The following is a 57,671-nucleotide window of genomic DNA, read 5'->3' as shown; positions in this document are numbered from 1 at the left end:
ACGTATTGTTGGCTGGCAGTTCCCTGTGATAGTTCATTTTGAGCAAGTCGCTCCAAAGCTTTATTGATATCAAATTCTATATCGGTTAGTTTGCTTGTAATTTCTTCAGAAATCATTGGATTATTCATTGCGAGTACAAACAAACTATCATCTATATGTTGAAAATGTTCCTTTAAAATCTGCTGCTTTTTTAACTGTTTAGGATACGCCGGATTATTAATTCTTATTCCTTTAAAATCCAATAACAATGCCTCCTGCTCAAACGAAAAGACCATCAGATTATCCAAAATCTGGCGCATCGTTTCAATATTTGCATCTAGCTGCACTCCCTGTGCGCCAGCTTGGGCAGATTTCATTTTCATGCTCATTTCTTTCATCTTCTCACCTGCTTTTTTCTGAGGTGATTTCGCATCCTTTTTATTGTTCTGCCTAATTGCTCCTCTGCCTTCTTTTGTTCTTCTTGAATTTGTTGCTCCTCACTTTCCTCCCTATCCATTTCAAAAGGCTTTTTTAAAGCATCATTCTCTTTCTCCAAAGAATCCATTTCTTCCTTAAATTCCTCAAATTCTTCCGTTAGTTTTTCTTGTTCTTCTAAAGAATTTAAAGAATCCTGTTTTGCTAAGTTTTCCTGCTTCTCGCCCAATTTTTCGAGATCTCTAGCTAGTTTTTGAGTCTTTTCCTGAACGTAATAGCGTTTGGTAAGTTCTAGCAACTGTTCCATATTCTTTTGTTCTGAAGTGTTTTTCTTAGAGAGTTGTACTAATTTTTCCATTAAATCCTCCTCATTGATCTTATCGGCGTATTCCTGAAGCTCTTTTAATAACTCTTCATTTTCCTGCAAACGTTCTTCATTTCTTTCTAGCCTATCTTTAAGCTCGTCTTTCAATTCTTTATTTTCTTCTGAACCGGTTTTTTCTTCCAAAGTATTTTTAAGTTTTTCAGAATAATTCTTCATCATTTCCGATTGCTGTTCTTGTCGCTTTAGAAACTCTTCTAGTTTTTTCTTATCATTATAATTAAGCTGACTTTTCTCCTTTTTTAATCTCGACAATTCCTCCAAATCTTTGTTGGATTCTTTCATTTCTTCCAAGCTCTCAGAAATTCCCTGAATTGACTCTCCTTGTTGTTTTAACTTTTCAGTACTCAATTCTTTTTCAGATTTTATTCTGAAGTTAAACACCTCAGTTTTACTTGATTTTGATCCTCTAACTCCATCATTATCGAATACTTCAAAATAAATCGAATAATCTGTGCCCTGTTCTAATTCCAAACCTCCGGGAAACGTATATAAAAATTCACCAACGTTCTGATTTTCAATAGGAATATTAACTTTATCGACATTATTCTTCTCATTTTCAGGATAATAAACCATATTCACCTTGGTAACCGCATAATCATCAGACACCTTTCCGAAGAAATAATTAACATCTGGTATCACCGTATCCTGCTTATGCTGAACATTAATCTGTGGATACTGATCCTTGATCACGTCTATGGCATATTTTAAAGATTCATAATCTTTTACATTCCTATTAGAGGTATTGATGGAATATTGCAAGGGCGCAAAGATTTTATCTGAATATTTAAATTCCGAAGCGCTTTTTTTTAAATCCTAAAAGGGTGTCCTCTGTCTTAAATAATACCTCATCGGTAGTTCTCGTATTTAAAACCCAGGAAATTTTAGTTCCTTCCGGCACTGTAGTATTTCCGGTTCCTTTTATAGTTTCATTAGTTTTATTTAGATACTTAGGGAAGTCGAGATTCATTTTAAAATCCAATAGTTTTGGCACCTGCACCACTTTTATTTTATAAGGTCTGGAAGTAACATTATTAGCGCTTAGATAAAATTCAACATCTTTTTTTTAATCCTTCAAAAGCATATTGAAAGGTGTTTTGCGAAGAATTCTTTAAATAATATTCCTCCTCATTAAAATGGATTGCTACGGTTTCCGGAACTAGATTCCCAACCGTCTGAACTTCTAAATTAAAATCTTTGCCTTCTTCAACAATCAGTTCATTTGCATTAATCATAAAATAAAATGGTGCCGGTGGTTCATAAGCTGTATTATAATGTACAACCCGAGTATAGCTTTCAGAAAAAATAGAGGAATTGCCCGTAAATATTATCGCCAGTATTATTAAAACTGGAAAAGCTGCATATTTTAAATATCTGAGGCTTGTGCGATAATTTACTGCCCTTTTAAAAGGAATAGGACTAAGCTCCCTGGATTTTTGAGAAATGCTTGCAAGCAACAAATCTGATTGCTCCGCTGAGCTTTTAAGCTGAAGCACATTCAGAAGTTTATCATTTACCTCAGGGAAATGTTTCCCAATAAGAATAGAAGCATCCGTGAGATCTATACCCTTAGATAATTTAAAGAGTTTTGCCAGTGGCCATAAGATAAATCTAAAGAGAAGAATGCCGGAAAAGAGGATAAAAACCCAGAAAAGCACACTTCTATAGGGCGGTGATAGCCAGAAAAAATATTCTATTAGCAAAATAAGAATGATATATAATAACCAAACAGAGAGAAACAAAATACTTCCTTTTAGTAATTCATTTAGGTAAAAGCGCCTAATAAATGCCTTCAATTTTTGTTTTATAACATCAAATTCCCCCATGGTTTCTCCCCTTCTTTTCCTACTATTAAAACTACAAATTTCATTTTACTTTATCCAGTGGTGTTTTACCCATTTCTAATTTCTAAGATCAAATTTGAGGACTGCCTTAAATTGGTGGCATTTCCATTAAGAATCTCTTATCTTTGCCGCTAAAATTACAATTTTATGTCTGCTAAAGTACGAGTTCGTTTTGCGCCAAGTCCAACAGGACCTTTACACATTGGAGGAGTAAGAACAGCCTTATATAACTATTTATTTGCCAAAAAACACGGAGGAGATTTTCTTTTGCGTATTGAAGATACAGATCAAAATAGATTTGTAGATGGAGCAGAGCAATACATAATTGATGCTTTAAATTGGTGCGGAATTCCATTTGATGAAGGCCCGGGAAAAGATGGAGGATTTGGACCTTATAGACAAAGTGAGCGAGCACATTTATATAAAGAATATGCCGAAAAATTAATTTCCAGCGGGGATGCCTATTATGCTTTTGATACTACTGAAGCCTTAGATGCTCACAGAAAAGATCATGAAGAAAAAGGGAAAACCTTTATCTATAACTGGCATAACCGATTGAAACTACAGAATTCTCTAGCCCTTTCATCTGAAGAAGTTCAAAAACGATTGGATGCTAATGAAAATTATGTAATTCGGTTTAAAACACCGGCATCTGAAACATTGAATTTAGCAGATGAGATTCGTGGAAATATGCAGGTAGATTCCAGCATTCTGGACGATAAAGTGCTTTTTAAGAGCGATGGTTTGCCAACCTATCACTTAGCTAATATTGTAGATGACCATTTAATGGAAATCACGCATGTTATTCGAGGAGAAGAATGGCTGCCGTCTTTGGCGTTGCACTATTTGCTATATCGCGCCTTTAATTGGGAAGCGCCAAAATTTGCACATTTACCACTTATTTTAAAGCCTCAGGGAAAAGGGAAATTAAGCAAACGAGATGGAGATAAAATGGGTTTCCCTGTATTTCCATTAGAATGGAAAGACCCAAAATCTGGAGAAATTTCTTCCGGGTATAGAGAAGAAAATTACGACCCTAGAGCGGTGGTTAATATGTTAAGCTTTTTAGGCTGGAATCCGGGAACAGAACAAGAATTTTTCGAATTAGATGAATTGATTTCAGCTTTCGAGGTCTCCAGAGTTCATAAATCAGGAGCTAAGTTCGATCCCGAGAAAACCAAATGGTTTCAGGCGCATTACCTTCAGAAAACCGAAGATGATACATTAGCCAAGGAGTTCATGAAAATCCTGGAAACCAAAGGTGTTTCAGCGAATTTAGAATATACAACTTCAGTAATTACTCTTTTAAAAGAGCGCGCTGTATTTGTAACCGATTTCTGGGAATTGGGTAGTTATTTTTTTGTAGCTCCGGATTCTTATGATGAAAAAGCTTTAAAAAAAGGCATGGAAAGAAGATACTCCCGGAATTATAGAAAAATTGATTCAATTAGTATCTGAAACTTCAGATTTTACAAAAGATAATGTTCAGGACAAGATTAAAGGCTGGATCACGGCAAATGAAATAGGTTTTGGAAAAGTAATGCAGCCGTTTAGACTTGCATTGGTTGGGTCATTACAAGGGCCGGATGTGTTTCAAATTTCAGCTTCTATAGGAAAAGAAGAAACCATAAAAAGGTTAAAGGCTCTTTTAAATAAGCAGTAAATTCTTTTTAAAAATAGTAAACAACCCCTGCTGCTACCATTCCTAGATGACCTTCTAGATTTGCTGCGCGGGGGTCTTTAGTTGTAAGATCCCCGTCATTTAATTTATTCAAGAAATTAGTTACACCATACTGGTATTGAGCCCAGAATTTTACATCTGCAATTCCGGCAGATAAACTGACGGCCATATTAAAATTTATACGGGATACTTCCTCTAAATCTTCAGCCGTTATTAAATAATCTTCTACCAAATATTGTTTAAACTGATTATCTACTTCCCATTTGCTATTCATTTGGAGAATTGGCCCCGCTCTATACTTAGATGTTCACCTATAATTTTATGGCCTGCAAATAAATTTAATTGTACTCCTGTGCTTTGAAATTCAATATTTTCGAATTCATTATTGCTTAAGGCATGTCCCATAATTCCGGTTTTCATGGAGTAAAAATTTACTCCGTACACAACCAAGAAATTATTCCAAACATTTGCACGAGTGGTTAATCCTCCTGTAAATCCTATTGTTTTGGTAGTATTAAAATTATCACTATCAATCCCGCCATAGGTAACTCCTACCTCTGCTCCTAACCTATTGTAGCTATCGCCTCCATAATTACGTCTTTGAGCTAATAGCGGATTAAAAAGTGAACAAATTAGAAGAAAGAAAAATAGATGATAATAGCGCATGATAAATTACTTTAAAAGTAAATGTAGCCTAAATATTACTATCTTAAGCCTTCAAATTTTAGATAATCTATATGATAACCACAGTTTTAATCCCCGTTGTAGTCGTTTTTGGCTTAATAATTCTCTTTACCGGAATATTTACGGTAAAACAACAAACCTCAGCTGTTTTAGAGCGCTTCGGTAAATTTAGAAGTATTCGGAATTCCGGTTTACAGTTTAAAATTCCCATTATAGACCAGATCGCAGGAAGAATAAATTTAAAAGTGCAACAATTGGATGTACTCGTAGAAACAAAAACCAAAGATGACGTTTTTGTAAAACTGAAGATTTCTGTACAGTTTCAAGTAATAAAAACCAATGTATATGATGCATTCTATAAGTTGGAAAGTCCGCATGATCAAATAACTTCATATGTATTTGATGTAGTTCGTGCTGAAGTTCCAAAAATGAAACTAGATGATGTTTTTGAAAGAAAAGATGATGTGGCTATTGCTGTGAAAAGAGAGCTGAATCAGGCCATGTCTGATTACGGATATGACATTATTAAAACTTTAGTGACAGATATAGATCCAGATTCTCAAGTAAAATCGGCTATGAACCGAATTAACGCCGCTGAAAGAGAGAAAGTCGCTGCAGAGTATGTTGCAGAGGCAGAACGTATAAAAATCGTTGCTAAGGCTCGTGCGGAAGCAGAGAGCAAGCGTTTACAAGGACAAGGAATCGCAGATCAGCGTCGGGAGATTGCTAGAGGTTTGGAAGAAAGCGTAGATGTGTTGAATAATGTAGGGATAAATTCTCAAGAAGCTTCAGCATTAATTGTGGTAACTCAGCATTACGACACGTTGCAGTCTATTGGAGAACATACTAACAGTAATTTGATATTACTTCCTAATTCCCCGCAAGCAGGTAGTGATATGTTGAATAATATGATCGCTTCATTTACAGCTTCCAACCAGATTGGAGAGGCTATGAAGGAAAAGAATGCTGAACTACTCGCAGCAAAGCCGAAAACTAAAAAAAGGAGGAGTACTCCAGATAGAGAAGAAGAAACAGAATAGAGATTCTATAAAACAAGAAAAGGCGGATGCTTATTAGAACATCCGCCTTTTTATTTTATTTTGAAATTATCTTGAGGTAACTACCTTTTTAACTCCAAATATTTTTGATACTGCTTTTAAAACAAATGCTTTCTGAAGTATCGAACCAAACAGCCCTCCTACCAATGATATAGGCGAAAGACTTTCCTTTGTATGTTCTATACTCAAGCGGATCTCTTCCTTATCGATTTGATTTTGAAGTTTTAAAATCTTCAAATCCCGGTCTATTTCTTCAAATGAACTATACTCTTTCATAAAAATTATTTAGTCGTTAAAGAATGTTCTCGAAGATTTTATCAAAATGATCTTTTGAATTGGTTTTTTTCCGAAGAACCAGATTAGTGCAAAAACTAAGATGTAGAAACCTCCCACAATATAAAATCCTGCACTAGGCTTTTCCAAAGCAGTTCCAATAGCTAATGCTACTGCAATAGAGATAAAAAATAATGCTATTAAACATATAAAACCAAGCAACATCATGTTAACTAATGAGATCACTCCCATAATTATCTTTTTATAAAGATCTAATTTATAATACTCTGCACTGCTTTTGGCTAGATCGCGAATATTGTCGTTAAGATCGTGTATGCTGTTGGTTAGTTTTTCGAATGCCATAGGCTTATACTACTGCTTTATTAGCTGTTGTCTTAGCTTGCTCTACTTTAACGTCTTTTTGTAATTTGGCATTTTGCTTTCTTAAGTCTTCCAACTTAGATTCTAATGCAGATAAAATATCGTCTGCTTTAAAACTAGCTGAAGATAATGTAGATTCTAAACGAGATTCAAAATCTAACTTAGCTTGTTTAGCTTTAGAGGAAAGATTAGAACTTGTTTCTTGGTATTTCTTATTGAATTTATCTTGAGCTTTCTTAGCATCTTTATTCAATTTTTTTTCTTGTCTTTTCTCCGCTATCTGGAGCGTATAACAATCCAACTGCTGCTCCTATTGCAGCTCCAGTTACTAATGCTAAAAGTGTATTCCCTGTATTTGCCATGATTTTTTGATTTTTATAATTAATTCCACAAATTTAAGTTAAACCACAAGACATTCCTGTTAATAACCGGTTAATATGTAAACTTGCTTTACTAAAGTATTCTTAATGAAAAAACTTTTTAATAATCTAACTTAGCTTTTCCCATGAATCTCTCAAGGTAACTGTTCTATTAAAAATAAGATTTTCTTTTGTACTTTCTTTATCTATACAAAAATATCCTATCCTCTGAAATTGAAATTTATCGGCTACGCTAGCATCTTTTAAACTCGGTTCCACATACCCTGTTATCACTTTAAGAGAATCTGGGTTTACAAACTCCATAAAATCCTTTTCTTTATCTGCATCTGGTGCTGCAACCGTAAATAAGCGATCGTACAGCCTTATTTCGGCTTTAATAGCATGTTGTATAGAAACCCAATGTAAGGTTCCTTTTACCTTGCGTAAAGACTCCTCAGTACCACTTCCACTTTTGCTTTTTGGATCGTATGTACAATGTATTTCAAGAATATTTCCTTCTTCATCTTTAACAACGCTTTCCCCTTTTATGATATAGGCACTTTTTAAGCGAACTTCTTTTCCTAAAGTTAGTCTAAAGAATTTTCTATTTGCCTCTTCTTTAAAATCCTCACGTTCTATATAAAGCTCTTTTGAAAAAGGGATTTTTCGAGTCCCTGAGTTTTCATCTTCTGGATTGTTTTCGGTTTCTAACCATTCTTCTCCGTCTTCATAATTAGTAATTACCAATTTTACAGTATCTAATACGCCCATTACACGCGGAGCAATCTTATTAAGATCTTCTCTAATACAAAATTCTAAAAGTGACACATCAATAATATTCTCTCTTTTAGCAATCCCAATAGTATCTGCAAATTTTCTGATAGAAGTTGGCGTGTACCCTCTTCTTCTAAAACCGGAAATGGTAGGCATTCTAGGATCGTCCCAAGAATTAACCAGGTTGTTTTCTACTAATTGTAATAGTTTACGTTTACTTACAATGGTATGACTAAGATTTCTCCTTGCAAATTCCCGTTGCTTCGGAATAAAATCTCCGTTGTTACTAATTTTACTTATAAACCAGTTATATAATTCACGATGTGGCAAGAATTCTAAGGTACAGAAAGAGTGAGAAACACTTTCTATAAAATCACTTTCCCCATGTGCCCAATCGTACATTGGATATATTTTCCAAGCATCACCTGTTCTATGATGTTTTTTATGTAAGCTTCTATACATTACAGGATCTCTCATGATCATGTTAGAAGATGTCATATCTATTTTAGCTCTTAGCACATGAGCTCCTTCCGGAGTTTCTCCATTCTTCATCTTTTCAAAAAGCTCCAAATTTTCTGAAACAGATCTGTTTCTATAAGGGCTTTCTGTACCAGGAACTGTAGGAGTTCCTTTTTGTTCTGCGATTTCAGCTGAAGATTGACTATCTACATAGGCATTGAGAGACTTAATTAAATCTACAGCCCAATCATATAATTGTTGGAAATAATCTGAAGCATAGCACTCCTTATCCCACTTATAACCTAACCAAACCACATCTTCTTTAATAGCATCTACATATTCCTGCTCTTCTTTTGTAGGATTTGTATCATCAAACCTAAGATTCACCGGTGCATTATAACGCTCTCCCAAACCAAAATTTAAACAAATGGAGGAGGCATGACCTATATGCAGATATCCGTTAGGTTCTGGTGGAAAACGAAATTTAAGATCCTGTTTAGAGTACGACCCATTTAAATCTTCTTCTATAATTTGCTCAATAAAATTGAGAGACTTTTTTACTTCAGACATAGTTCAATTTCAAAATATCCTGCAAAGTTATCAAAAATTACCACGGAAAATCCATTATGGAGAGCTTTAGAATGTATATTAAAACAGTAAATAGGGTTTAAAATTCAACATAAACGGTAAATAGTTATCCTGAAGTCGAATTTTCTTGATAAATATCCCATAATATCGGCTGCAGTTTTACCTTTGTAAAAAAATATTTTGGGAAAAATAACATTAAAAAATATCAAGGTTTTCTCCTATCATGGTTGCCTGGATGAAGAAGGAAAAATAGGCAGTGATTATCGTGTAGATCTAATGGTAAAAGGGAATTTAACCCATTCTGCAAAAACAGATTCTTTAAGCGATACGATAGACTATGTACATCTAAATAAGATTGTTAAGGAAGAAATGGCTATTCGAACAAAGCTATTGGAAACAGTTGCAGATAGAATTCTTAAAAGGATTTTTAAAGAGTTGGAATTGGTGGAAAAAGCGAGAGTAGATGTTTCCAAAATCAATCCTCCAATTGGTGGTGATGTTGGAATGGTAACAGTTTCCAGTACTAAATCGAGATAGAAACTTGTGGGCGAACAGATATTTTTTATTACATTTGCCAACCTAATTTAATGGCATCGTGGCCGAGTGGCTAGGCAGAGCTCTGCAAAAGCTCGTACAGCGGTTCGAATCCGCTCGATGCCTCCAAAAGCTTCCTTTACAGGGAGCTTTTTTTTATGCAATTTATTCTAAATATTTGATAAAAAAATAGGCTTTAAATTTCCTTGTTGGTATCAATGTCAAAAACCACATTTCCAGGTTCTAGTATTTCTATTTGATCTTGTAGCCTTTCAATCTTTTTAGGAAATACCCCTCTGGTAATTAAAATCCCTCCAAAAACCACCATAAGCAAACTAATTGCTCTTTTCATTTTAAATATTCGGCCAGGAGTAAGTTTTCGGTTTAATTTTTTAGCGAGGAGAATTTTAAAAATATCAAGGAAAAGGTAGGTTGCTAAAACCGTAGAAAAGAAAACAGTAATTCGGTTTGGTTCCATATCTAAAGTAGGCCCAAAAACAATTATAAGGCCTAACCAGAAGCCCAACACTCCTATGTTTATGAAGTTTAATAAGAACCCTTTAGCAGCAAGACCAAAATAATCTTTTCTACTCAATTTTCTTACCTCAGGAATATCAGCCTCTACAGAAATAGATTTTTTGGTTTGTATAAAAGACATAATCCCATAAGTACCTAGGATCATCCCCCCAAAAATAAACAATCCGGGATCGTCTTTAAGACTGGTTAAAAGTTTAGAAGTACTTAAATATGCAATTAAAAGAAAGACAACATCTGCAAGAATAACACCTAAATCAAACGAAATGGCTGCTCTAAAACCTTTAAGAGCTGCAGTTTCCAGTAATACGAAGAAAACCGGACCTAAAAGGAATGCCAAGAAGATTCCCATTGGTATTGCAGCCAAAATATCTTGCACCATACAGTTATTTGATTTTCAAAAGGATAACTTGTTAGTTTATCTTCTTAATGGTTCCTCCAAAAATGGTCCTTTCATCTATCTTTTCAGGATCTCCGTACACATAAATGGTTCCTCCTGCTCTCACTTTTGCATTTACATAAGCTTTGGAAAATATACTGGCAGTTCCTCCCCCGGCAATACTAACTTTAACCTCTGATCCTATAAGGTTTTCTCCTTTAAAATCTCCGGCAGCTTTTACATCTATATCCTGCTTTACGGCATTACCGATTATAAAAAGATTTCCACCTGTAACAACGCTAGCATAAAGATTTTCCACATCTACATTAGCTTTTACATCTGCTCCCTCTTGAACTCTAATGTTAAGCATTGGCTGAGAAATTCTTCCGCATAAGTCTATCACGGAATTTTGCTTTGCTTCAACTTTTAATAATTGTTTATAAGAGATATTTACAATGGTATTATCTTCATTCCAAAGGTGATCTAAATCTACACTCACTTTCAAAACTCCATTTTTGACCTTAAGATTTACTTTATCCCGACTGCTGCCTGTAATAATAGCTTTATTTTCATCAGCTTGAGTAAAATTTACTTTGAGTCCTTTTGTAATTTCAGCCTCGGTAAAGTTGTCTAGTTCCACTGTTATTTCCTGAGCATAAACACTTGTAGCTAAGGATAAAAACATTAATAGTATATTTTTTTTCATCACTTATAATATTAATTAACTGGTTCTTTCTTTCCTATTAAATTGAAATCTAAATGCCTCTTTACAAGATCGGCATTTTTAACAGAAACATAAACTTCGTCGCCTAATTGGTACATATTCTTACTTTTTCTACCAACTATAGCATATTGTTCTTCATCGAAATCGTAATGATCATCTTTAATATCACGTAAACGAACCATTCCTTCACATTTATTAGCAATAATTTCAACATAGATTCCCCACTCGGTAACTCCAGAAATTACCCCTAAAAAGTCTTCTTCCTTGTGATCTACCATAAATTTCACTTGCATGAATTTTATAGAATCCCGTTCTGCATTAGTTGCTAAACTTTCCATTTCACTACTATGGTGACATTTTTCTTCATATTCCTCCTCCTTTGCGGAAGGTTTAGAATCTAAGTAGCTCTGTAGCAACCTATGCGTCATTACATCCGGATATCTTCTAATTGGGGACGTAAAATGTGAATAATAATCGAAAGATAAACCGTAATGCCCAATGTTTTTAGTGCTATAATACGCCTTACTCATTGTTCTAATAGTCAAAGTATCTACTAAATTTTGCTCTTTAGTACCTTGAACATCGCTAAGCAATTCATTTAAAGAATTAGAAATAGATTTCTTATCCTTTAAATTTATTTTATAACCAAATTTTGAAATTACTGTTTGTAAGGTGTTTAATTTAGAATCGTCCGGCTCGTCATGGCATCTATAAACAAAAGTTTTCTTCGGCGTTTGCTTTCCGATGAACTGTGCCACCCTTTTATTGGCCAACAACATAAATTCCTCAATAAGTTTATTAGCTTCTTGAGAAGTTTTAAAAAACACTCCTACTGGTTCATTTTCTTCATTTAAATTGAATTTTACTTCAACTTTATCAAAAGAAATGGCACCATCGGCCATACGTCTAACTCGCATTTGCTTTGCAAGATCATTAAGAGTTACAACGGCGTCTACCACATTATCTCCAACGTTGTATCCATTCTCACGAATAGATATTTCTGTTGGAATGATTCCTTTTTCTGTTTCAATGATATGCTGAGCTTCTTCGTACGCAAAACGTTCATCAGATAAAGTTACAGTTCTACCAAACCATTCGTTTTTTACATATCCTTTAGCATCTATTTCGAAAACTGCAGAGAAGGTATATTTTTCTTCATTCGGCCTTAAAGAACAGGCATTATTAGACAGTACTTCCGGTAACATAGGTACTACCCTATCTACCAAATATACAGATGTTGCTCTTTCATAAGCCTCATCGTCCAGAATAGTCCCCGGTTGTAAATAATGAGAAACATCTGCAATATGAATTCCTATTTCAAAATTGCCATTTTCCAACTTTTTAAAACTCAAAGCATCATCAAAATCCTTTGCATCTTTTGGATCTATAGTGAAAGTTAGGGTTTCTCTAAGATCCCTGCGCTTTTTAATTTCATTCTCCTGAATAGAGGTATCTATATTATTTGCAAAATCCTCTATTTCCTTTGGGAATTCATGCGGCAATCCATACTGTGCAAGAATTGCATGCATTTCTGTATGATGCTCTCCCGGTTTTCCCAAAACTTGTTTGATGCTTCCAAAAGGAGAATCTGCTTTTTCCGGCCATTCTTCCATGGTTACAACAACCTTATCTCCATCTTGTGCATCCAGCATTTTATTCTTCTGAACAAAAATATCTGTATACATTTTAGGATTTTGTATGGCGACAAAACCGAAGTTTGGTTGCATTTGTAAAACTCCTACAAATTCAGTTTTCTTCCTTTTAACAATCTTAACTATCTCTCCTTCAGATTTTCTTTTTCTTCGCTTGTTGTATACATAAACCTCTACCTCATCCCCGTTTAATGCTTTATTTAAGGCATTAGCAGGAATAAAAATATCCTCATCCATATCATCAACTACCACATATCCGAAGCCTTTGGTGGTCATATCAAGTTTCCCTTGATAATATTCGGGATTTCCACCCATTTTAAATTTTCCGGTTTGTACTTCTTCAATCTGTTTTTTAGCCGCCAACTGCGCTAAATTTTTAATTATTTTATTCCTGGAACTAGCATCTGTGAGATCTAGTTTTGCAGCAATTTGTTTGTAATTAAAGTCTGTACTTGGGGATTTTCTTAATATATCCAGGATGCTTTTGGAAAGTTTTCCTTCGTTCCTAGGATTTGATCCTTTATTCTTTCTATTCATAAATCTTAATAAGCTATAAAATTACAGTTAAAAAGTGACTTTAAAATATTCTATCAATAAATTTTTGTTAAGCCTATCAATCTAGGACTACAAAGAGTTCTTCTAAATTTTATTTGATTATCAGATACTTCACATTAAAAAAATCTTAAAAATTATTTTTATTTTCTTAATGTTTTCTTAATTTTAAACTTACATCTCTTCCATAATTTCCCCACAAATTTGTAAGAAAAAGTGATTTTAAATGAGTAAGTCCACTAAAATTTCGCTTTTATTCTATCTTATATTTCTATTGGGAATCTTAGGGGTTTTTTCTGCTGTAAGTAAAACGCTTAATAAGCAAAGTAATTTAGATCTTGATCCTTCCAGAAGTTCTATATCACAGCATATAGCCAAAACCAAATATTAAAAATCTAATACTAAGAAAAGAATTAATTTTTTCTTCATTTCAAAAATTAGGAATAGAGTGTAAGCCACTTATTTAAAGACTTTTATATCCAATTTCTATAATTTATTACTCTTTAAAATTTTTAAGTAGAAATAATTCTATTTTATATTCCTTAAACAGGGAACTTAAACTTGAAGTTATAAACACTTATATTATAATTATCTTTTTTCTTCTTTTTAAAAAATTAAAACTGTTGGTTATTATAGCTTGTTAACTTCTAGCATAACTTTTTTTGATTAAAAATAGGATTTTGAGATACCAACATTTTAGATTGACTTGTTAACAGGTTCATATATTTCTAAAGAACTGATTCTCTTATTATTTTAAGATTTACTTAACAATAGTGAATAATTATATGTTAATAGAAATCTTTGAAAACTATATCAAATTTGGTTGTTCACAATCTATATTTTGATGCTCATAACTTCCCTAGAAATTTCAAAGTTATAATTAGTTTATTTAAGGGATATTTTGCTATTCTAATTTTAAAAATAACTACCAAATTTTATTATTAGAAACTCACTTAATGTTATTCACATTTTATCAAAATTTACAATGCCTTTAAAATAAGGAAGATGGATAAAGTAATTAACAATGGATTTTATAATAGTTAACAAGCCATTTTTTACCTTTGCTCAAGCATTAAAAACAAACTTATGAAAATAGCTATTGGAAATGATCACGCAGGAACAGAGTATAAACAAACTATTGTAGCCTACTTAGAATCAAAGGGTATCGAGGTTATTAACTACGGTACTAACAATGAGGATAGCGTAGATTATCCAGATTTTGTACACCCTGTTGCAAGCGATGTTGAAAATAAAAAAGTAGATACCGGAATCATAATATGCGGGAGTGGAAATGGAGCTTCTATGACAGCTAATAAACATCAAGGTGTACGTTGTGCATTGTGTTGGACGGCAGAAATTTCCAAATTAGCCAGAGAGCATAACAATGCAAATATTTTAAGCATTCCTGCTAGATTTGTATCTCAAACTCAAGCTGTAGATATGGTAGATGTTTTTCTTAATACAAAGTTTGAAGGTGGACGTCACCAAAATCGCGTTGAAAAAATTCCGGTTAAGTAATTAATGGGGCACAACCACAGTCATGATCACTCTCATGTAGTAAAAGGTAAAAATCTTTTATTTTCTATATTTCTAAATATAGGAATTACTCTTGCCCAAGTAATTGGTGGTTTATTAAGTGGAAGTTTAGCCTTACTTTCTGATGCGCTTCATAATTTTAGCGATGTACTTTCTTTATTGGTAAGTTATATAGCTAATATCTTATCTAAAAGAGATGCTTCTTTAAAACACACTTTTGGATATAAAAGAGCCGAAATTGTTGCTGCATTTGTAAATGCGTCTACTCTTATTATTGTAGCTGTAATTCTTATTATTGAGGCAGTTCAAAGATTTCAGAATCCAGAAACTATAGATTCTAATCTCGTTATTTGGCTTTCCCTTTTAGCAATTGTAGGAAATGGTTTAAGTGTTTTGCTTTTAAAAAAGGATAGCGAAGCCAACCTCAATATGCGTTCTGCATATTTACACTTACTAACAGATATGATGGCTTCTGTTGCTGTACTTGCCGGAGGTTTGTTAATGAAGTATTATCAAATTTTTTGGGTAGATAGTGTACTTACCTTAGCCATTGCGGTGTATCTGATTATTGTAGGATACGATCTTTTAAAATCTGCCACCAAAGTACTTATGCTTTTTACGCCAAGCGATCTTGCTTTGGAAGATATAGCCGAAAAAATTTGTACAATTCCAACAATTAAAAATGTACATCATATCCATGTTTGGCAATTAAATGAAACTGAAATTCATTTGGAAGCGCATGTGGATTTTACTGAAGATATCCTACTTTCTAAATTTGATGACATCAGGGTAGAAATTGAAGAATTGTTGTATCATTCCTATGGGATCAATCATGTGAATATTCAATCGGAATTTGGTAAACGGGACAATAAAGATCTAATCGTTCAGGATTGAAAATAAAAATTATGCAGATAAAAGTAAAGACATTTCAAGAGTTAAGTTTGAATGAATTATATGAAATTTTGGCTCTTAGGTCTGAAGTTTTTGTGGTAGAACAAGATTGCGTTTATCAAGATATAGACGGAAAAGACCAGAAAGCACTTCATATTATGGGCTATAAAGATGAAGTATTAGTAGCTTACACACGATGTTTTGATAAAGGAATGTACTTCAATGAAGCTTCTATTGGAAGGGTGATAGTAAAAGAAGGTTTTCGAAAATATGGCTTTGGTCACGTTATTTTTGAAGCTTCTATTAAGGAGGTTGAGGAAAGATTTAAGGTAGATAGCATTAAAATTTCTGCCCAGAAACACCTTACCAAATTTTACGAAAGTCACAATTTTAAACAAATTGGAGAAGGCTACTTGGAAGATGGAATTCCACATATTGCAATGATAAAATCTTAGTTTTTATTGAATTGAAGAACCGATTTTATAAACTGCGATTTATAAGTAGTATCTTAATTTAATATTTCACAAATAATCAGCTCTTTTTTTAAAGTTTCAAATACGCTAAAATCATGAAAACTCTTTCTTCTTTTATTCTGATTTCTATTTTTTTACTGGCTTCCTGTTCCAGGAGCAAAGAGACATTGCAAAGTGAAGATTTTTCAATTACTAGTTATCCTCAAACATGGAACTTAGTTAAAATGACGGGTAGCATTGAAGGTTCTGAAAGTACAGGTGAGGAAATGGCTTGGCAAGAAAATTACGTTTTTAAGACTGATGGTTCATTTCTTAAAACAAGAATTACCGAAGGAGAATCAGAGTCGGCATCCGGAACTTATAGTTTTGATGAGAGTATTCAAAGTTTTATTCTCAACTATAACGAAACAAGCGCTATCATTGGAAGTTGTGATTCAAATACGAAAGAATCTCTTACTTTTAATGCAGAAAGCAATAGGTTACAAAGTAATTGGTGGGCTTGTGACGGACCGGGACTCTTTTATGCAAAAGCAAAATAGAAACTGCTCACTTTAGAGAAATCAATTGCCAAAATTAGACTCTAAAATGTTCCAAAAATCTTTCAGAATGATAGGTCAATGATAGGCTTTTATGATGTTTAAATTAAACCTTGCTTCTACTTTAAAATCCCAGAATATCTCGAAGAATTATTCAAGATCGCTTGCGCTTCAGTAATCTCAGGATTTTCCAAAATATAATGTTGATACAAACCTTCTTGGTAGAAATACCTTTTTATAATCTCATCTGTCAACAAAGTAGTAATCTCCGCTTTTTTGGTATCTAAATCGGCTTTCTTAGCAGTTTCAATTTCAGCTAGGGTTTGTTTATAATTATCTAAAATAGTATCACTAAAACCTTCCTCTTCCGCAGTAATTAACGCCTCTTCCAGGTCTTTTTCAGTACGGGTTTGGTAGCTAAAATTACTTGTATTCAAATAGGTTTTAAAGGCATTATAATCCTCATTTGTGAACTTGAAAGCTTGAGGGCTTTCTAATTTATGAGTATAATAATATTGGGTTGCAAAGTCGAAAATAGCATTACTAGCCAATAACGCATTGGTGATCGCACTAAATTCTGAAGTCTTTAAAGCTACATCCGGCAGGACTCCTCCTCCATCAAAAACACTTCTTCCGTTCTTGGTTTTAAACTCGTTGTAATCCTCTAATTTCGTTCTAATGGCTTTCCCATCTTGATCTCTTTCTCTATAATTTAAGGCTTGGATACATCTACCGCTTGGAGTATAATATCTAGAAATAGTAAGTTTTAATTGAGTACCATATGCTAATTCCTTCGGACGCTGAACGAGTCCCTTTCCAAAACTTCTAGCACCTACAATAACACCTCTATCAAGATCCTGTATAGAACCCGCAACAATCTCACTTGCCGAGGCACTGCGACCATTGATGATCACTACCAATGGAATTTTGGTGTTTATCGGTTCTTTTTGTGTAAAATACTCCCGATTATACTTTTCAATGACAGATTTTGTAGTGGTTATTAACTGCCCTTTCTCGAGGAAAATATTACTTACATTAATTGCTTCACTAAGCAATCCACCTAAATTCCCTCGAAGATCTAGAATTAATTTTGTGGCTCCTTTTGCTTCAAGATCTTTTAATGCTTTGATGGTTTCTGAAGATGCATTCTCATTAAATCTCGACAACACAATATATCCCGTATTATCGTTTAGTAATTCATAAAAAGGCACAGCTTTTAAAGTAACCAAACCTCTTGTTAATGTTGTAGACAGTTTTTTTCCTTGTCTTAGATAAGTAAGAGTAATTTGTGAGTTTGGAGCGCCATTAAGTAAATCTGAAGCATTATCTGTAAAATCAGCTACAGAGAGTCCTCCAATCTCTATTATTTCGTCACCGGGCTTTAAACCCGCTTTATCTGCAGGAAAATCTTTATAGGTCTCAAGGATTACGAAACTTTTTTCCTGGATCCTTACTGAAGCACCAATTCCTTGATATTCTCCGGCAGTATTCATTCTTGCCGCTTCTACATCTTGTTCGTTATAATAATTGGTATAAGGATCCAAATCTGCCAACATCGCTTTAATGGCGGTATCCATCAGCTCTGCCGGATTGGTTTCATCTACATAATTCATATTCAGCTCCTTAAAAAGGGTCGTGAATATCTCTAATTGTTTAGCTATTTCAAAAAAATCGGTTCTAAATGAGCTGGCGCCAATAAAGAGGCTTATAGCAATAAATACTACCGAAATTCTTTTAATGATCCTGGTTTTCATGAGCGGCCTCTTTTTCTATTAATTTGTTCAAAAGCTGAATGATGCAATCTGAAATTTCCTGAACGTCATATTTTTTACGTGCGGTAAATATGAACATCAACGCATATTTTCGATTTAAGTTGCTTTCTACAAGATACTTATTTTTCCTGAAAGCTTCTCGCATCAAGCGTTTCAAATGAATACGATCTACAGCTTTTTTAAAATTTCGTTTAGGTACCGAAACCCCGGTTTTACAAGTAGAAATTTCCGGATTTTTAATAGGATGATAAAGCAGTTTAATGGGAAACTGTTTAATAGATTTTCCTTCAGTAAAAAGGGTATCTATTAAAATTTTGCTTTTCAGTTTTTCTGAAGCAGGAAAGGTTTCACTCATTAATGCTGGTTGAGTTGGCTAAATTAAAAAAATCCGCTTTGGGAATTCCCAAAACGGATTTTTAATAGTAAAGCTTGAAATAGTTAAAGAATATTACTTCTCTTCAGTCGCAACTGCTTCCTTCAACTGATTATTCTCTCTGTTGATATCTGCCATTAATCCGGCAGGATCTATTTGAACATTAGAAATTGAACTTTTTGGCTTAGCTATACTTAACTTATAAGTTGGATATGCCCAAGCCCAGTCTTTAGCTACTGTTCTCTCCATACCCTCTTCAGCAGGTTTGTTCCAACGCATCATTTGCAATGGGATATAAATCATTTCTGAAGTTCCATCGGTATAAGTAACTTTCACATCCAAAGGCATTGGCATTAAACCAATACGCTCAAGATTCACAATAGTTGTTTCTCCTTCTTCAGTAAGATCTGTAACCGTATAATCTATCGTATTCGTAGTTTGCGTCCAGTCTATAAAATACCAGTCTAATTCTGCACCGGATACTTTTTCAGCAATTCTAATAAAATCATTCGGAGTTGGATGTTTGAATTTCCACTCGTCGTAATACCTGTTCAATGTTTTCTGAAGATTTTCCTGCCCAATAATATATCCTAATTGTGCCAGGAAAACAGAACCTTTAGTATAGGCAGCAGCTCCGTAAGCACCGTTCAAGTTATATCTATCTGCATGGGTAGTTTGTGGCTGTTCTACTCCAGATTTTGCCAAACCAACATATCCTCTATAAGAACCGGCAAAAATATTTTCCTTTTTAGATTCGCTGATCTCATTTTCCGCCAGTGTCGAAATATATGAAGTAAATCCTTCGTCCATCCATTCGTGCACACTTTCGTTAGTTGCCATTAAATGCTGAAACCAAGCATGTGCCAATTCGTGAGAGGTCACGCCAACTAAACTACCAAAATTTCGTTTTCCGGTAATTAGAGTAGCCATAGCATATTCCATTCCTCCATCTCCACCTTGGATCACAGAGTATTGATCCCATGGATAAGGGCCAATATGTTCGTTGAAAAACAACAATAATTCCTCTGTTTTAGGTTGAAGATTTTTCCAATTTTCTTTGATTTCCGGATCGTTCTTATATAAGAAATGCAACACGGTACCATCTGCAGCTGTTCTTTTATCATGAACAAATTCTGGATCTGCAGCCCAAGCAAAATCATGCACCATCGGTGCTACGAAATGCCATGTATGCTTCTCTCCTTTTTGTTCTTTTACTTTAGTTCCTTCTGCTTCATACCCATGTCCAATTTCTTGTGGATTCTGAAGGTATCCGGTTCCACCTAAAGTAAATTTCTTATCGATAGCTATTTTGACATCAAAATCTCCCCATACTCCATGAAATTCACGGCCTATATATGGATCTGCATGCCATCCTTGGAAATCGTATTCTGCCATTTTAGGATACCATTGCACCATAGAAAGTGCTACTCCTTCGGCATTATTTCTACCGGACCTTCTAATTTGCTGAGGCACTTGCCCTTTGAAATCCATCTTAAACGTTGCCTTTTCACCAGGTAAAAGTGGTTTACTAAGTTCAACTTCTAGTACAGTTCCAACTTCTTCAAAAGAAAGTGTTGCTCCATCTTGGGTTAAAGAACTCACTTTTAAATAGCCTTGCTCAGCTTCGGTTAATTTAGAAATGCGATCCCCTACTCTTCTGTCCGGATCTTTAATGGTTCTAGATCTCACATCCATTTCACTTCCTGGTTGGAAAGCATTAAAGAACAAATGGTAAAAAACACGATTTAAAGTATCTGGGGAATTATTGGTATACACCAACTCTTGATTTCCTGTGTATTGATAATTCTTTACATTCATATCCACTTCCATCTTGTAGTCAACTTTTTGTTGCCAATAGCAAGTGTTGTTTTGAGCTTGCGCCCAAATGCCTGTAAAAATTGTTATTGCTAAAAATATTCTCTTCATAATTTATTATTTGGATTCTCTTTCGGCTAAAATAAGCGCATTATATAAGTTTACCATCTTCCCGGAAACGGAAAGATCTGTAAATTTCATGTTTAAAGTATTTTCACTAACAACTACCGATGCTTTTGTAGAAACCCCACTGTTCATGATGATATTCTTAACCTGCGCAGCTGTTAATTTTGGATAAAAAGAACGAATGATAGCCGCTACTCCAGCAACTGCAGGTGCCGCCATTGATGTTCCTTGTAAATATTCGTAGGTGTTATTTGGTGTTGTAGACCAGATCTTAGTTCCGGGAGCAAAAACGTCCACATTGGTTTTTCCGAAGTTTGAGAAGCTCGCAACCAATCCGGAACCATATTCGTAATTAAGAGCACCAACGGTTAAAACATTATCTACAATTTCAGTTGGGTTTTGTGGTGTCTGATCGTTTGGATATACCATTTTAGTGTCTAGATCTAACCCCTCGTTTCCAGCGGCATTTACAATTAAAACATCTTTGGAAGCTGCATATTTCAAGGCATCCGTCACAAATTCAGGATTTGGAGAAAAGTATTTACCAAAACTGGTATTAATCACTTTTGCACCATTATCTACTGCGTAACGAATTGCCAAGGCGATGTCTTTATCATATTCATCTCCATCTGGTACCGCGCGAACGGCCATAATTTGCACATTATTGGCAACTCCGTCGATTCCAATATTATTTCCTCTCTTTGCTGCGATTATTCCCGCCACATGAGTTCCATGTTTTATATCTTCTTTATCTTTTGTAGGACCAGAAACCTCATTATTTCCGTATTTGGTATCGGTAATATCATAAGGATTATCTCCAACGATTGCTCTTCCATCAAGGTTTAAATTGAAGTGCGTATTAAGCCTATTTGCAAAATATTCAATTCCTTCATCTAATTGTTTTAATGCTTCCGGAATATTTTCATCTACATTATTCTGAATTTGAGAGAGCATGGCTTTATACTGCTGCATTTCTTGGGTAGTAGCTTCCATTGCAGCCAATTCTTTCTTCGTATAATCTTCTTTTCCAAGTTTAGCAGAAACTGCTTTGTGAGCAATTGTAAGTTGTTGCTTTATTTGCTCGTATTGAGTTTTATTCTGAAGATTTTCATTGTATTCCTTTTCGTATTCTGCTTTGGCACTTAAATAAATATCGTACTCAGCTCTGTCTCCATTGGTAATTCCTGAAGCAGGTTTACCTTCGTATTTTGGTTTTAAACGCTTATAAATACGAGTATATTCCATGTTTTCCTTCACCGCGTCTCCAAGGAAATTCCAACCATGAATATCGTCTACATAGCCATTCTTATCATCATCTTTTCCATTGTTGGCTACCTCATCGCGATTAACCCAAACAACGCTTTTTAGATCTTCGTGGGCAATATCAACACCGCTATCTATAACAGCAACGATCACCTGATTTCCGGTTTTGTTCTTAATAATCTCGTTATATGCCTTATCTATACTCATTCCCGGGATAGTATCTGTAACCAGATCGTACTGTCCCCAATTTTTTAATTGAGTATCTGTAAGCGGAGTGATTTTTAAAGGTATCTCATCTATATTCTCTATCGGTGTAGAAATAAGAACGGGATTTGTAGTACCACAGGCCGCGAATGTAAATGCAATTCCCGCAATAAATAGGGGTTTAATAAAGGGTATTTTCATTTTGAAATATTAATTAAAAAGTTCGTTAAAAGTAAAAGTTCTGTCTAACCGCACACCTTTATCAGTGTTTTTCACGGTAATAATATGGTTATGAGCATCATGTTCTAAAAATAAATAAAGATTTTCATCTGCTGCTTTTTTCATAAACAGCTCCTTTTCACCTAGTGTTAACAATGGACGCGTATCGTATCCCATTACAAACGGAATTGGAATATGTCCAGCTGTTGGTAGGAGATCTGCCATAAAAACCAAGGTTTTATCTTGATATTTAATATGCGGAATCATTTGTTTATCCGTATGTCCATCTACAAATAACACACCAAAACCAAGCTGCTCTGCGGTGATAAAAGTTTCTGATGGATCTTTTTCCAGAAAATGAAGCCTTCCGCTTTGTTCCATTGGAATGATGTTTTCTTTCAAAAATGATGCTTTTTCGCGAGCGTTTGGCTGGGTAGCCCACAACCAATGATCTTTGTTACTCCAAAACCTTGCGTTTTTAAAAGCCGGCTCGTAGCCAGTTCTATCTTTATTCCATTGCACGCTTCCTCCGCAATGATCAAAATGCAGATGTGTCATAAAAACATCTGTGATATCGTCTCTATGAAATCCATGTTGCTTAAGCGATTTGTCTATGGAATGTTCGCCCCATTGGTAATAATAACCAAAGAATTTTTCACTCTGCTTATCGCCCATTCCAGCATCTATCAAGATTAGCTTATCGCCTTCTTCGATCAATAAACAACGTGCAGCAATATCAATCATGTTGTTATTATCTGCAGGATTGGTTTTATTCCATAAAGATTTAGGAACTACGCCAAACATAGCACCACCATCCAACTTAAAATTTCCCGCTTCTATAGGATATAATTTCATAAATCGATATTTGAGATGCAAAGTACTAAAAACCGCTATACTTACTTATTGGCACCACTTGGGAATTTAAACTTTTTAACAAAATATTGAGGATTGTAATAGGTAACAATAGTTTTTTCAGGCTGTAACTTATAAAGTGTATTTATTTAATAGAAACATCCTATTTTTGCATTTTTAATTCTATTTTACTTTAAAATTAAATAGAACCCTACTAATTTAAATTTCACCGGCATGGAAATACCAACTTTTTTCAAAAAAGTAAATAGCCAAAGTGATTTTTAATTAAAACTTATTGAATGTTAGAACTCGCAGGTATAATTATATTAGGAATCTTAGCCCAGTGGACCGCTTGGAAATTGAAGATTCCGGCTATTCTCCCTCTTATCTTAATCGGTCTTTTTGTAGGTCCAATTTCTACAATGCTTTCTGAGGATGGTACAAAATGGATAGAACCTATTTGGAATGGGGAAGAAGGTCTTTTTCCGGGAGAAAGCTTGTTTTACTTTGTTTCCCTAGCCATTGCAATTATTTTATTTGAAGGTGGTTTAACCCTCCGGAAGAGCGAAATTGGGAATGTTGGCCCTGTAATCTTAAAGCTTATAAGTGTTGGAGTTGTTGTAACCTTCTTTGGAGCAGCAATAGCAGTACATTTTATCTATGATTTTTCTTGGGAGATCTCATTCTTATTTTCTTCATTGATCATTGTAACGGGACCAACGGTAATCACCCCTATCCTTAGAAATATTCCTCTTAAAAAACATGTTTCTTCAATCTTAAAATGGGAAGGAATTTTAATAGACCCTATTGGAGCCCTGGTAGCCGTATTGGTTTATGAATTTATTTTGGTAGAAAGTGGGCAGGATTTCACGCAAACCGCATTAATTGAGTTTGGAAAAATTGTTTTATTCGGATTCACCTTTGGATTCACCTTCGCCCATATTTTAGCGTTTTCAATCAAAAAAGATATCATTCCGCATTATTTGCTGAATGTTTTCACTCTAGCTACCGTTTTAGGAGTGTTTGTATTGTCGGATATATTCGCACATGAAAGTGGCTTATTAGCAGTGGTAGTAATGGGAATGGTAATGGGAAATACCAAATTACCGAATCTAAAAGAGCTTCTTTATTTCAAGGAATCCTTAAGTGTTTTATTAATCTCGATCCTTTTTATCCTTTTGGCAGCCAATATGGAAATGGATGATTTACTGCTAATTTATAACTGGAAAGCTTTAATCTTATTTGGGATTGTAATGCTTGTTATTCGTCCATTAGGAGTGATTTTTAGCTCTTTTGGCTCGGGATTAAAAATTAGTGAAATTGCTTTTATTAGCTGGGTTGGTCCCCGCGGAATTGTAGCAGCAGGTATCGCTTCTTTATTCGGATTAAAATTAGCCAGTGAAGGCGTAGAGGGAGCAGAATATATTACTCCTTTGGTTTTTATGATCGTTTTGTGCTCAGTTTTACTGAATGCTACTACAGCGCGTTTATTTGCTAAACTGGTTGGTGTTTTTATTACCAATTCTGAAGGAATTTTAATTGTAGGTGCCTCTTCCGTCTCAAGAATCATTGCAAAATATTTGAAGGATAATAAAAGGCATGTCGTTCTTGTAGATAATAACGCGGCCAACATTAGAAAAGCAAAAGCGCTGGGAATTGAAGCCTTAGAAGGAAGTGTATATTCAGACGATCTTTTAAATAATATAGAGCTGAGCGATATTGGTTATTTAATGGCAATCACCGGAAACAGTGATATTAATAAAACTGCAATCCAGAAATTTCAAAAGCAATTTGGAGAGCAAGGTTCTTTTAGGCTGATCTCTACAGATGAAATGAACGATCCGGAGAGTAATCCGGATGAAGGACTATTTTCTCATACGGACGATTTTATTAAGCTTACAGAAGTTTCTAGAAAATATCCTAATATTCATGAAATCTTTTTAAATAGTAAAGAACACTATGATGGAATTATAGAGATTTCCAAAACAGATACCGAAGTGGTACCCTTATTCGTAAAAACTGAAGCTGGAGACCTTAAAATTATTCCATCTCATAGTCAGGAAGTGGAAATTAAGGAAGGCTATCAATTAGTATATCTTGGGAAAGAGATTCAACCCAAAGAAGAAGCTTTAACGGATAAAGAAGAAGTAACAGAATAGAGAACTACATGAATTTATATAAAAAAAAGCCTCGTAAATACTTACGAGGCTTTTTTTATAGGTTATGTTTTTAGAGTTATCTAACTCTTAAAAAATTAATCATTTAGCTTAAGTACCGCCATAAATGCTTCTTGTGGGATCTCCACATTTCCTACTTGGCGCATACGTTTCTTACCTTTTTTCTGCTTTTCTAATAATTTACGTTTACGAGAAATATCCCCTCCATAACATTTTGCAGTTACATCTTTTCTTAAGGCTTTTACGGTCTCTCTGGAAATAATCTTCGCCCCAATTGCCGCCTGAATTGGAATATCAAATTGTTGTCTTGGGATAAGTTCCTTCAACTTTTCACACATTTTCTTTCCAATATCATAGGCATTATCGGCATGTAATAAGGCAGATAAGGCATCTACCACACTTCCGTTAAGCAATACATCTACTTTTACAAGTTTAGAAGCTCGCATTCCAATAGGAGAATAATCAAACGAGGCATAACCTTTAGAAACTGTTTTTAAACGATCATAAAAATCGAAAACTATCTCTGCCAAAGGCATATCAAAATTCAATTCTACTCTTTCTGGAGTAAGATAAGTTTGGTTGGTGATTTGTCCTCTTTTTTCAATACAAAGAGACATCACAGGCCCTACAAAATCGGCTTTTGTTATAATACTCGCCTTGATATAAGGCTCTTCTACCCTATTCAAGCTTGAAGGTTCCGGAAGGTCTGATGGATTATTCACCAAGATCAACTCATCCGGATTTTTATGTTTAAAGGCATGGTAAGATACGTTAGGAACAGTAGTAATTACTGTCATATCAAACTCCCGCTCTAAGCGTTCCTGTATAATTTCCAAGTGAAGCATCCCTAGGAATCCACATCTAAACCCAAAACCAAGTGCTGCCGAACTTTCCGGAATAAATACTAAGGAAGCATCATTTAATTGCAACTTTTCCATAGAAGATCGTAAATCCTCATAATCTTCAGTATCTACAGGATAAATTCCGGCAAAAACCATCGGTTTTACGTCTTCAAAACCGGCAACTGCTTCTGTAGTTGGGTTTTTAGCATCAGTAATAGTATCTCCTACTTTTACCTCGCGAGCTTCCTTAATACCGGTAATTAAATAGCCTACATCTCCTGCTTTTATTTCTTTTTTTGGATCTTGTTTCAACCTTAAAGTCCCCACTTCATCCGCAAAATAATTTTTATTTGTAGCTACGAATTTTATTTGCTGACCTTTTTTAATAGAGCCATTTATCACTCTAAAATAAGTTTCTACCCCTCTAAAAGGATTGTATACAGAATCAAAAATCAACGCTCTAAGCGGTTCATCTATTTTCCCTTTTGGTGCAGGAATTCGCTCTATAATTGCGGCTAAAATTTCTTCAATTCCAATTCCGGTTTTTGCACTCGCAGGAATCACATCTGAAGCATCACAACCTAAAAGATCTACAATATCATCGGTTACTACTTCCGGATTCGCACTTGGCAAATCCACTTTATTAAGCACCGGAATAATTTCTAAATCGTTTTCTAATGCTAAATACAGGTTAGAAATAGTTTGAGCCTGGATACTTTGCGCTGCATCTACAATTAGTAAAGCACCTTCACAGGCAGCGATAGATCGAGAAACTTCGTAAGAGAAATCTACGTGTCCGGGAGTATCAATAAGGTTCAAAACATATTGCTCTCCTTTATAGGTATAATCCATTTGGATCGCGTGGCTTTTAATAGTTATTCCACGCTCCCGTTCAAGATCCATGCTATCTAGCAGTTGCGCCTGACTTTCACGATCTGTTACAGATCCTGTAAACTCCAGCAATCTATCTGCAAGAGTACTCTTTCCGTGATCTATATGGGCAATTATACAAAAGTTACGTATGTTCTTCATGAGTCATTTCAAAGTAGCTATTGCCTCTAATTGGCAATCTTATTTAAGCCTACAAATATAGTTTTTTTAAAATCCATTAAAGAATTTATCTTCAAGAGATAAATAGCACGATACTGGCCTAATGTGTTTTATAGAATTTCATTCCACTCATTATTTCTTCTGAAATTAAACCAATTGATTTTAAGCTTTATGGATGAAATGTATATCTTGGTTTAAATTTTAAGAGTACTCTTTTAAAATCACATTTTTCTGAAGAAATATCTAAACTAATTGCAACCAATTTTTATATGAAAGACCCTATTAATTCCAATCTCACCGAAGCAAGCACTTCTTCCGGCACCAATAAATCTATATTTATAATAGGTGCCTTATTTTTTATTTTCGGATTTGTAACCTGGTTGAACTCGGTACTTATTCCCTATCTAAAAATTGCTTGCGAGCTTAATAATTTTGAAGCCTATTTAGTGGCCTTTGCTTTTTATATCGCTTATTTGGTGATGGCATTGCCTTCCGCCTGGATTCTAAAGATTACAGGTTTTAAAAAAGGAATGTCTCTAGGTTTAATCGTAATGGCAGTTGGGTCCTTGATCTTTGTTCCCGCAGCTTATTCGCGAACATATGAATTGTTTTTATTAGGATTATTTGTTCAGGGAACCGGATTGGCAATCCTTCAAACTGCCGCAAATCCATATGTTACCATTTTAGGGCCTATTGAAAGTGCTGCTAAGCGAATTAGTATCATGGGAATTTGTAATAAAGTAGCCGGAGCTATTGCACCTATAATTTTAGGAGCCATCGCTTTAAAAGATGTAGATGCCTTAGTTGAAAACTTAAAAGTAATGCCTGCTGCTCAAAAAATAGCAGAACTGGATTTGCTTTCAGAAAGGGTTATTCTGCCATATTTAATTATGATGGCAGTTCTAATAGTTCTTGCAATTATGATTTATTTTTCCACCTTACCGGAAGTAGATACCGATGAAGAAGATGAGGTTTTGGCTCAAACCAATAGTACCAAAAAAAGCATTTTTCAATTTCCACATTTATTATTGGGAGCAATTGCGCTTTTCTTATATGTAGGGGTAGAGGTAATAGCCGGAGATACTGTGATAAGTTATGGTGCCGAGCAGGGAATTTCGTTTGCAAATGCAAAATTCTTTACCACCTACACGTTAATTGCCATGATCGTGGGATATATCGTTGGAATTTTTACAATTCCTAGATTTATTTCTCAAGAAAATGCGCTTAAAGTTTCGGCAGTAATAGGATTAATTCTAGGCTTGGGAGCCATTTTTACAGATGGCTTTGTATCAGTATTATGTATTTCACTTCTTGGCTTGGCAAATGCCTTGGTTTGGCCGGCAATCTGGCCACTGGCAATTGCAGGATTAGGAAGATTTACAAAAGTTGGCTCGTCCTTTTTAATTATGGCAATTGCAGGTGGTGCTATCATGCCTTTGATCTACGGATATTTCGCAGATCTTTCCTCACCCCAGCAAGCCTACTGGGTGGTGATTCCGTGTTATATGTTTATATTATATTTTGCTACCTCTGGATATAAAATAAGAAGAGATTAAATTTGTCTTTAGAAACTAAAATGATGAATCAGAAGACCACAGAGCAAAGTTCGAATTACGAGGATCTGGAAAAAATGAGCACTTCAGAATTGTTGCAAAACATGAATGCTGAAGACAAAAAAAGTTCCAAATGCGATAGAGAAAATTATTCCGAAGATTGAAGAATTAGTAAACATTATTGTTTCAAAAATCTCTGAAGAGCAAGGCAGACTTTTTTACATTGGCGCGGGAACTAGCGGAAGGTTAGGAGTTTTGGATGCCTCAGAATGTCCACCGACATTTGGAGTTTCAGATAATGTAATAATCGGGTTAATCGCCGGGGGAGATGGAGCGCTGAGAAAAGCAGTCGAAAATGCTGAAGATGATCAGGAACAAGCTTGGAAAGACCTTCAAAAATTCAATATTAATGCAAGTGATGTGTTAATAGGAATTGCAGCTTCCGGAAGTACGCCATATGTAATCGGAGGAGTAAAAAAAGCAAGAGAAAATGGTTTGGTAACGGCATGTATTACTAATAATGCAAATTCGGCATTGTCTCAGGCGGTAGAATATCCTTTGGAAATTATAGTAGGTCCGGAGTTTGTAACCGGAAGCACAAGAATGAAGTCTGGAACCTCACAGAAGCTTGTTTTAAACATGATCTCTACGGCGGTCATGATAAAATTAGGAAGGGTAAAAGGCAATAAAATGGTAGATATGCAGCTTTCTAATAATAAATTGGTAGATCGAGGTATTAGAATGATCATGGCAGAATTGGATGTAGATCAAGCAACCGCAGCAAAATTATTAGAAGAGCATAAAAGTGTTCGAAATGCATTTAAGAATTATAAAACTGACTCTTAAAATTTATTAGTAATAAAGCAAAAAGGGGGTTGGTCAGTTCGAGCGGAGTCGAGAACTTTCTACATGTGAGACGATCTACATTCCTTAAACATTTTAGAATTTCAATTTAATAGCTTCAATAAAAATATATGAGTAAAAACAATTTCCTTATAACAGCATTGCTGTTTTGTTTGATTCTTATAAGCGGATGTGCTTCCAAAAAAAAGACAGTTCAGCCTAAGCCGAAGGCACCTGCTGAGGTTAAAACTGAAATTCCCGAGGTGGAGTCACCTATCAATGAAATTGAAAATATAGAAGAAGTAAGAAATCCGAGTAAAATTGCTCCATATGTAATGCGAGAATTTCGTGCAGCCTGGATTGCGACGGTTGCAAATATTAACTGGCCTAGCAAATCGGGTCTTTCTACTAAGCAACAGCAGGAAGAGGCAATTAAATTGCTGGATTTTTTAAAAGATCACAATTACAACGCGGTTATTTTTCAGGCAAGACCACAAGCCGATGCTTTATATAAAAGTGATTTAGAGCCTTGGTCATTTTTTTTATCGGGTACGGTTGGTAAGGCTCCGGAACCTTATTACGATCCCTTGGAGTTTTGGATAAAAGAGGCTCATGAGCGTGGTTTGGAATTACATGTGTGGTTAAATCCATATAGAGCGCATCATACTACCGGTGGTAAAATAAGTGAGAAATCCTTAGTGAAAAAACATCCCGAATTTGCCGTAGAATTAAAAAATGGCATGTGGTGGATGGATCCTTCCAAGCAAACTACCCAAGATCATTCTTCTGCAGTGGTAATGGATATCGTAAAGCGATACGATATCGATGGTATTCATTTTGATGACTATTTCTATCCGTATGCTTCTTATAACAAAGGACAGGATTTCCCTGATGCTGCAAGTTATCAAGCCTATTTAAAAGCGGGGGGAAAACTTTCTAAACCAGATTGGCGCAGAGAAGAGGTTAATGTTTTTGTAGAGCGAATTTATAAGGAGATAAAAGCCGAAAAGCCTGAAGTAAAATTTGGAATCAGTCCGTTTGGAATTTGGCGCCCTGGATTTCCAAAATCGATTGCCGGAATGGATCAATATAATGAGTTATATGCCGATGCAAAATTATGGCTGAATAAAGGTTGGATAGACTATTTCACTCCACAATTGTATTGGAAGATCAACCAAACCAAACAGAGTTTTCCGGTTTTATTGGGCTGGTGGGACGAAGAGAATACCCAAAAAAGGCATTTATGGCCTGGGATAAATATAGATTTTGGAGGCGATGAAGAAAATGTAGATGAAACCATCAACCAAATTATGTTAACCCGAGGCATGCTAACAGACAGTAAAGGAACAGTGCACTGGAGCATTGGCCCATTGCTTAAGTACCCAAATCTTTCAAAAAATATTTTGGAAGGACCTTACAAAAATGAAGCTTTGGTACCTGCAAGTGAATGGTTGGACCAAACAATTCCAGCTACTCCAAAGGTGAAAACAGACCTTTCTGAAGATCGATTAGAAATACAATGGGAACATGAAAATTTAAATAACATTTCTAATTGGGTGGTATATTATAGAAGCAATGCTACTTGGAATTATAAGATTATAAGCAGGACAGAGAATTCGTATAGCTTATCTAATTTTCTAGATAAGAAAGAGCAGAAATCTCCTATTGTTTCAATTGGCGTTACTGCAATTAGTAAAACAGGAATTGAAAGCGATTTTGAAGAAATTTTAATTAGAAAAACAGCTTTGAAGCCGGAATTTTAGAGATGAAACTGGAATTTTTTAAATATAAACTGGAGTTAAAAGAGAAATTCACCATTTCCCATACCTCTAGAGAATTTCAGGAAACTTTAATTGTTGCTATTTCAGAAGGAGATTATACGGGATACGGAGAAGCTACAGCTACTTCTTATTATGGTGTAAGCGTAGAGCAAATGATCTCGGCAATTAAAAAAGTGGAAAGCATTGTAGAAGAAAACATTCAACGATCACCGGAAGTTATTTGGGAGTTAACATACCCAATTTTAAAAGAGGATCTTTTTGCGCAATGTGCGTTGGATATCGCCTTGCACGATCTTCATGGAAAGAGGAATACCATTCCACTTTATAAAATGTGGGGACTAAAACTCAAAGGTCTTCCGCTAAGCAATTATACCATCGGGATAGATTCTGTAGAAAAAATGACAGCTAAGATTAAAGATTTTCCATGGCCGTTGTACAAGATTAAGTTAGGAACTAAGGAAGATGTTCAAATTATTAAAGAACTAAGAAAGCATACGAATTCAGTTTTTAGAGTAGATGCTAATGGCGCATGGAGTGCAGAAGAAACCGTTCTTAATTCTGAATTATTAAAAGTATTGAATGTAGAGTTTATCGAACAACCATTAGCTCCTAATATGGAGCATGAAATGAAGGAAGTATTCGAAAAATCTGCACTTCCAATAATCGCAGACGAAAGTTGCTTAGTAGAAACAGATGTTGTAAAATGCAGTAGGATTTTTCACGGCATTAATATAAAGCTCACAAAATGTGGAGGTTTAACACCGGCAAAAAGAATGATCACAGAAGCCAGAAAGCGCAATTTAAAAGTGATGATGGGTTGTATGACAGAGTCTAGCGTAGGAATTTCTGCAATTGCACAGTTGTTACCCCTTCTGGATTATGTAGATATGGATGGGGCGCTTCTGCTGAAAAATGACATCGCGAACGGAGTTAAGATTAAAAATGGGAAAGCGGAATTCCCGAAAAGAAATGGAACAGGAGTAGAGTTGCTTTAAAAAAAAATGTCACGTCGAGCGGAGTCGAGATGTAATGCTTGGCAGTCGTAAAGCACAAGTGTCATTCTGAAATTAGCGCAGCGGATTGAAGAATCTCAAGGAAGTTCTAAGTTTTAATGAGATTCCTCTTCCGATAGATATCGGAACGGAATGACAGTTTTGAAGTGTCATTCTGAACGCAATGAAATGAAGTGAAGAATCTCTCGGGATTCTAATAGATTCCTCCTTTGTCGGAATGACAAACTTTATAATAAATAAGAAAGAAAATTTTAAAATGAAAAAGCCAATAAAAAAAACTAGTCGGATTAGCATGTGTTGTTTTAGTGCTGAATTCCTGCGATAAGAAAGAAAAAACTGAAGCTGAAGAAATTAATCCCGAGGTAACAGCGCTTATTGCTGAGGTTAAAAGCGAATATGTTCCAGATAAGCGAGTGGCGCTTTTTGAAGTTGAAACCTACAACAAGGATGGGAAAGTGGTATTAAAAGGAGATTCAAATCTTCCTGAGGCAGTTAGCGATCTGAAATCTAAATTAGCAGCACAAAACATAGCTTATATCGATAGTCTTCAATTAGTGCCGGATGGCGATCTAAAAAATACGCCTCATGCGGTTGTTAAGATCTCCGTAGCAAATATTAGATCTAATCCTGCGCATTCAGCAGAATTGGCAACACAAGCGACCATGGGGACACCTTTAAATGTTTTAAAACACGAAGGAGATTGGTATTTAGTACAAACTCCCGATAAATATTTGGCTTGGGTAGATAAAGGCGGAATTCAGTTAATGACAGAAGCTGAAATACAAACTTGGTTAAGCGCCCCTAAATTAATTTATACTGATACTTTTGGAGCTTCTTTTTCGGAGGCTTCAGATAAATCACAGGTGGTTTCAGACCTTGTTGCCGGAGATGTATTGGAAAAAGTGAATGAAAAAGGCTCTTTTTATGAAGTGAAATATCCATCTGGAGCAACTGCTTATATCAAAAAAGAGGAAGCTAAAATCTATTCAGAATGGGTGAAATCTTTAAATCCTTCCGAAGAAAACTTAGTGGTTACATCCAAATCTTTAATGGGCTTGCCTTATTTATGGGGTGGTACTTCGTCTAAAGGAGTGGATTGTAGCGGATTTACCAAAACCATATTTTTCTTGAATGGAATTGTAATTCCAAGGGATGCTTCTCAACAAGTTCATACCGGAAAACTAATTGACACTACTAAAAACTTCGAAAAACTAATTCCTGGTGACCTTTTGTTCTTCGGAAGAAAAGCCACCGATTCTACTTCAGAAAAAGTGGTACACGTGGGGATGTGGATAGGAAATAATCAGTTTATCCACTCTTTAGGAAATGTACATGTTAGCTCTACAGATACTACTTCTGCAGATTTCGACGAATATAATTATAACCGATACCTAAGAACCAAGCGAATTTTGCCCGATAGCGAAAAGGTGATTCGTCTTGCAGAAAGTGATCTCTACGAAAAAACTGAAGCCCAAAAGTAAATCATATGCGATCTTTCAAATTTTTAATTTTTGGTTTTTTATGTTGTAGCCTTTCCGGATTTGCGCAAAAAGATTCTATAAAACCTCCAGAATTCTTGCAATATACTCATAGCGTATGGGTAGATTCTATAATGAAAACAATGAGTCTAGAGGAAAGGATCGCTCAGCTTATCATGGTGGCGGCCTATTCCAATAGAGGAGAAGAGCACAAACAAGAAATTTTAAAGCAAGTTAAAAAGCACAAAATTGGTGGACTTATCTTTTTTCAGGGAGGCCCGGTGCGCCAAGTGAAGTTGATGAATGAGTACCAGGCAGCCTCAAAAGTGCCTTTATTAAGCGCTATCGATGCGGAATGGGGTATTGGGATGCGTTTGGATAGCACGGTGAGTTATCCTTTTCAAATGAGTTTGGGAGCAATCCAAAATAATAGTTTGATCTACGAGATGGGTGTTGAGGTTGCAAAGCAAATTAAAAGAGTAGGGCTGCACTTGAATTTTGCCCCTGTGGTAGATGTGAATAACAATGCCGCAAATCCTGTGATCAATTTTCGGTCTTTTGGAGAGAATAAGTTTAATGTAGCTGAAAAAGGAATCGCTTATATGCGAGGCTTACAGGATAACGGAGTTTTACCCACCGCCAAACATTTTCCGGGACATGGAGATACCGATACCGATTCCCATTACGCCCTACCTAGAATCACACATTCTAGAGCAAGACTAGACGAAACTGAATTATATCCTTTTAGAGAGATTATAAAAGCGGGAATTGGTGGGGTAATGGTGGCTCATTTGGATATTCCGGCATTAGATTCTACAGGAGTTCCTTCCACGCTCTCTAAACCTATTATTTCGGGTTTATTAAAAGATGAACTTGGATTCCAGGGTTTGATTGTTACCGATGCATGAACATGAAAGGCGTTACCAAGGATAATTCCCCCGGGATTGTAGATAAAGACGCTATTCTGGCGGGTAACGATCTTTTGGAATTTACAGAAGATGTTCCCAAAGCTATAGCAGAGATCAAAAAAGCGATTAAAAAAAGGCTTGATCTCCCAAAAAGAAATCGATGCTAGATGTAGAAAACTGTTGGCGCTAAAACAATGGGTTGGACTTGATATCTATAAGCCAACCGATATAAAAAATATTGATAAAGATCTAAATTCTTCTTCAGCAGAACTTTTGAATAGAAATCTTACCGAAGCTTCTTTAACCGTACTGCGAAATCAGTCAGAACTTTTGCCGTTGCAGCGATTAGACACTTTAAAAATTGCAGCTATTTCAGTTGGAGGGAACAAAAACAATCAGTTTCAGAAAACTTTAGGTTTGTATTCAAAAATCACACATTTTAATATCTCCTATGAAGCCAATAAAGCTGAAATAGATTCTGTTAAAAATGGTCTTTCAGCGTTCAACCTTGTGATTATTGGAATTCATGATGACAGCAAGTATTCTAGAAATAACATGAAGATTTCTACTGAAGTGCAAATGTTTCTCAACACTACTTCAATTGAGAAAACCAGTGTCCTGAGCTATTTTAAAAATCCATATTCTTTAGAAAATTTGGAAGCTGCTGAAAATGCTTCGGCTTTAATACTAACATATCAGGATAGAAAAAATTCAGAAGATCTCGCGGCACAATTGATCTTTGGTGGAGTAGGAGCAAATGGGAAATTACCGGTAAGTATTGGTGATAAATTTAAAGAGGGTGACGGATTGGATATTGAAGGAGGAATACGATTTAAATATACGCTACCGGAAGATGCCAAAATGGATTCTGAAATACTGAATCAAAAAATAGATTCGTTGATGGAACAAGCAATGGATTTAAAAGCGATTCCCGGAGGACAAATTTTAGTAGCGAGGGATCAAAAAGTGGTTTTTCATAAGGCTTATGGCCTCCAAAGTTATTCGGATACCACTAAAGTAAAACTGGAAAATTTATATGATTTAGCATCGGTTACTAAGATCTCTTCTGCATTACCGGCTTTAATGAAACTGAAGGACGAACGCAAATTCGATCTGGAAGCTGGAATAGATACGTATTTACCATATTTCAAGAATTCGAATAAGGCAGGCGTTCCGTTCAGACAAATATTGGCGCATCAAGCAAGATTTAAAGCCTGGATCCCGTATTGGGAAAGCATGTTTCGGAAAAACGGCAGTTACAAATGGAAGACCATTAAAAAAGATTCTTCAGATAGATTTCCAGTAAAGGTTACCGATGAAATGTGGCTTTTTAGGGATTATCAAAAAGAGATCTTTAAACAAATAAAGAAATCAGAATTAGAGAACGAGCAAAAATATCTTTATTCTGGACTGGCCTTTTATTTAATGCCTGACATTGTTGAAGAGATTACTCAGGAAGATTTTCAGCAGTATTTGAATCAGAATTTTTATAAACCGCTTGGTGCAACAACACTTACTTATAATCCGCTTAATAAGTTTCCCATATCCAGAATAGCCCCTACCGAAAATGACTTTTTCTTCAGAAATACTCCAATTCATGGGACTGTACATGATGAAGGTGCAATCCTAATGAGTGGAGTTTCCTCTAATGCCGGCCTTTTTTCTAATGCTAACGACATAGCCAAATTGATGCAGCTGTATTTAAACAAAGGGGTATACGGAGGCAAACGATTTATTTCAAAAGAGACTATCAAAGAATTCACGAAATATCAATTCCCGGAAAGTGATAACCGAAGGGGGTTAGGTTTCGATAAACCCTCTTTAGGGGAAAGAAATATCAATGGAAATACTGCGATTTCTGCCAGCGATTCCAGCTATGGCCATACCGGATATACCGGTACGATGGTGTGGATGGACCCGCAGACTAAACTTTTATTTATTTTTCTATCTAACAGAGTGCAACCTACCAGAGATAATACGATGCTTTATAAATTAAATACCAGAACAAATATTCAGCAGGTACTTTATGATGCTATTTTTGAATAAGCCTTAGTTAAGTTATTTATAATCAACAATTATCTAAGAGAAATTCGATTTATAAATTGGCATGTGTTTTAAAGTAAATGTTATATTTGTTCGCTAATTCAAACAAATTCTCAAAGAAACCTCCCAAATTTTCAGAATGAAAAATTTTTATTTTACCCCATTTCTTTGTCTGATCTCCCTACTATCATTCACAACCAACGCACAGAATTCCGTAAAAGGAATTGTAATAGACGAAAATCAAATGGCCGTTCCATTTGCCAATGTAATCTTATTGCAAGCTAGCGATTCTACTACTGTTTATAAAGGTTCTGTTTCTGAAGAGGACGGAAGTTTTTTAATCGAAGAGGTCGAGGATAATGAATATATTATTGAAGTTCGATTTGTTGGTTATGAGAATTTTCAGAAAAAAATTGAAGTAAAAGGGAATACAAACCTCAGAAAATTAACGCTTGTAGAATCGGCTTCAAATCTAGATGAAGTTACGGTTACTGCAAAAAAACCTACAGTTTCTAAAAGCATCGATAGGATGACTTTTAATGTGGAAAATTCTATTCTTTCCTCCGGGAATTCCTATGAAATATTGAAGCGAACTCCGGGTGTAATTGTAAGTCAGGGACAACTTCTTATTAAGAATAAGCCTGCAGATGTTTATATTAACGACAATAAAGTTTATTTAACGGCACAAGAACTTCAGCAATTATTAGAAGGCTTTTCAGGAGAGAATGTGAAATCTGTGGAGGTAATTACCAATCCTCCTGCAAAATATAATGCTGAGGGTGGAGCTATCTTGAATATTATAACTTCTAAAAACCTTTCTGTGGGTTATAAAGGAAGTGTAAATGCATCCAATACTATCGCCATAAAACCTAAGTATTCAGTAGGAACTAGCCAATATTACAAAACCGATTGGTTAAATGCTTTTGCAAGTTACAATTACAATACAAGAACCGATGTAAAGCAAGACTTGGGAAAAATCAACTTTTTTGATCCCGCAGGAAATGTTGCTTCCAGATGGGAAGATGAATTTAATAAAGAGACTAATAGAGATTCTCATAGTTTAAGCACTATTCTAGATTTTACCCTTTCAGAAAAAAGCAAACTTAGCTTAAGCGCCAATTTATTGCTGACTCCTAAAGCAGATTCAGACATTAATGGAAGAACTGAGATTCTAAGCGCACAAAACCAATTAGATTCTTTATATACTACAGATAGTAGGTTAGAGAACGAACGAGATAATTACTTATTTAATGCAAATTATTCGACAAGCTCGGTGAGAATGGAAGCACTTTCTCTGCGCAAGCCAATTATATAAAATATAACGACGATCAAACTCAAGATCTAATGACTCAGTATTTTTCTAATTCCGGAGATCTATTGAATGATAATTCATTTTATACCGTGTCTAATCAGAATACAGATATTTATACAGGACAAATCGATTTTACTTCTACCATTGCTGGCTTGGCTTCGGAATATGGTGCAAAATATTCAGGAATAGATTCTCAAAGCGGATTGGATTTTTTTGATACAAATACCGGAAATAGGAATTTTGTAGATGCTTTTTCAGATGAATTTGATTATAATGAAAACATTTTTTCAGGATACGTAAGTCTTTCAAAAGATTGGGACACCTGGAGTATTAAAGGAGGATTACGTGGAGAGTATACAGATATTGAAGGGCAATCCAATTCTTTGGGAGTTGTAAACACTCAAGAGTATTTTGAGTTATTTCCTACATTCTACTTGATGCATACAGTTGGAGAAAATCATTCTTTTGGATTGGATTACAGCAGAAGAATTACAAGACCGAGATTTCAAAGTTTGAATCCGTATCGTTATTTCCTAAACGAAAATAATTTTCAGTTAGGAAATCCTAATCTGCAACCGGGAATAGCGAACAAGATTAGCTTGAATTATACGTATAAGAACAAACTATCTTTTGATGTTTATTGGGATAGAACAGATGATGCCAATGCTATTTTGCCTTTTCAGAACAATGAAAATAGAACCTTGAGATCTATTACAGATAATCTTAGATACGACCAACAATTCAGTTTTGACGTTTCTTATTACGATTATATTAAAGACTGGTGGTATTTATATTTTTATGGCTCCGTTTTTAAATTAGAAAATGAATTTGTCGCTTACGAAAGCGGAAATCAAATTGTCCAAAATGAGACAACAAGTGTGTACCTAAGCGCTTCTAATTTTTTAACTATCTCTAAGGATGGAACCTTTACAGGAAATTTAACTGCGACTTATTCACCAGATTTTATTGCAGGCTCTTACGATTTTGATGAGGCTCAATATGGAATATCATTGGGTTTAAGAAAAACCTTTTACGATGATAGACTTAGCGTCACAGTAAATGTAGAAGATCTTTTAGATTCTTATAACATTCCTTTAAGTTCCAATTATCTAAATCAGGATAATTCATTTTTTTGCGATGCCTGAGTCTAGAAGCATTCGCTTTGGAATTCTGTACAAATTTGGAAACTTTAAATTGCGTGATAACCAACGCTCTTTAGATGCCGAAGAAAAAGAGCGATTGGAAGCGCAACAGATGATGTAGAAGTCTTTTTTCTGAAAGACATTTCAATCCTAAATTTAGTTATTAGCAAACTCGATCTAATTTCTTAATTTTGCAGCACTTAAATAAGAAGTAGTGGCTAAAATTGGAAACATAGATGTGGGAGAATTTCCGTTGTTGCTTGCACCAATGGAAGATGTGAGTGATCCACCTTTTCGTGCCTTATGCAAAGAGCAGGGTGCAGATGTAGTATATACCGAATTTATTTCTTCTGAAGGGCTTATTCGCGATGCCGCGAAGAGTGTGATGAAATTAGATATCTACGAAAAAGAACGCCCGGTTGGCATCCAAATCTTTGGTGCTAACTTAGAATCTATGCTACAATCTGTAGAAATAGTTGAAAAATCTGGACCGGATATTATCGATATTAATTTTGGATGCCCGGTTAAAAAAGTGGTTTCTAAAGGAGCCGGAGCTGGAATCTTAAAGGATATAGACCTCATGGTTTCTCTTACCAAAGCCATGGTGGAGCATACAAGCTTACCGGTTACCGTAAAGACTCGTTTGGGTTGGGATACAGATTCTATTAAAATAGTAGAGGTTGCCGAACGCCTACAAGATGTAGGTTGTGCAGCTATTTCCATTCACGGGCGTACCAGAGTGCAGATGTATAAAGGAAATGCCGATTGGGCTCCAATAGCAAAAGTAAAGGAGAACCCAAGAATGCATATTCCGGTATTTGGGAATGGAGACGTAGATACGCCGGAGAAAGCCATGGAAATGCGTGATAAATACGGTTTAGATGGTGCCATGATCGGGAGAGCTAGTATAGGATATCCTTGGTTTTTCAGAGAAGTGAAACATTTCTTTGAGACGGGCCAACACTTAGACCCTCCAACTTTAGAGGAGCGTGTAGATGCTGCAAGACGTCATTTACAAATGTCTATAGATTGGAAAGGTGAGAAATTAGGTGTTTTTGAAACTAGAAGACACTATACCAATTATTTCAAAGGCATCCCACATTTCAAGGAATACCGAATGAAAATGGTAACTAGCGATGATTCAGTAGATGTTTTTGCTGCTTTTGATGAGGTGGAAAGAGAATTCTCAGGATTTGAATTCGCTTAAGAATCGAGCGCGCTTTTACTTCTACTAGCTGCAATATAGGATGCAGAAACCCCAAGTATACTAATAGTTAAAAATACCAGAATTATATTTTCAGCTTTAATCTTTACAGGATAAGGCAGGCTAGGAGTAATCATTACAAAATTATACTGTAGCTGAAGATAGATTAGAATCAATCCGCAAAGCAACCCTAAAAATCCTCCAACAATGGTCATTAACGAGCCTTGTAAGAAGAAGATATTTCTTATCGATTTTTTGGTAGCTCCAAGATTGTGAAGCGTTTTAATATTTTCTCTCTTATCTAAGATCACCATTATAATTGATCCAATCACGTTAAATAAGGCGATAATTAAAACCAAGGTGAAAATAAGATATACCGCAAGATTTTCGGTGTTTAGCATTTTGTAGAGCGTTTCATTTAGCTGCGCCCGATCTTTAATAATTACGTTATTATCGAAAACAGTTCCAATTTCACTTCTAATTAATTCCAGATCGACGGTTGGATCTACTTTAAGCTCAATCGCAGAAACCTGTCCCTCCTTTATTTCCAATAAGTCTCTAGCAAATTGAATATTAGTAAAAATATATTTATTATCTAATTCTTCATTTAAGCTGTAAATCCCGGTCACTATTACACTTTCTTTATTGAAAGCTTGTGTGGTATTTGTGATTTGCCCTTTTCCCGGGCGAGGAACCATGATATCCAAAAGATTATTATAATCGAAGGTGTTTAAAGAAAGTAATCTGGAAATCCCATTTCCGGCAACTACCTGAAATTCACTTTGCGTTAGCCAAGTACCAAAAACAATGGCACTATCAATCGAGTTCACCTTTCTATAATTGGCATCTACACCTTTAATAAAAGCAGGCTGATTTTTAGATTTGTAATCAAGAAAGACTCTTTCTTCTATAATTTCTGAATAGGCTTTTACTCCTTCAATTGCGAGTAATCGTACTTTTTCAGCTTCAGAAAAGTCAAAAGTTTTCCCGCTTTCTGGAAGAATTTTAAGATCGGGATCAAATTCATTAGTAAAAGAAAGACTGAAATCTTTTAATCCTGAAAATCCTGAAAGTACTATAAATAACGAAAAAGCACCTGCAAAAACCCCAATCGCAGCAATTATGGTAATTATATTGATGGCATTATTCGAACTTTTGGTGAACAAATAACGTCTCGCGATATAAAAGGGGAAATTCAATTTAAGATTTTTTCCTTTTGTCTAAAAGATCTGGTGAAGAAATAGGATTGTGCTCCCCTTTCATAGATTTTTCAATCTGGTCTATATATTCCAAAGAATCGTCTAAATAAAATGTGAGATCCGGCATTCTGCGCAACTGATTTTTTGTGCGCTGTGCAAGCTCATGTTTAATTTTATATTTTATCTCATTTAAATCATTTAAGATTGCTTCCCCATTTTTTGAAGGAAAAACACTCAAATATGCTTTTGCAATAGAAAGATCTGTGGTTACTTTTACTTTAGAAACAGAGATCAAAACTCCCTTTACCCCAGAATCTCTCAAGTGATTTTGAAGGATTTCAGCTAAATCCTGTTGCAAAACCCCACCTATTTTTTTTTTGTCTATTTGTTTCCATCTTGCAAAAGTAGCATATTTAAAGATTATAGTATTTTTATAATCGGAAATATGATAGAAGTTACAAAAAAGTAAAAAGCAAGTCAACCACAAGTTGAGCCTAATTACTGAAGTAATTATAGAATACAAAACTCAAGGAATGAATAAAATAGAGCATATTGGTATCGCTGTTAAGAATTTAGAGGAAGCCAATAAAACGTATCAAGCTATTATGGGAGTAGCTAGTTATAAAACAGAAAAGGTGGAAAGTGAAGGCGTAGACACTTCATTTTTCAAGGTTGGCGACAGCAAAATTGAATTATTGGCAGCTACAAACCCGGAGAGTCCTATTGCTAAATTTCTGGAGAAGCGTGGGGAAGGGATTCATCACCTTGCATTTAATGTTGAAGATATCCAATCTGAAATTGATCGGTTAAAAGGAGAAGGCTTTGTTTTACTCAATGATTTTCCTAAATCTGGAGCAGATAACAAACTAGTGGCCTTTATGCATCCAAAATCTGCTAACGGGGTTTTGGTAGAATTGTGCCAAGAAAAACCTGACTAAGCGTGCATAAATAAGTAGAAAAAGGTGTTTGTATTTTAATTTCTAAGCTGAACCTAAATGTATTAGTGTTGTTGGGGAGGAAGGCTAAGAAACATTCTTCAAAAAATGCTTGTTCACTAAAAAGCAATTACATAAATTTGCGCCCTCATTACACCTATTGAGCCGGTCCTATAGCTCAGCTGGTTAGAGCACCTGACTCATAATCAGGTGGTCCCTGGTTCGAGTCCAGGTGGGACCACAGAATTTAAAAAAGCCTTTCAAGAAATTGAGAGGCTTTTTTCTTAGGTTAAATTTTTCTGGAGGACTTAAGTTTTTCAAACTCTTGTTCTAAAAACAATAATTTATCCTCAATTCCATCGGTCACCTCTGGAATACGGTGATAAAAAATATAGCGAATACGCCACATTTCTTTGATGTCTTTAAGATTGAAGGAAAGTTCTTCTACATTTTTATGGTCTGCTCTTAAAACTAATGTCTCATCTGTTATAAAGAGTCTTCTTAAAATCAATTGTTTGTCAGCTAGCACCAAGACTAACACTCCATTATTAATTTTTTTATAAACTTTTTTAGGAACAAATTCTCCTATAACAATATCTTTTGGAAATAAGCCTTTATCATTGTTGCTCATTTCTAGGCTATTAACGGTATAGCCTCTAAATGATTTTTCAATATTAATAGGTAATTGCAAACAAGGCATACTCTTAATAAAATGAGCTTTGCCAAAATAAGTAATATAATCGCTGTTGTTTTTTGGAGTAATACAGGGTATTGTAGCAAATTGTTCTTTGATAAGCTCTTCTTGATCTTCAGGAATTTCTCCCTTAAACTTTAATAAGCTATTTACGGTTAACTCTTTAGTGAGCAAATCGTCTATGGGTATGCTAAAATAATTAGCAATCTTAATAATCGTCTCTATTTTTGGCTCACTTCTTCCTTCTTCGTAAGCCCCTAATGTTCCGCGTTTTAAATCGAAAAGCTCGGCAAAAGATTGCTGACTTAAAGTTTTAACCGTTCGAATTTTTCGAATATTTTTTCCAAAACATGACATAATTTGCTAATTATATTTGCAACACTAAAAATTAATTGTATATTAGTCTAACGAAATTAGCTAAATGATTTAATTATAGCTAATCTATTTAGCAATTTTATTCGATAAATTTTAAGATGTCACAGTTTTTCTATAATTAGTTTTTGTTAAAATGCCGGCTTTAATGAGGCTTTATTACGTCTGTACATCAAAAAAACAATTATTAACCACTAAATTAACCAAAAATGATAGTATTAATTTTTCACATTGCATCTTGGGCTATTTCAAAATTATAGCCATAGCATTATTCTTTTTTCGTATTATTAACCTTTGTAATTATTTACCTTTAACCGTTATAAATTTTACATGAAGAATCATCTAACTATTACCCGAGATTTTTTACTGGATTTAAATTTCAATATAACAAGGGAAAACCTTGACGATGGAATTCTTGTAGTTCAAAAACAAGAAGCTGGAATTAGAAATTTAATCTTAGGAATAGCTCCTCCAATTTTGATTATGGAGCAATTTATTTTCAAAATTAACAATGAGTCGGAGCGAATTTTTAAAGACTTATTACAAAAAAACAGAGATATTATTCACGGTGCATTTGTTCTAGACGAAAGCGGAGAGAAAGTTATCTTTAGGGACACTCTTCAAATAGAGAACATGGATTTAAATGAGCTCGAAGGAAGCTTAAATTCCCTAAGCCTATTAATGAGTGAGTACTCAGAGCAAATCATCGAATTTTCTAAATATTAAAAAATACAACTATGAACTTATTTAAACGATTATTTAAAATTGGTCAAGCAGAAACAAATTCTGCCATAGATAATATGGAAGACCCTATTAAAATGACCGAACAAGGAATTCGAGATATGAAACTTGATCTAGATAAAAGTCTAGAAGCTTTGGCTCAAGTAAAGGCCTTGGCCATACGTGCAAAAAACGATCAGGATGAATTTCAAAATAAAGCTGAAGAATACCAGAATAAAGCGATTATCATTTTAAAGAAAGGGCACTCCAAAGAAATGGAAAGCGCAGAGGCAGATAGACTGGCTAAAGAAGCCTTGGTTCAAAAGGAGATGGCAGATCAACAAATGATTCGCGCAAAGGAAGAGTCGGCAAAATTCGATAATAATGTCGCTCAACTTCAAAAGAACATTCAAACTATTAAAGCCAATATTGGGAACTGGGAGAATGAATTAAAAACATTAAAAGCCCGCGTTAAAGTAAGCAATGCAACCAAAAGTTTGAACAAGCAAATGGCTGAACTGGATAGTACCGGAACTGTTTCTATGTTGGAACGAATGAAGGAGAAAGTTGCTCAGGAAGAGGCGTTGGCAGAGGCGTATGGAGATATTGCAAATGCTTCCAAATCTATTGATGATGAAATTGATAAAGCAGCCGATACAACCAAAGCCAAGGCCAATGATGACCTAGAAAAACTCAAAAATCAATTAGGTCTAAGTAATTCTAAAGACTCTTAATATTGACAGATTTATTAAATATACTATTTTCTGAAGTCAACATGGTGCTCAGCATTCTTTTAATAGTGCTTATCCTATATTGGATAATCACCATGATAGGAGGCTTAGATTTCGATCTTGATTTTGATATAGATGTAGACCTTGATGCAGATTTGGAAGTAGATTCTGGTATTGAAGGCGGAAATATGGATTTTGAAGATATTTCTAATGCAGAGATTAATCAAGATGATGTGATTGGGAAGCGCAGGAAACCCTTAAAATGGTGGCAAATTTTTCTTATTTACTTCAATTTTGTAGGTCTGCCATTTATGTTCACATTTACTTGTTGGATTTTTCTATGGTGGTTCATGACAACGATTACAACGGCCATCACCTATTCTTATGATAACGTTTTTGGGTTTTTGATTATGCTGCTAGCTTTGTTTCCGGCACTATTCATTAATAAACTCTTTACAACACCATTTAAGGGATTTTTCAAAAACCTTAATAAAGATGGGGATGTGGCTATAGATTTTCTGGGAAGACAAGGAGTGTTATTGTCTTCTATTTCAGAAAATAAAATGGGAAATGCAGAGGTGAAGGTGGATGGAAATTCTATGTCTATCTATGTGAAATCCTTAACCGGAAAGCCCTTAACATATGGGTCTAATATTTTAATAATAAAAAGATCTTCAGACTCAAATTATTACTTAGTTCAATCATATAACGATTAAATAACCAATTTTATGAATTCAATTTTACCAATTATAGGCATAGGTTTAGGTGTCTTATTATTTCTTATTATAGTTTACTTCGCAATCATTGCGATGTTCTATAGAAAAGTTCCTCAGGGACAAGCGCTAATACGTACCGGATTTGGAGGGACCAAAGTAGCAACCGATAAAGGGATGTATGTTGTACCGGTTTTCCATAAAGTAGAAATTATGGATGTATCGGTTAAAAAGATACAAATAGAAAGAATTGCGCATGAAGGTCTTATTTGTAAGGACAATATGCGTGCAGATATTAAAGTTGCTTTCTTTGTTAGGGTTAATAATGATGTAGAATATATTAAGAAAGTGGCTCAAACCATAGGTGTGGAACGAGCATCGAAGATTGAAACTTTAGAAGACCTTTTTGAAGCTAAATTTTCTGAAGCTTTAAAAACAGTTGGTAAAAAATTCGAATTTATTGAGCTTTATGAGGCTCGTCGCGAGTTTAGGGATGAGATCGTAGATATTATTGGAACAGACCTAAATGGATATACTCTAGAAGACTGTGCAATCGACTTTTTGGAACAAACCTCTGTTACAGAGCTTAAGCCAGACAATATTCTAGATGCTGAAGGTATTAAAAAGATTACCGAGCTAACTGCGATTCAAAATGTTAAAGCGAATCTTATTAAACGAGATGAAGAAAAAACAATTCGTAAACAGGATGTAGAGGCGAGAGAGGCAATTCTTGAATTAGATAAGCAATTGGCAGAAAAAGAAGAGCAGCAAAAACGGGAAATTGCTAATATCATGTCTCGTGAACAAGCAGAAACGCTCAAGGTTGGAGAAGAAGAACGCCTTAAATCTGAAACTGCTAGAATTTTCACTCAGGAGAAAGTAAAAGTTGCAGAAGAGAATATGGAGCGCCAAATTATCGTAGCGGCCAAAAATAAAGAACGCACTGAAGCTGTTGAAACGGAACGAGTAGAAAAGGATCGTTTATTAGAAGCAACAGAGCGTGAAAGAGTTGTCACTCTGGCTCAGATTGAAAAGGAGAAAGTTGTTGAAGTAGAGAAGAAGAATATTCAGGATGTAATTAGAGATCGCGTTACCTTAGAAAAAGGAGTGGTAGAGGAGCAGGAAAATATGAAAGATATTCAAGCTTTTAAAACTGCAGATAGGGATAAACAAGTGAAGATCACGATTGCTGAAGCAAATGCTGAAGAAAGTTTAATAACCACAATTAAGGCTGCAGAAGCACAAAAGGAAGCTGCAAAACAAAAAGCAGAAGAAATAAATATTGAAGCATTAGCACATAAAGAAGCTAGTGAGAAGCAAGCAGATGCTCGTAAAATTTTAGCAGAGGCGCAAGCGAAAGAGGAAGCTACTGTTGGTATGTCTGAAGCTCAAGTGATGCATGCAAAGGCTGATGCGAATGAGCGACAAGGAATTGTGGAAGCAAGTATTATTGAAAAGAAAGCTAAAGCTGAAGCGTCTGGAATGGAAGCCAAAGCCGATGCTAAACGTAAGGATGGTCTTGCTGAAGCTGCAGTTATAAAGGAAAAAGCACTTGCCGATGCCGCTGGTATCGAGGAGAAAGCTAATGCCATGAAAAAGTTAGATGGTGTTGGAAAAGAGCATGAGGAGTTTAAGTTGCGTTTAGATAAAGATCTGCAGGTAGATCTAGCACATATTAATATTCAAAAAGATATTGCAGATGCTCAAGCACAAGTTATAGGAGATGCATTAAAAGCTGCTAAAATAGACATCGTTGGTGGTGAAACCATGTTCTTCGATCAAATTATAGGTCAAATTACTAAAGCCAAGGGTTATGATAGATTGGTTGAAAATAGCACTAATATTCAGGATGTTAAAGATGCAGTTTTAGGTAATGGGGATGTTCATGCTAATTTACTAGAACGAGTAAAAGACTTTGCAGATAAATATGGAATCTCTTCAGAAGACATAAAAAATCTAACTATTTCGAAGCTTTTGATGGATCTTAAACAAAAATCTAATGATGCTGAAGAACATACCATTTTTGGCGGTTTATTGGATATGGCAAAGAGCCTAGGTCTCTCGGATAAAAAACTGAAATAGCACTCCAGTTTCAGAAAAAATTCTTAGACTTCGCCGGAATACTTTTTCGGCGATTCTCTAAGTATTACAACATCGATATAACTTACGTTTGAAATCAGTACAAATATAATGGCAGAGCAATCTATTCCAGATAAGAAAACACAATCACTAGATGGTGGCACCTACGAGATCATTCAGAACCGTTTAAGAAAGCACAAGGCAGAGCTGCAAGAAAAAGTTGCACTATTGAATGAAGAACGAAAGAATGTGTTTGGATCTATAGAGACTAAACTTATTGCTAACGATAGAATTAATACAGAGAATAATTGCATCGCTAGTGATATAGTTTCATTAAACAATGTTTGTCTATTTGGTTATAATGTCCATTTTGGATTGCGCACAGACATAAATTTATCTGATGTATTTAGTATTTATGAATTCAAAGAAAATAAATTTGAACCTAAGGCATTAGATTTAATTAACGATGAGGTCTTTCAAACAGATTTCACTAATCTTTATAAATACTATAGAAACACAGTTTTTTCCAAGTTTGCTATAATAGGTAATTACTTGCATATGGTGTTTCAATTAAGTGAAAGCGCTTCAGATATTAAAACTTTTAAATGGCTCATAAAAGATAGCACGCTTACTTATGTAGATAATAGAAGTGATCACGAATTTAAATTTCCGCAGCAGCACGAATTCAAATGGTTAGAGGTTTCAAGAGAAATGCATCGCCATGGAGTGCATTCACATGTTTCAATTTTAGATCGAGTTTTTGTAGAGACTATTGGGGGAGACCTCACAATTAAGATTGAAGATAATACCGAAGATGGTAAAGGTATTTTATCTGAGTCTGTAGAGCATATAGATCAGACATTGGATGATGGTCAATTTAAATATGCAAATCTGGGTAATTTAATAGCACTGGAAATTAAGCCTTTTCAGGAAGCACCGAGATATTTTGTTTATAATCATAAGATTCAAGATGTTCAAAAAATAGAAAGCATTAAGGATGCTTGTGTATTATTGCCAGATGATCAAGGAATAATATTTCCAACCGGTTACTATTTACAAACAGGATCTTATAACATTTTTGATAACAGTATTCCAAATGTAAAATTTCAGCAAAAGATAACCTCTCCCAATGGAGAAGATTTTCTATATATTTTTTATTCGGCCAAAGAGGGACTTTATAATCTTATGGCCTATAATATTATTTCTCAGGAAATAAAAACACCAATTATTTGCAGTGGTTTTACCGTGCTTAAGAATGGAGAATTATGTTATTTTAAAACGGAAGAGGAGCAAACTAAGCACCATATAATTCAAATTTGGCAAACCCCATTTTTAAAAGGTGACATTATGCCTTCACAGCATAAAGATACTTTATTGTTTAAAATCGGGAATAAGGACATTGTGAAGGCAATGGCAGAGATAAATGCCTTGGTAACCCTTTTAAATAAGGAAGATAATTATGACGGACTTTACGAGGATATTGCAAAATTCTCTAAAGATATCTTAGATGCTTATTATTGGTTGCCGGAGGGGGAAACCCAAAAGCTAAATCTTCCTTTAATAGAAATTAATAAGGCTGCTAATTCTGCAATAGATGAGTTTCAAAAAGTTGTACAGCTAAAAAAACAGGCTTTAAAACTCACAAAAACTATTCGTGAGAACGCAGATTCCCTTTTCGGAAAAATAAAAAGCACCTCCTTTAAATCCATCCAAGAGTTTGTAAAATTACTTACAGAGTTAAGAACTTTGCGCGGAGAGGTAATAAGCTTGAAAGATATTCGGTATGTAAATACTGAATATCTGGAGAAACTGGAATTGGATATTGCAGAATATACCAAAAAAATCTCGCACAATTGTGTGCAGTTTCTTTTGAATGAAAAAGCTCTCCAACCATTCCATGAGGAGGTTGCTAAAAAGCAAGCGAAGTTAGAAGAGCTTGAAAAGGTGGTGCACGCTAAGACATTGGAAGAAGAGGTTAATAAAATTGCTACAGACCTTGAATTATTAATAGATATAGTTTCCAACTTAGATATTGAAGATACTTCGCATTCCACGAAAATAATAGATAATATCTCTCTGATATTTGCAACACTCAATCAACTTAAATCTGCTTTAAGAAATAAGAAAAAATCCTTGGGAAGTCTAGAAGCTAAAGCAGATTTTGCTGCTCAGCTAAAACTCATAGACCAAAGTATTATCAATTATATTGATATCGCATCTACGCCGGAAAAATGTGATGAATTTCAGACAAAAATTTCTATTCAATTAGAAGAATTGGAAGGTAAATTTGCAGATTTTGAAGAATTTGTTGTTGGAATTATTGAAAAAAGGGAAGAAGTATATTCAGCTTTCGAAGGAAGAAAAAATTCTCTGGTAGAAAAGCGAAATAAAAAAGCTTTATCCCTTAAAAATGCATCAGAACGAATTTTAAAAGGAGTTCAAAAAAAGTCAGAAAGTCTCGCTAGTGCTGCTGAGATTAATGGATATTTCGCTGCAGACCTCATGATAAACAAAGTGAGAGATATAATAGAGCAGCTAAAAGAGCTTGATGACAGCGGTAAAGCTGAGGAAATAGAAACTAGCCTAAAAACAGCGAGAGAAGATGCGTTAAGAAAATTAAAGGATAAATTAGAGCTATATGAGGATGGGGAAAATGTAATTCGACTTGGAAAACATAAGTTTGGCGTTAATAAACAGCTTTAGATCTTACTATAATATTAAAGGGCGAAAAGCTGAATTACCACTTAACTGGCACAGATTTTTATGAGGAAATAACGCACAAAACGTTACTTAATTCTCGTGATTATTGGAATCAAGAATTTGTGTCTGAAAACAGTCTAGTTTACCGATCAGAATATTTAGCTTATAAATTATTCACGCGACTTCCAGAGGCTAAATTGCAAAAGGCAACTCAAGAGCAACTATTAAAAATTGTTCAGGAAGAAAGTAGTGGAGACTATTCGGAAGGATATATTAAAGGTGTTCACGACGTTGATGCTTCAAAAATCTTAGGGGTTCTAATTAGAAAACATCACGAGTTAGGTATTTTAAAATATAGACCAGAGCTTCGAGCCTATGCTCAATATTTTTGGAATAGCCTTTCGCCAGAATTAATAGCAGAGCTAGATCAAGTTATAAAGGCATCGGGTGAAGTATTTGCAGTATTTCCGGATACTCAGGAATATCAATTTATAATACATCAATTAGGTTTACATATCAAAGAATTTGCTAAAAACACCCAATTATTTGAACCTGATTTGAGTGATAAAATTTCAGCTTACATTTTTGAAGAATTACAAAGTGATAATGATTTTGTAAGGAGTAATGTAGCTATTACCTTAAAGGAAAATTTTATTAGCGCATTGAAAAAACAAAATGCCGATATAAAGTTTAGAACCAGTTTTGAAGCCATTCCAACGTATCAAGGAAAAATAAGACTAATTAAGCAATGGGTTTCAGCATTTATACAAAGCAATTCTGAACTAGATACTTCATTGAATATAGATCTTAAGATGATTTATTTAGATGAAGTAGTATGCCGAATTCTATTTGAGGACGAATCAGTTTCAAAATCTAAGGCGGTGTTGCCAGTAGAAAAAATTACAGGACTTCATGGTGATCATAGTGTTTTAAGTGAAGGACAGTATATTTTTAATTACCATAAATTTATAGAGCGCTTAGAAAATTTTGTGGATGTTGAAGTGAACTCTTATAATGCTTTCCGGGAAGCTAAGCATCAGGTAACCGAAGAATTAAAGTCGGATTTGAAGCTAGAGGAATTTAAACCTCGTGTTTTGACCTCTTTTGTGAGAAACAAGCTAATAGATCAAGTATACTTCCCGCTATTTGGAGACAATCTAGCGAAACAACTTGGAACTGTTGGTGGTAACAAACGAACCGATAGAATGGGCTTGTTATTATTAATCTCTCCACCTGGATATGGTAAAACAACCTTGATGGAGTATATCGCTAATAGGTTAGGATTGGTTTTCATGAAGATTAATGGGCCAGCAATAGGGCACGAAATAACATCTGTAGATCCAGCCGCCGCAAATAATTCTGCTTCCAGAGAGGAATTAAAAAAATTGAATTTAGCTTTTGAGATGGAGAATAATGTGATGCTATATTTAGATGATATACAACACTGTAATCCGGAATTTTTACAAAAATTTATTTCCTTATCCGATGGTTCACGTAAAATAGAAGGAGTTTATAATGGCAAGCCTAAAACATATGATCTTCGTGGAAAGAAATTTTGTGTTATCATGGCAGGAAACCCTTATACAGAAAGTGGTGAAAAGTTTAAGATTCCAGATATGCTTGCCAACCGAGCAAATATTTATAACCTTGGGGATATTATTGGAGATACGGAACATCTATTTAAACTAAGTCTTATCGAAAATTCTTTAACGGCAAATCCAATATTACGGCAATTAGGAAGCACACATTTCGAGGATTTGTATACATTGATTAACAGAGTAGAAAATAATTCTCAAGATGATCAATTAATAGGCAACTATAGTGCGCAAGAGGTTCAAGAATATCAAGCAGTGCTGAAAAAAGTTGTTTCCTTGAGAGACACTATTTTGAAAGTGAATGCGGCATATATAAAAAGTGCTGCGATGGAAGATGAATATAGAACCGAGCCTTCATTCAAACTACAGGGCTCTTATAGGGATATGAATAAATTGGTGGCCAAAATTGTTCCTATTATGAATGACAAGGAATTGGACGAGCTTCTACTATCTCATTATGAAAGCGAATCTCAAACTTTAACAGCTTCGGCGGAGGCCAATTTGCTTAAATATAAAGAGCTTGTAGGTTCTATATCTTTGGAGCAAGAACAACGTTGGCTGAATATTAAAGAGATATTTCTTAAAAACAATAAACTCAAAGGCTTTGGTAATAAAAATGATATGTCTCAAATTATTGCTCAAATGATGTCATTTTCTGAAAATCTCCAAGGAATTAGAGAGGTTTTGGTTTCAGGAATCGAAAAAAGAGAATAATATTATAGTTGTAGAATCTAATTAAAAAAGCTTTCAATTTCTTGAAAGGCTTTTTTAATTAATCTAAATATTCCTGTCCATTTTAATTACTAAATATGATTTTAAAATTTAATTTTTGATAACATTTTTAGATATGTATCTTTATTCACTTTATTTGATTTTCTCCATATCATTAATATTTAGTAGTTTAAAAACCCTTAGATTTTAGTAGCCTGAATATATTGGCTTAAAAAAAAAGTGAATAATTGAATATTGTAATAGGGTTCTCGCTATGTTTACTGAAAATCTTGAAGTAAATTATTTGAATTTTTTAAAACTTAATATGTTTTTATTACGTTAATATTGCGCGACAAGTTTTAAGTGATTTATATATAAAGTAAATTGCACACAATTATGATGAGAAAAACCTTTATTTATATCTTCTTAGCGATAAGAGCGGTTTTTTTATTCGGAGTAAATCTTTGCGAAGCTTTTTTGAGTGTTTTTTCAAAACCGTCGAAATTGCTTTTGCGTATTTCTGTTGTGGTACTTATCACGTTCTCTTCTTTCAATTTTGAGGTTTTGGCACAAGGAAATAACTGTCCTCCTGGACAGCGTTTTTGTAGAGGAGATTGTAGACCCGCTAGAGATTGTCGACAAGGAGTGCCGCCACCGCCGGGATTACCAATAGATTCTAAATTACCTTATTTGCTAATTGCAGGGCTTGGGCTTGGGATTTATTATTTGAGAGCTAAAAAAGCAGCTTAACCCATTTGTGTCAATCGCTTTACGTACTTACCAATTACATCAAATTCCAAATTTACGGTATCGCCTTTTTCTAGATTTTTAAAGGTCGTATGCTCATAGGTATAAGGAATAATGGCTACACTAAACTGATTGATTTCAGAATTCACTACAGTTAGACTCACTCCGTTTACTGTTATAGAGCCTTTTTCGATAGTAATATTACCTAGGCTCGGGTTGTAATTAAAAGTAAAGACCCAACTTCCATTTTCTTCACTAATAGCAACACATTCTGCGGTTTGGTCTACATGGCCTTGCACTAAATGTCCATCCAATCGTGCTCCTAGCTTCATTCCACGTTCTAAATTTACAGGATCTCCAACATTCAAGTTTCCTAAATTAGATTTCTCTAAGGTTTCTTGAATAGCGGTAACTAGATATGAATTATCATTAATAGCAACTACCGTTAAGCAAACCCCATTATGAGCCACACTTTGATCTATTTTTAATTCTGAAGTCATAGCAGCCGCTACATAAAGATTAAGATTGCCTTTGTCTTTCTTAATTTCGAGGATTTCTCCTACTTCTTCAACAATTCCAGTAAACATGGTTGTAGATTATTGTTACATTTGTGGTGTAAAAATATAAATAAAAAAGTGGAATAATTATGAAGTCCGTTCAAAAGATAAAACTGGGAATTAGTATTGGGGATCTAAATGGTGTTGGTGGAGAAATAGTTCTAAAAACTTTTGAAGATTCTAGGATGTTGGATTTTTGTACCCCAATTATTTTCGCCTCGGTTAAGACTTTAAATTTTTACAAGAAACATTTTAAACTTTCACTAAATTTTCAAGGAGTGGAATCTGCTGCTGAAGCAATTGAAGGAAAAATCAATGTGGTAAATGTATGGAAGGAGAATGTAGATATCAACTTCGGTAAAGAAGATGTGGAAAGCGGGAAATATGCGTTTAAATCTTTAGAAGCTGCTACTAATTCTTTAATTAATGATGAGATAGACGTATTAGTAACCGCTCCTATTAATAAAAACACGATTCAATCTGAAGATTTTAAGTTCCCGGGGCATACCGATTATTTAGCAAAACAGCTAAAAGGAGATAGTTTAATGCTTATGATATCGGACAGTTTGAAGGTAGGTTTACTAACAGATCATGTTCCTTTAAAGGACATCGCAAATGTGATTACTCCTGAGTTGATTGAAAAGAAAATAGCGACTATTACCAAAACGCTGAAGCAAGATTTTAGAATTTCGAAGCCAAAAATCGCGGTATTGGGAATTAACCCACATAGCGGAGATAATGGATTAATAGGCAAAGAGGATGAAGAAATATTAAAACCTACGCTTCAAAAAATAAGAGACAAAGGGGATTTAGTATATGGGCCGTATGCAGCAGATAGTTTTTTTGGCACCAAGAATCACGCGAATTTTGATGCTGTAGTTGCTTCCTATCATGATCAAGGCCTTATTCCATTTAAAACATTATCGTTTGGAGAAGGTGTAAATTATACGGCCGGTTTAAGAAAGGTTAGAACCTCTCCAGATCATGGAACCGCATTTGAAATTGCCGGGAAAGATTGTGCCAATATAAATTCGTTCAAAGAAGCAGTTTTTAAATCCATAGAAATCTATAAAACGAGGGAGGAATATAAAAAGATCACTCGAAACCCCTTGAAAAAACAAGGAAAAAAGATATAAACAAAATATTGTTTATAACGAATAGTTAATTCATTATATTTTATATCTTTGCACCTGCTTTAGCTCGAGGGCGGGCGCATGAAAACGATGATGTTATGAGGAAATTAGCGGCATACACCATCCCATTTGTTGGGCTTAAAATTGGAAGCCACGAGTTTGATTACGAGATTGGCAGCACGTTCTTTGAATATTTTGAATACGAAGATTTTAATAGTGCAAATCTACATTTAGATTTAGTACTAGAAAAAAAAGCAACGATGATGGAGCTTTTTTTTGAAACTTCGGGAACTGTGAACCTTAATTGCGATCTCACAAATGAACCTTTTAATATGCCTATTGAAAGTAGTTTTAGATTGGTCGTGAATTTTGGAGATGAGTATAATGATGAAAATGAGGAGTTATTAATATTGCCTCATGGGGAATACGAGATCAACATAGCACAATATGTGTATGAAATTATTGTATTAGCAGTTCCATATAAAAGAATTCATCCGGGTATAGAAGATGGCACATTAAAATCTGATGTACTCGATAAATTGGAAGAATTAAGTCCGAAAGGAACTAATGAAGATAATGACAGTGAGGAAAATATAGATCCTCGTTGGAATAAATTAAAAAACTTATTAAACGATAAATAATACGTAGCAATGGCACATCCTAAAAGAAAAATCTCCAAAACGAGAAGAGATAAGAGAAGAACACATTATAAAGCTACTGTTCCACAAATTGCAAAAGATCCTACTACAGGAGAGGCACATGTGTATCACAGAGCTCATTGGCATGAAGGTAAATTATATTACCGTGGTCAGGTTTTAATAGATAATACTGAAGAAGTACAAGCCTAATTATAGAGCTTTGCTAAATTACAAACTCTCACATTGTGGGAGTTTTTTGTTTTAAGTTGAATAAGTCCTAAAAAGGCCTTATTTTGCAACCCGATTCAAAGAATTTTTAGTACTTTTCTTTCTCTTAGAAATAGTTCTAAACTATTGCAAAGAGTTTAAAATTAGATTTTTATGAATAAAATCACAGCAGCAATTACCGCTGTAGGTGCCTATGTCCCTAACGATGTTTTATCCAATAAAGAGTTGGAGAAAATGGTGGACACCAATGATGAATGGATTTTTTCACGAACAGGAATTAGAGAGCGCCGCATCCTTAAAGACCCTACTTTAGGAACTTCATTTATGGCTATAAAAGCCGCTCAAGAACTTATAACCAAAGCAAATATTAATCCGGAAGAAATAGACATGGTCTTAGTGGCTACAGTTTCTCCAGATATGCCGGTTGCAGCAACAGCAGTTTATGTAGCTACAGAAATAGGTGCTACAAATGCTTTTGCTTACGATTTACAAGCAGCTTGTTCAGGGTTTTTATATGGAATGTCTACTGCGAGTGCCTATATAGAATCTGGTAGATACAAAAAGATATTGCTTATAGGAGCCGATAAAATGTCTTCTATAATAGATTATACAGATAGAACTACATGTATCATCTTTGGGGATGGTGCCGGAGCAGTTTTGTTTGAACCAAACACTGAAGGATTAGGTTTTCAAGATGAAATTTTACGCAGCGACGGGATAGGAAGACATTCTTTGAAGATCGAGGCAGGTGGATCTTTAATGCCACCTTCAGAAGAAACAGTTGCCAGTAAAAGACACTTTGTTCAGCAAGACGGGAAAACGGTATTTAAATATGCAGTTTCCAATATGGCCGATGTGAGTGAGCAGATTATGAAAAAGAATGAGCTAACCAATGAAGATGTAAATTGGTTAATTGCACATCAAGCCAATAAGCGTATAGTGAGTGCTACGGCCAATCGGATGAAACTGGAGGAAGAAAAAGTATTGATGAATATTCAACGATACGGAAACACTACTTCTGCTACTTTGCCACTTTTACTAAGCGATTACGAAAAACAATTTAAAAAAGGAGATAACTTAATATTTGCGACATTTGGAGGAGGATTCACATGGGGATCTATCTATCTTAAATGGGCATATAATTCTTAACAAACCAACACCCTAATATTCTTATTATGGATATAAAAGAAATTCAAAATTTAATCAAGTTTGTAGCAAAATCTGGCGCTAGCGAAGTAAAA

General features: G+C 34.9%; 50 protein-coding genes, 2 tRNA genes and 6 pseudogenes (1 of these 58 running past the window's edge). 35 read left to right on the top strand and 23 right to left on the bottom strand.

What is annotated here, in order from left to right:
* The 4 genes in view from ON07_RS16430 to ON07_RS16415 are tightly spaced (at most 58 nt apart) and all read right to left on the bottom strand, a layout consistent with a single transcriptional unit that may run on beyond the window.
* Positions 1-356, bottom strand: partial view of a hypothetical protein gene (locus ON07_RS16430; RefSeq protein WP_155807124.1) — the beginning only. Its footprint begins 679 nt before the window's first position; only the first 356 of its 1,035 coding nucleotides appear in the window; the start codon lies at positions 354-356; the stop codon falls past the left edge of the window.
* A 17-nt stretch (positions 357-373) separates the two neighbouring features.
* Positions 374-1,558: a coiled-coil domain-containing protein gene (locus ON07_RS16425; RefSeq protein WP_029331398.1), complete on the bottom strand. Its 1,185-nt coding sequence runs from the start codon at positions 1,556-1,558 to the stop codon at positions 374-376.
* Positions 1,559-1,583: 25 nt separating this feature from the next.
* Positions 1,584-1,790: a hypothetical protein gene (locus ON07_RS16420; RefSeq protein WP_155807123.1), complete on the bottom strand. Its 207-nt coding sequence runs from the start codon at positions 1,788-1,790 to the stop codon at positions 1,584-1,586.
* Positions 1,791-1,848: 58 nt separating this feature from the next.
* On the bottom strand, positions 1,849-2,622 hold the full coding sequence (locus ON07_RS16415; RefSeq protein WP_029331396.1) for a hypothetical protein: 774 nt from the start codon (positions 2,620-2,622) through the stop codon (positions 1,849-1,851).
* Between the two features lie 165 nt (positions 2,623-2,787).
* Between ON07_RS16415 and gltX the strand changes: the two are divergent.
* Positions 2,788-4,303, top strand: a pseudogene (gene gltX, locus ON07_RS14380) (glutamate--tRNA ligase).
* A gap of 7 nt (positions 4,304-4,310) precedes the next feature.
* Here gltX and ON07_RS03345 read toward each other — a convergent pair.
* Both ON07_RS03345 and ON07_RS03340 read right to left on the bottom strand, forming a co-directional pair.
* The gene (locus tag ON07_RS03345) at positions 4,311-4,595 is read right to left on the bottom strand and encodes a hypothetical protein (protein WP_029331395.1); all 285 of its coding nucleotides are present in this window, start codon (positions 4,593-4,595) and stop codon (positions 4,311-4,313) included.
* Complete coding sequence (locus tag ON07_RS03340) at positions 4,592-4,987, bottom strand: hypothetical protein (RefSeq protein WP_029331394.1); 396 nt, start codon at positions 4,985-4,987, stop codon at positions 4,592-4,594. Before ON07_RS03340 ends, ON07_RS03345 begins: the two co-directional genes overlap by 4 nt.
* Before the next feature lie 71 nt (positions 4,988-5,058).
* Here ON07_RS03340 and ON07_RS03335 point away from each other — a divergent pair, with 71 nt between their 5' ends.
* Positions 5,059-6,045 carry an SPFH domain-containing protein gene (locus ON07_RS03335; protein WP_010228202.1) on the top strand — a complete coding sequence of 329 codons (987 nt, stop codon included), beginning with the start codon at positions 5,059-5,061 and terminating at the stop codon, positions 6,043-6,045.
* A 66-nt stretch (positions 6,046-6,111) separates the two neighbouring features.
* On the opposite strand, the gene ON07_RS03330 is transcribed toward ON07_RS03335, so the two are convergent.
* The 4 genes and pseudogenes from ON07_RS03330 to ON07_RS03315 all read right to left on the bottom strand — a co-directional run bounded on the left by ON07_RS03330 (position 6,112) and on the right by ON07_RS03315 (position 8,879).
* On the bottom strand, positions 6,112-6,339 hold the full coding sequence (locus ON07_RS03330) for a DUF6327 family protein (RefSeq protein ID WP_010228200.1): 228 nt from the start codon (positions 6,337-6,339) through the stop codon (positions 6,112-6,114).
* A 9-nt stretch (positions 6,340-6,348) separates the two neighbouring features.
* Positions 6,349-6,699, bottom strand: a complete 351-nt coding sequence (locus ON07_RS03325; protein ID WP_010228198.1) for a phage holin family protein — start codon at positions 6,697-6,699, stop codon at positions 6,349-6,351.
* A 4-nt stretch (positions 6,700-6,703) separates the two neighbouring features.
* Positions 6,704-7,079 (bottom strand): annotated as a pseudogene (locus tag ON07_RS14375) (YtxH domain-containing protein).
* 126 nt (positions 7,080-7,205) lie between these two features.
* Positions 7,206-8,879, bottom strand: a complete 1,674-nt coding sequence (locus ON07_RS03315; protein WP_010228196.1) for a glutamine--tRNA ligase/YqeY domain fusion protein — start codon at positions 8,877-8,879, stop codon at positions 7,206-7,208.
* A gap of 198 nt (positions 8,880-9,077) precedes the next feature.
* Between ON07_RS03315 and folB the strand changes: the two genes are divergently transcribed.
* Both folB and ON07_RS03305 read left to right on the top strand, forming a co-directional pair.
* Entirely contained in the window at positions 9,078-9,434 is a 357-nt protein-coding gene (gene folB, locus ON07_RS03310; protein ID WP_010228194.1) for a dihydroneopterin aldolase, read from the top strand.
* Between the two features lie 52 nt (positions 9,435-9,486).
* Positions 9,487-9,560 (top strand) — tRNA-Cys (locus ON07_RS03305).
* A 67-nt stretch (positions 9,561-9,627) separates the two neighbouring features.
* Here ON07_RS03305 and ON07_RS03300 read toward each other — a convergent pair.
* Genes ON07_RS03300 through rnr form a run of 3 tightly spaced genes read right to left on the bottom strand, consistent with a single transcriptional unit; the run spans position 9,628 to position 13,257 of the window.
* The gene (locus tag ON07_RS03300; RefSeq protein ID WP_010228192.1) at positions 9,628-10,347 is read right to left on the bottom strand and encodes a LysE family translocator; all 720 of its coding nucleotides are present in this window, start codon (positions 10,345-10,347) and stop codon (positions 9,628-9,630) included.
* 31 nt (positions 10,348-10,378) lie between these two features.
* Positions 10,379-11,050: a head GIN domain-containing protein gene (locus tag ON07_RS03295; protein WP_155807122.1), complete on the bottom strand. Its 672-nt coding sequence runs from the start codon at positions 11,048-11,050 to the stop codon at positions 10,379-10,381.
* An 11-nt stretch (positions 11,051-11,061) separates the two neighbouring features.
* Positions 11,062-13,257, bottom strand: coding sequence for a ribonuclease R (gene rnr / locus ON07_RS03290; protein ID WP_010228190.1), 2,196 nt, complete (start codon positions 13,255-13,257; stop codon positions 11,062-11,064).
* A 241-nt stretch (positions 13,258-13,498) separates the two neighbouring features.
* On the opposite strand from rnr, the gene ON07_RS16410 reads away from it, so the two are divergent.
* From ON07_RS16410 to ON07_RS03270, 5 genes are all read left to right on the top strand, one after another.
* Entirely contained in the window at positions 13,499-13,663 is a 165-nt protein-coding gene (locus ON07_RS16410) for a hypothetical protein (protein WP_155807121.1), read from the top strand.
* 695 nt (positions 13,664-14,358) lie between these two features.
* Positions 14,359-14,790 carry a ribose 5-phosphate isomerase B gene (rpiB, locus tag ON07_RS03285; RefSeq protein ID WP_010228189.1) on the top strand — a complete coding sequence of 144 codons (432 nt, stop codon included), beginning with the start codon at positions 14,359-14,361 and terminating at the stop codon, positions 14,788-14,790.
* Between the two features lie 3 nt (positions 14,791-14,793).
* Positions 14,794-15,702 (top strand): cation diffusion facilitator family transporter, encoded by a 909-nt coding sequence (locus ON07_RS03280; protein WP_010228188.1) that lies wholly within the window; start codon positions 14,794-14,796, stop codon positions 15,700-15,702.
* 11 nt (positions 15,703-15,713) lie between these two features.
* Positions 15,714-16,154, top strand: coding sequence for a GNAT family N-acetyltransferase (locus ON07_RS03275; RefSeq protein ID WP_010228187.1), 441 nt, complete (start codon positions 15,714-15,716; stop codon positions 16,152-16,154).
* A gap of 113 nt (positions 16,155-16,267) precedes the next feature.
* Positions 16,268-16,711 carry a hypothetical protein gene (locus ON07_RS03270; protein ID WP_010228186.1) on the top strand — a complete coding sequence of 148 codons (444 nt, stop codon included), beginning with the start codon at positions 16,268-16,270 and terminating at the stop codon, positions 16,709-16,711.
* A 116-nt stretch (positions 16,712-16,827) separates the two neighbouring features.
* On the opposite strand, the gene ON07_RS03265 is transcribed toward ON07_RS03270, so the two are convergent.
* The 5 genes from ON07_RS03265 to ON07_RS03245 all read right to left on the bottom strand — a co-directional run bounded on the left by ON07_RS03265 (position 16,828) and on the right by ON07_RS03245 (position 23,335).
* On the bottom strand, positions 16,828-18,462 hold the full coding sequence (locus ON07_RS03265) for a S41 family peptidase (protein WP_010228185.1): 1,635 nt from the start codon (positions 18,460-18,462) through the stop codon (positions 16,828-16,830).
* On the bottom strand, positions 18,443-18,835 hold the full coding sequence (locus tag ON07_RS03260; protein WP_010228184.1) for a ribonuclease P protein component: 393 nt from the start codon (positions 18,833-18,835) through the stop codon (positions 18,443-18,445). Before ON07_RS03260 ends, ON07_RS03265 begins: the two co-directional genes overlap by 20 nt.
* Positions 18,836-18,928: 93 nt before the next feature.
* The gene (locus ON07_RS03255; RefSeq protein ID WP_010228183.1) at positions 18,929-20,779 is read right to left on the bottom strand and encodes a M1 family metallopeptidase; all 1,851 of its coding nucleotides are present in this window, start codon (positions 20,777-20,779) and stop codon (positions 18,929-18,931) included.
* 6 nt (positions 20,780-20,785) lie between these two features.
* On the bottom strand, positions 20,786-22,462 hold the full coding sequence (locus tag ON07_RS03250) for a S8 family peptidase (RefSeq protein WP_010228182.1): 1,677 nt from the start codon (positions 22,460-22,462) through the stop codon (positions 20,786-20,788).
* A 9-nt stretch (positions 22,463-22,471) separates the two neighbouring features.
* Positions 22,472-23,335 (bottom strand): MBL fold metallo-hydrolase, encoded by an 864-nt coding sequence (locus tag ON07_RS03245; RefSeq protein WP_010228181.1) that lies wholly within the window; start codon positions 23,333-23,335, stop codon positions 22,472-22,474.
* A gap of 296 nt (positions 23,336-23,631) precedes the next feature.
* Here ON07_RS03245 and ON07_RS03240 point away from each other — a divergent pair, with 296 nt between their 5' ends.
* Positions 23,632-25,491, top strand: a complete 1,860-nt coding sequence (locus ON07_RS03240) for a cation:proton antiporter (RefSeq protein WP_010228180.1) — start codon at positions 23,632-23,634, stop codon at positions 25,489-25,491.
* A gap of 95 nt (positions 25,492-25,586) precedes the next feature.
* Here the strand turns inward: ON07_RS03240 and lepA are convergent, their stop codons facing one another.
* Positions 25,587-27,383 (bottom strand): translation elongation factor 4, encoded by a 1,797-nt coding sequence (lepA, locus tag ON07_RS03235; protein WP_010228178.1) that lies wholly within the window; start codon positions 27,381-27,383, stop codon positions 25,587-25,589.
* A 287-nt stretch (positions 27,384-27,670) separates the two neighbouring features.
* On the opposite strand from lepA, the gene ON07_RS03230 reads away from it, so the two are divergent.
* The 12 genes and pseudogenes from ON07_RS03230 to dusB all read left to right on the top strand — a co-directional run bounded on the left by ON07_RS03230 (position 27,671) and on the right by dusB (position 40,681).
* Positions 27,671-28,957: a sugar MFS transporter gene (locus tag ON07_RS03230; protein WP_010228176.1), complete on the top strand. Its 1,287-nt coding sequence runs from the start codon at positions 27,671-27,673 to the stop codon at positions 28,955-28,957.
* 23 nt (positions 28,958-28,980) lie between these two features.
* A pseudogene (murQ, locus tag ON07_RS14370) lies at positions 28,981-29,800 on the top strand (N-acetylmuramic acid 6-phosphate etherase).
* A 128-nt stretch (positions 29,801-29,928) separates the two neighbouring features.
* Positions 29,929-31,560, top strand: a complete 1,632-nt coding sequence (locus tag ON07_RS03220; protein ID WP_010228171.1) for a glycoside hydrolase family 10 protein — start codon at positions 29,929-29,931, stop codon at positions 31,558-31,560.
* Between the two features lie 2 nt (positions 31,561-31,562).
* Entirely contained in the window at positions 31,563-32,573 is a 1,011-nt protein-coding gene (locus ON07_RS03215; RefSeq protein ID WP_010228169.1) for a dipeptide epimerase, read from the top strand.
* A gap of 323 nt (positions 32,574-32,896) precedes the next feature.
* Positions 32,897-34,072 carry a C40 family peptidase gene (locus tag ON07_RS03210; protein WP_010228167.1) on the top strand — a complete coding sequence of 392 codons (1,176 nt, stop codon included), beginning with the start codon at positions 32,897-32,899 and terminating at the stop codon, positions 34,070-34,072.
* Positions 34,073-34,077: 5 nt separating this feature from the next.
* On the top strand, positions 34,078-34,977 hold the full coding sequence (locus tag ON07_RS16945; protein WP_237708846.1) for a glycoside hydrolase family 3 protein: 900 nt from the start codon (positions 34,078-34,080) through the stop codon (positions 34,975-34,977).
* 2 nt (positions 34,978-34,979) lie between these two features.
* Positions 34,980-35,144 (top strand): hypothetical protein, encoded by a 165-nt coding sequence (locus ON07_RS16940; protein WP_237708845.1) that lies wholly within the window; start codon positions 34,980-34,982, stop codon positions 35,142-35,144.
* Positions 35,116-37,023: a serine hydrolase domain-containing protein gene (locus tag ON07_RS16935; RefSeq protein ID WP_237708844.1), complete on the top strand. Its 1,908-nt coding sequence runs from the start codon at positions 35,116-35,118 to the stop codon at positions 37,021-37,023. The genes ON07_RS16940 and ON07_RS16935 overlap by 29 nt, the downstream gene beginning before the upstream one ends.
* Positions 37,024-37,159: 136 nt before the next feature.
* The gene (locus ON07_RS16930; protein ID WP_237708843.1) at positions 37,160-38,335 is read left to right on the top strand and encodes a TonB-dependent receptor; all 1,176 of its coding nucleotides are present in this window, start codon (positions 37,160-37,162) and stop codon (positions 38,333-38,335) included.
* Complete coding sequence (locus tag ON07_RS16925) at positions 38,332-39,477, top strand: outer membrane beta-barrel family protein (RefSeq protein ID WP_237708848.1); 1,146 nt, start codon at positions 38,332-38,334, stop codon at positions 39,475-39,477. The genes ON07_RS16930 and ON07_RS16925 overlap by 4 nt, the downstream gene beginning before the upstream one ends.
* Entirely contained in the window at positions 39,470-39,595 is a 126-nt protein-coding gene (locus ON07_RS17370) for a hypothetical protein (RefSeq protein ID WP_262486211.1), read from the top strand. The genes ON07_RS16925 and ON07_RS17370 overlap by 8 nt, the downstream gene beginning before the upstream one ends.
* A 93-nt stretch (positions 39,596-39,688) precedes the next feature.
* Complete coding sequence (dusB, locus tag ON07_RS03195; protein WP_010228165.1) at positions 39,689-40,681, top strand: tRNA dihydrouridine synthase DusB; 993 nt, start codon at positions 39,689-39,691, stop codon at positions 40,679-40,681.
* Here dusB and ON07_RS03190 read toward each other — a convergent pair.
* Complete coding sequence (locus tag ON07_RS03190; RefSeq protein ID WP_010228163.1) at positions 40,678-41,877, bottom strand: ABC transporter permease; 1,200 nt, start codon at positions 41,875-41,877, stop codon at positions 40,678-40,680. The genes dusB and ON07_RS03190 overlap by 4 nt on opposite strands.
* A 1-nt stretch (position 41,878) precedes the next feature.
* Positions 41,879-42,272, bottom strand: a pseudogene (rbfA, locus tag ON07_RS03185) (30S ribosome-binding factor RbfA).
* A 138-nt stretch (positions 42,273-42,410) separates the two neighbouring features.
* On the opposite strand from rbfA, the gene mce reads away from it, so the two are divergent.
* Positions 42,411-42,815 (top strand): methylmalonyl-CoA epimerase, encoded by a 405-nt coding sequence (gene mce / locus ON07_RS03180; protein WP_029331390.1) that lies wholly within the window; start codon positions 42,411-42,413, stop codon positions 42,813-42,815.
* Between the two features lie 164 nt (positions 42,816-42,979).
* Positions 42,980-43,053 (top strand) — tRNA-Ile (locus ON07_RS03175).
* 48 nt (positions 43,054-43,101) lie between these two features.
* On the opposite strand, the gene ON07_RS03170 is transcribed toward ON07_RS03175, so the two are convergent.
* Entirely contained in the window at positions 43,102-43,863 is a 762-nt protein-coding gene (locus ON07_RS03170; RefSeq protein ID WP_010228158.1) for a helix-turn-helix domain-containing protein, read from the bottom strand.
* 345 nt (positions 43,864-44,208) lie between these two features.
* On the opposite strand from ON07_RS03170, the gene ON07_RS03165 reads away from it, so the two are divergent.
* From ON07_RS03165 to ON07_RS03140, 6 genes and pseudogenes are all read left to right on the top strand, one after another.
* Entirely contained in the window at positions 44,209-44,604 is a 396-nt protein-coding gene (locus ON07_RS03165; RefSeq protein WP_010228157.1) for a type III secretion system chaperone family protein, read from the top strand.
* Between the two features lie 11 nt (positions 44,605-44,615).
* Entirely contained in the window at positions 44,616-45,332 is a 717-nt protein-coding gene (locus tag ON07_RS03160) for a PspA/IM30 family protein (protein WP_010228156.1), read from the top strand.
* Positions 45,333-45,373: 41 nt separating this feature from the next.
* Positions 45,374-46,045, top strand: a complete 672-nt coding sequence (locus tag ON07_RS03155; protein WP_010228155.1) for a hypothetical protein — start codon at positions 45,374-45,376, stop codon at positions 46,043-46,045.
* Between the two features lie 12 nt (positions 46,046-46,057).
* Positions 46,058-48,124 (top strand): flotillin family protein, encoded by a 2,067-nt coding sequence (locus ON07_RS03150; RefSeq protein ID WP_010228154.1) that lies wholly within the window; start codon positions 46,058-46,060, stop codon positions 48,122-48,124.
* 108 nt (positions 48,125-48,232) lie between these two features.
* A pseudogene (locus ON07_RS14355) lies at positions 48,233-53,130 on the top strand (DNA repair ATPase).
* Positions 53,131-53,523: 393 nt separating this feature from the next.
* A complete protein-coding gene (locus ON07_RS03140) occupies positions 53,524-53,877 on the top strand; it encodes a hypothetical protein (RefSeq protein WP_010228153.1) in 354 nt (117 codons plus the stop codon).
* On the opposite strand, the gene ON07_RS03135 is transcribed toward ON07_RS03140, so the two are convergent.
* Complete coding sequence (locus ON07_RS03135) at positions 53,874-54,461, bottom strand: riboflavin synthase (RefSeq protein WP_010228152.1); 588 nt, start codon at positions 54,459-54,461, stop codon at positions 53,874-53,876. The genes ON07_RS03140 and ON07_RS03135 overlap by 4 nt on opposite strands.
* A 59-nt stretch (positions 54,462-54,520) precedes the next feature.
* Between ON07_RS03135 and pdxA the strand changes: the two genes are divergently transcribed.
* The 5 genes and pseudogenes from pdxA to ON07_RS16920 all read left to right on the top strand — a co-directional run.
* Entirely contained in the window at positions 54,521-55,567 is a 1,047-nt protein-coding gene (gene pdxA, locus ON07_RS03130; protein ID WP_010228151.1) for a 4-hydroxythreonine-4-phosphate dehydrogenase PdxA, read from the top strand.
* Positions 55,568-55,662: 95 nt separating this feature from the next.
* Positions 55,663-56,205 carry a YceD family protein gene (locus ON07_RS03125; protein WP_010228150.1) on the top strand — a complete coding sequence of 181 codons (543 nt, stop codon included), beginning with the start codon at positions 55,663-55,665 and terminating at the stop codon, positions 56,203-56,205.
* Positions 56,206-56,214: 9 nt separating this feature from the next.
* Positions 56,215-56,412 carry a 50S ribosomal protein L32 gene (rpmF, locus tag ON07_RS03120; RefSeq protein ID WP_010228148.1) on the top strand — a complete coding sequence of 66 codons (198 nt, stop codon included), beginning with the start codon at positions 56,215-56,217 and terminating at the stop codon, positions 56,410-56,412.
* Between the two features lie 171 nt (positions 56,413-56,583).
* Entirely contained in the window at positions 56,584-57,579 is a 996-nt protein-coding gene (locus ON07_RS03115) for a beta-ketoacyl-ACP synthase III (protein WP_010228146.1), read from the top strand.
* A 26-nt stretch (positions 57,580-57,605) separates the two neighbouring features.
* Positions 57,606-57,671: pseudogene (locus ON07_RS16920) on the top strand (acetyl-CoA carboxylase biotin carboxyl carrier protein); the annotation flags it as partial.

This window comes from Gillisia marina (assembly GCF_000258765.1).
Taxonomy (GTDB): Bacteria; Bacteroidota; Bacteroidia; order Flavobacteriales; family Flavobacteriaceae; genus Gillisia; species Gillisia marina.
Note: the sequence above shows the minus strand (reverse complement) of the source record. Positions and strands in the feature narration are given on the sequence as shown.

What these genes read in the sequence shown, in the direction of transcription:
- ON07_RS03115 (WP_010228146.1), top strand. Translation starts at nt 56,584, where the DNA reads ATGAATAAAATCACAGCAGCAATTACCGCTGTAGGTGCCTATGTCCCT.
- ON07_RS03245 (WP_010228181.1), bottom strand. Translation starts at nt 23,335, where the DNA reads ATGAAATTATATCCTATAGAAGCGGGAAATTTTAAGTTGGATGGTGGT.
- ON07_RS03330 (WP_010228200.1), bottom strand. Translation starts at nt 6,339, where the DNA reads ATGAAAGAGTATAGTTCATTTGAAGAAATAGACCGGGATTTGAAGATT.
- rpiB (WP_010228189.1), top strand. Translation starts at nt 14,359, where the DNA reads ATGAAAATAGCTATTGGAAATGATCACGCAGGAACAGAGTATAAACAA.
- ON07_RS03275 (WP_010228187.1), top strand. Translation starts at nt 15,714, where the DNA reads ATGCAGATAAAAGTAAAGACATTTCAAGAGTTAAGTTTGAATGAATTA.
- ON07_RS03170 (WP_010228158.1), bottom strand. Translation starts at nt 43,863, where the DNA reads ATGTCATGTTTTGGAAAAAATATTCGAAAAATTCGAACGGTTAAAACT.
- ON07_RS03250 (WP_010228182.1), bottom strand. Translation starts at nt 22,462, where the DNA reads ATGAAAATACCCTTTATTAAACCCCTATTTATTGCGGGAATTGCATTT.
- ON07_RS03270 (WP_010228186.1), top strand. Translation starts at nt 16,268, where the DNA reads ATGAAAACTCTTTCTTCTTTTATTCTGATTTCTATTTTTTTACTGGCT.
- pdxA (WP_010228151.1), top strand. Translation starts at nt 54,521, where the DNA reads ATGAAGTCCGTTCAAAAGATAAAACTGGGAATTAGTATTGGGGATCTA.
- ON07_RS03265 (WP_010228185.1), bottom strand. Translation starts at nt 18,462, where the DNA reads ATGAAAACCAGGATCATTAAAAGAATTTCGGTAGTATTTATTGCTATA.
- ON07_RS03165 (WP_010228157.1), top strand. Translation starts at nt 44,209, where the DNA reads ATGAAGAATCATCTAACTATTACCCGAGATTTTTTACTGGATTTAAAT.
- ON07_RS03335 (WP_010228202.1), top strand. Translation starts at nt 5,059, where the DNA reads ATGATAACCACAGTTTTAATCCCCGTTGTAGTCGTTTTTGGCTTAATA.
- ON07_RS16410 (WP_155807121.1), top strand. Translation starts at nt 13,499, where the DNA reads ATGAGTAAGTCCACTAAAATTTCGCTTTTATTCTATCTTATATTTCTA.
- ON07_RS03155 (WP_010228155.1), top strand. Translation starts at nt 45,374, where the DNA reads ATGGTGCTCAGCATTCTTTTAATAGTGCTTATCCTATATTGGATAATC.
- ON07_RS03260 (WP_010228184.1), bottom strand. Translation starts at nt 18,835, where the DNA reads ATGAGTGAAACCTTTCCTGCTTCAGAAAAACTGAAAAGCAAAATTTTA.
- ON07_RS16945 (WP_237708846.1), top strand. Translation starts at nt 34,078, where the DNA reads ATGCGATCTTTCAAATTTTTAATTTTTGGTTTTTTATGTTGTAGCCTT.
- ON07_RS16940 (WP_237708845.1), top strand. Translation starts at nt 34,980, where the DNA reads ATGAAAGGCGTTACCAAGGATAATTCCCCCGGGATTGTAGATAAAGAC.
- ON07_RS03325 (WP_010228198.1), bottom strand. Translation starts at nt 6,699, where the DNA reads ATGGCATTCGAAAAACTAACCAACAGCATACACGATCTTAACGACAAT.
- ON07_RS03150 (WP_010228154.1), top strand. Translation starts at nt 46,058, where the DNA reads ATGAATTCAATTTTACCAATTATAGGCATAGGTTTAGGTGTCTTATTA.
- ON07_RS17370 (WP_262486211.1), top strand. Translation starts at nt 39,470, where the DNA reads ATGCCTGAGTCTAGAAGCATTCGCTTTGGAATTCTGTACAAATTTGGA.
- ON07_RS03315 (WP_010228196.1), bottom strand. Translation starts at nt 8,879, where the DNA reads ATGTCTGAAGTAAAAAAGTCTCTCAATTTTATTGAGCAAATTATAGAA.
- ON07_RS03340 (WP_029331394.1), bottom strand. Translation starts at nt 4,987, where the DNA reads ATGCGCTATTATCATCTATTTTTCTTTCTTCTAATTTGTTCACTTTTT.
- ON07_RS03220 (WP_010228171.1), top strand. Translation starts at nt 29,929, where the DNA reads ATGAGTAAAAACAATTTCCTTATAACAGCATTGCTGTTTTGTTTGATT.
- ON07_RS03230 (WP_010228176.1), top strand. Translation starts at nt 27,671, where the DNA reads ATGAAAGACCCTATTAATTCCAATCTCACCGAAGCAAGCACTTCTTCC.
- ON07_RS03125 (WP_010228150.1), top strand. Translation starts at nt 55,663, where the DNA reads ATGAGGAAATTAGCGGCATACACCATCCCATTTGTTGGGCTTAAAATT.
- ON07_RS03140 (WP_010228153.1), top strand. Translation starts at nt 53,524, where the DNA reads ATGATGAGAAAAACCTTTATTTATATCTTCTTAGCGATAAGAGCGGTT.
- ON07_RS03255 (WP_010228183.1), bottom strand. Translation starts at nt 20,779, where the DNA reads ATGAAGAGAATATTTTTAGCAATAACAATTTTTACAGGCATTTGGGCG.
- ON07_RS03295 (WP_155807122.1), bottom strand. Translation starts at nt 11,050, where the DNA reads ATGAAAAAAAATATACTATTAATGTTTTTATCCTTAGCTACAAGTGTT.
- ON07_RS03300 (WP_010228192.1), bottom strand. Translation starts at nt 10,347, where the DNA reads ATGGTGCAAGATATTTTGGCTGCAATACCAATGGGAATCTTCTTGGCA.
- rnr (WP_010228190.1), bottom strand. Translation starts at nt 13,257, where the DNA reads ATGAATAGAAAGAATAAAGGATCAAATCCTAGGAACGAAGGAAAACTT.
- ON07_RS16415 (WP_029331396.1), bottom strand. Translation starts at nt 2,622, where the DNA reads ATGGGGGAATTTGATGTTATAAAACAAAAATTGAAGGCATTTATTAGG.
- ON07_RS03345 (WP_029331395.1), bottom strand. Translation starts at nt 4,595, where the DNA reads ATGAATAGCAAATGGGAAGTAGATAATCAGTTTAAACAATATTTGGTA.
- lepA (WP_010228178.1), bottom strand. Translation starts at nt 27,383, where the DNA reads ATGAAGAACATACGTAACTTTTGTATAATTGCCCATATAGATCACGGA.
- ON07_RS03160 (WP_010228156.1), top strand. Translation starts at nt 44,616, where the DNA reads ATGAACTTATTTAAACGATTATTTAAAATTGGTCAAGCAGAAACAAAT.
- ON07_RS03215 (WP_010228169.1), top strand. Translation starts at nt 31,563, where the DNA reads ATGAAACTGGAATTTTTTAAATATAAACTGGAGTTAAAAGAGAAATTC.
- ON07_RS16930 (WP_237708843.1), top strand. Translation starts at nt 37,160, where the DNA reads ATGAAAAATTTTTATTTTACCCCATTTCTTTGTCTGATCTCCCTACTA.
- ON07_RS03135 (WP_010228152.1), bottom strand. Translation starts at nt 54,461, where the DNA reads ATGTTTACTGGAATTGTTGAAGAAGTAGGAGAAATCCTCGAAATTAAG.
- ON07_RS03280 (WP_010228188.1), top strand. Translation starts at nt 14,794, where the DNA reads ATGGGGCACAACCACAGTCATGATCACTCTCATGTAGTAAAAGGTAAA.
- rpmF (WP_010228148.1), top strand. Translation starts at nt 56,215, where the DNA reads ATGGCACATCCTAAAAGAAAAATCTCCAAAACGAGAAGAGATAAGAGA.
- mce (WP_029331390.1), top strand. Translation starts at nt 42,411, where the DNA reads ATGAATAAAATAGAGCATATTGGTATCGCTGTTAAGAATTTAGAGGAA.
- ON07_RS03240 (WP_010228180.1), top strand. Translation starts at nt 23,632, where the DNA reads ATGTTAGAACTCGCAGGTATAATTATATTAGGAATCTTAGCCCAGTGG.